Raw genomic sequence first — 57,671 nt, forward strand, 5'->3', positions numbered from 1 at the left:
ATTATGTTATTGCGCACGACTGCTTCGGTTTAAGCGACCGAGAATATAACGAGAGTGTCTGAAAAGTCTCGTTATTAATCTGAATGACAATGCATTTATCTTATCTATCTGCTGCCGTAAAGATAAGAGACGAAAAAAAACGCTGCATAAGCAGCGTTTCATGTTCTCTGGCTAAGAGAAGGAAGATCGAAGGCGGTAATCAGGTCGGGTTACGACTTAATACACGGCGTCCTTCACGGTAACGCTTTTTCCAGTAGTCATCATTGAGACTGGAGATCATGACGCCACTGCTGGTGGAGGCATGAACGAAGTTATCGTTACCCAGATAAATACCGACATGACGACCTGTTGAACCGGCACGGAACATCACCAGATCGCCAGGACGCAGTTTACCGCGGGTAATCTCTTTACCGGTATCCTGCTGCTCAGAGGTCGAGCGCGGTAATTCTAAGCCAAACTGATCGCGGAAGGTGCGTTGTACAAAGGCTGAACAATCGATCCCGCGTTTGGTATCGCCACCGAGGCGATAGCGCACACCTTTCCAGACGGCGTATTGTTCCATGATGCGCGACTTAACGTCGACATTCCGCACCATTTCTTCAAACTCATCCTGAGACGCCTGAAGTAAAAAACCATTGTGGTTGTTAACTTCATGATTCTCGTTATTCGCGTTCTGACTACTATGGGTACTGCTACAAGCTGAGAGGAGTGTTGCCAGCGCCAGGGCGGGCACGATCCGCAAGATATATCTCAGTATTGGTTGAGACTTGACCATTATTCGGGTTTTCCTTCGATTTCCTTACGACAAAATTGTCGCCAGCCAGATGACAAAACAGGGAGATTAATAAGCGCAACAGACTAAGACAAATCCTTAATTACTAAAATGTGTTAATGGACACACTTTAACGGTGAAAAATCCGAATTTTCTGCCGCTGTAGCCTCACTGCGACTGAGGTTAACTGATTACAGACGCCGTGGCGAGTGCTTTTAATCAATTTCATATAGGTTTTTTTGATGAGAATCAAACCGTAACACACTGACTACTTTAGCGACAATTGTGGTGAAATGATGAAGAGAACAGGGGATGAAAGGGGCGCTAATTCAGGGCATAGCCCATTTTTTTAGATTTTTCTTTATTGACAGAGGAGGTTGGTGATTATTTAACCTGCCAGGCGTGTCATAACCTTTTCTTTTCGTGATTTTAATTAGCAGGCTAATAGTGATGAGCAGTTTTTTATAAGCGCGGAGGGTTAAGACCAGGGCGATTTAACCGACCGCGCTTAACATTTACATCACGGGCTTATATTTACCCGGTAATTTGCGATAAAACCAGTTTACCAGCACGTCACTGGCTGGCGTTAATAGCCACCAGCTCAGACCCACTAATATTACGGATAGCGAACCGACGGCAATATCAGTAAACCAGTGTGCACCCGCCATGACGCGCGGCAGTGAAAATAGAATCACAATTGCGGCGGCAATTAAAAAACGGCTGAAACCAAAATAACGCCACATAAAGCAGGCGAAAATAATCAGCATCATACCGTGGTCGCCAGGGAAGCTGTCTTTTGAGGCATCTTTTGCAGGGATACCGGTCAGTTCACTGACGCGATGCACGTTTTCGAAGACCAGCGTCGGACTGGAGTGTTTCACCGGCAGCAAATGGCCCAGTTGATTGAGCACCACGGCGGTGAGCAGCATGGTGATGCCGATAGCCAGCATCCGCCGCTGCGCCTGTGGCGTTTCGCGCCGCCAGATCGACAGATAAAGCAGGCCCATCGCCAGCAGTGACACCGCATCAAAACCCCGGAAATTGGTGATAGCGACGATCAGCGCGAACAGCGGATGGGTCACCATCTGATTATTGAAGCCAAAGAAAACAGATTTATCGATGCCAGACCAGAAACCATGTCCCGGCGGCAGATACCACGAAAGAAATAGCACTATGCCCAGTGCATTAAGCAGCAGGATAGTAATAAGGCGGGTTGCGCGCATAATCAAAAACTCATTTAAAAAAAATAACCGCCGACAATACCTGTCTTAGCGTAAACGGCACTTCAACAACGCCGATTGTAGCCGATTCCAGTCAGCCTGCTGCGAATGGATGATCTCAATGCGGCTATCGGGTGGCGGTGAGGTGAGCGTTTCACTTTGCAGATCTTTTGCCTGGCAGTTAATACGGATTGTGCCTTCTGCTGTGCGCATGACGCCTTTAATGCGATCTGCCTCTGCCTGTCGGACCCATTCCAGCAATGCCTCACTGTCGAACAGCGTATCCGCATCAAACAGCCAGCCGCAGGCGCTATAGCCCTGGCCGTGGTTCAGCGCCCGACGCCAGCGCGCCTCGCCATTCAGTCGTAACGCCGCCACGCCGCTGGTGGGGTTCGCCGGATGATGGTGATGGGGCACGGGAAGTTCACGGGGCTTAAGGGGCGTATTCAGCAGGTAAAGGGGGATCTGACCAAATTCTGTCTGTAGTAATGGACGCGGTGGCTGCATCTGCTGCTGCCAGTTAGCCAGGCGCTGACGGTCTGCTTCATTCCAGCAGTCGCGTTTATTGGCGATGATGATATCGGCCGCAGCCAGCTGATCGCGGAAGTTTTCATTAGCAACGATACGGGGATCGGCCAGCTGGCGCGCATCCAGCAGCGTCAGGGTGGCCTGCAGTTGCAGCCAGGTCTGATAGATCGGCGCACTTAACATCTCTAACACCTTGCGGGGATGGCCCAGGCCGGTGGGCTCAATCAGCAGCCGATCGGGCTTACTCTTCAGCAGCATATTCAGCCCGACCTGCATTGGCAGGCCATTCACGCAGCAGAGGCAGCCGCCGGGGATCTCTTTAAGTGTGGCACCCCGATCGGCCAGCAGGGCGCCATCGATCCCAATCTCGCCAAATTCATTGACCAGCACCGCCCACTTTTCACCGGCGGGCCGGGCTGCCAGCAGATGGCAGAGCAGCGTAGTTTTGCCGCTGCCCAGAAAACCGGTGATCAGATTAACGCGCGTCATGGGACCGACTCCTGCCTGAGAATAGCGTGATAATGTAATACTATAACACTATCACGATCGGCAACGGGCGTGGGGTTAGTCTGCGCGGCCCATATAACGGCGTTCAGCAATATGGATGCGGATGCGGTCACCATTGCTGAGGTATTCCGGAACCTGGATGGAGAGGCCGGTACTCATTCCGGCTGGTTTAGTGCGGGCGCTGGCGGAAGCCCCTTTAATGCCTGGTGAGGTATCCACGATTTCCATATCCACGGTTTGTGGCAGTTCCAGCGCCAGCACCTGACCTTCCATCGTCAGCACGTGAATGCCAGGGATGCCGCCTTCAGGGATAAACAGCAGCTCTTCTTCAATCTGCTCCTGTTTAAAAGAGTAGGGGGTGTAATCTTCATCATCCATGAAGATATATTCGTCACCATCTATATAAGAGAAGGTCACGCTGCGACGGCTGAGCGAAATTGCATCAATAATCTCGTCGCCCTTAAAGCGCTCTTCCACTTTCAGGCCGGTGCGCACATCGGTAAAGCGCATTTTATACAAGGTGGCGGCACCGCGTGCGCTGGGGCTCTGGACATCAATGTCTTTAACCAGCAGCAGTTTACCGTTGTGTGTGACGGCCATCCCTTTTTTGATTTCATTGGCTTTTGGCATTGCTGTTCTCGCTATCTTGAGAGTGAAGTGCGCGCAACGTTACTCGCGCCGGTGAAAACTGGCAATATGGCGGATGCGAAATTTTGTGTCAGGCCGGGGGTTTCATGGCAATTAGTGGGGTGGACTGCTATTGTCGCCGCGACTTTCTCTGCTGGCGCAAACCATGCAATGCGATGCCTGTTGCACAGTGCCCTCTGTTTCTTCATCGATTCCGGGCATGCCTGATAGTAAGCGATTAAAGCGGGAAGTGAAGTGTTTAAGGGTGCAGTGTCGATCCCTCTGAGGTTCTGTTACTGTCTTTTGTATTCTGAACGTCGCGTATGAGGTGTTAATGCAGTGTCGTATTGATTGTGGTGCCTGCTGCATCGCGCCCTCCATCTCCAGCCCCATCCCCGGAATGCCACAGGGTAAACCCGCGAATGTCCGATGCATTCAGTTATCGGAAGAAAATTTGTGCATGATTTTCGGTTCAGACTTAAGGCCGAAAGTGTGCGGAAGTCTGCAACCTTCTGGCGATATGTGTCTTTCAGACCGTAACTCTGCCATGACGTACCTGATTGAGCTTGAAGCCAGCACACGTGCCTGAGACCCCTCTCACCGCTTAGATTAAATGCAGCATCAGCGCTTATCTGACCCAGTCTTCCAGCTGCAATCCGGGCACCCGTTGAAACTCGCGTGTGTTATTAGTCACCAGAATAGCCCTGGCCGCAATGGCATGTCCGGCAATCGCGGTGTCGTTGGGGCCAATGGGCGTTCCGGCAGCAGCCAGCGCGGCTTTGATTTCAGTGGTTGCATCTACCGCTGCGCGGTCCCAGGAAAGGACAGCATCAAGACGGGCGCAGAATGCATCTACCAGGTGCATATGCCGTGGTGAAGCTTTCTTTCCGATCGCCCCAAAACGCATTTCAGCATAAGTAATGGCAGAGACAACAATCCGATGGTTGCGCAGCACCGCCTGTTCCAGTCGCCGGATGACCTCCTCAGGCTGCTCACGCATAATAAATGAGCAAATATTAGTGTCGAGCATATAGGTCTTGTTCACAGATCAAAACGCCCCTCATCGCTGACAACGTCTTCACGCTCTGTCATGAAATCAGCGTCAGCTTTTTCAAACTGGGTAAATGAACGCCATGTGGGTCTGACAGGACGCAGAATAATGGCATCTCCTTCCCTGATAATTTCCAGCTCGCTCACCCCCTCAAAATCCATATCGCGGGGCAGGCGAATCGCGCGATTATTACCATTTCTGAACACAGATACGATTCTCATACTGGACACTCCTCTTAAAATATCTGGCCCGAACGCAGGCGTAACGTCAATAACGGCGTATTGCCTCAGTTTATGCCAGCCTTCCGTAAATGTATAGGTCAGGCATATGCTACTGCGATGACTGTCATCGCCAGGCCGGTTTCAAAAATATTCGGGCACACAGCTCATGAGGCGATGCCCGCCATCAGGCCGTTACGTTTCTGCTGTAATCCGGGCGGTAATGGCGTCCTGACGCGCTGACGCTGCTGAAGTTTTTAGTCCGGTAATCTCTGGCTTACAGCAACCGCGTCAGCCTGTTCACTTTTTATTCCCCTTAATCACCCCGAAATGTGCGTAACGTCAAAAATCTGTTATGCCGTTTGCGCATTTTCTTGCCTGTGGAAAATTGCTGTACCACAATCCCTGAAACGTTTCAGCGGTGACCGCGCCACCTGTTTTTAACAGCATGGCGTAAAAAAATCCCCACTGGCTGAAACGATTCAATCTCAGCAAGCGAGGAGAATTATGTTCCAGCTCGAATTGCAGGCCATCCATACCGGAGCCAGCGCCCAGAACAAAGAAGAGGCCATTCGTCAGGTTGCTGCCGCGTTAACCGCAGCGGGCAATGTGACGGAAGGCTACGTCAACGGCATGCTGGCGCGCGAACAGCAGACCTCAACCTTCCTCGGCAACGGCATCGCAATCCCTCATGGCACCACCGATACCCGCGATATGGTGCTGAAAACCGGTGTTCAGGTGTTCCAGTTCCCGCAGGGCATTGCCTGGGGTGACGATCAGACTGCCTATGTCGCCATCGGGATTGCCGCTAAGTCGGATGAACATCTGGCGCTGCTGCGTCAGCTGACGCATGTTCTGAGCGATGACACCATCGCCGAACAGCTTAAAACCGCCTCTGCTGAAGACCTTCGTGCGTTGCTGATGGGCGAGAAACAAGCCGCCGAGTTCAGCTTCGACACCTCATTAATTACCCTCAACGTCGCAGCCAGCGATCTGATCACCCTGCAGGCGATGAACGCTGGCCGGCTGCAGTCCGCAGGCGTGGTGGATGCCAGCTACGTTGCAGACGTGGTCTCAACGGCTCCGCTGAATCTGGGTCAGGGCATCTGGCTCAGCGACAGCAGCCTCGGTAACCTGCGCAGCGGCGTTGCCATCAGCCGCGCTGAACATGCATTCGACCATCAGGGCGAATCCGCGGCGCTGTTAATCAGTGTTTCAGCGACCGATGAACGTCCGCTGGAAGTGCTGGGTTACCTCAGCGCATTGCTGCAGCAGGGCAAAGCGGATCGTCTGCTGAAAGCTGATGCGGCAGGCGTCTATGCTCTGCTGACTAGCGAAGTTGATGAGCAGGCTGACGTGCTGACCGCTGAATACACTATTCGCAACGAACATGGCCTGCATGCCCGTCCGGGCACCGCGCTGGTCAGCGTGATCAAGCAGTTCAACAGCGACATCACCGTGACCAATCTCGACGGCAGCGGTAAACCGGCTAACGGCCGCAGCCTGATGAAAGTGGTTGCACTGGGCGTGAAGAAAGGCCATCGCCTGCGCTTTACCGCCAGCGGTGACGATGCACAGCAGGCGCTGAACGCGATTGAAGAAGCGATCACCAGCGGTCTGGGTGAGGGGGCATCATGAGCAGACGCGTCGCCACCATCACGCTGAATCCGGCCTATGACCTGGTGGGATATACCCCTGAAATTGAACGCGGCGAAGTCAACCTGGTGAAAACCACCGGGCTGCATGCAGCGGGCAAGGGCATCAATGTCGCTAAAGTTCTGAAAGATCTGGGTATCGATGTCACCGTGGGTGGCTTCCTGGGTAAAGAGAATCAGGACGGTTTCCAGCAGCTGTTCAGCGAGCTGGGCATCGCTAACCGTTTCCAGGTCGTGCCAGGCCGTACCCGAATCAACGTTAAACTCACTGAACAGACCGGCGACGTCACCGATCTGAATTTCTCCGGTTTTCAGGTAACGGCTCAGGACTGGGATCGTTTTACCACGGATTCTCTGACCTGGCTGGGCCAGTTCGATATGGTCTGCGTTAGCGGCAGCCTGCCAGAAGGCGTCGATCACGATGCCTTCACCCGCTGGATGACCGAACTGCGCACCCACTGCCCATGCATCATCTTCGACAGCAGCCGCGAGGCGCTGGTGGCAGGACTGAAAGCCGCACCGTGGCTGGTTAAACCTAACCGCCGTGAGCTGGAAATCTGGGCTGGCCGCAAACTGCCAACCCTGCAGGATGTGATTGGTGCTGCGCATGAACTGCGCGAACAGGGCATCGCCCATGTGGTGATTTCGCTGGGCGCTGAAGGCGCGCTGTGGGTCAACGCCTCTGGCGAATGGATTGCTAAACCGCCGGTGTGTGAAGTTGTCAGCACGGTGGGTGCAGGTGATTCAATGGTTGGCGGCCTGATTTATGGCCTGCTGATGCGTGAATCCAGCGAACACACGCTGCGTCTTGCGACTGCCGTGGCGGCTATGGCCGTCAGCCAGAGCAACGTTGGCGTTTCCGATCGTACTCAGTTGGCCGCAATGATGGCGCGCGTCGACTTACAACCCGTTAACTGACAGCAGGAGAGCGATAATGAAAACGCTGCTGATTAAAGACCCTACACTGGGACTGGCTTCCGCATACATGGCGCAACAACGTCTGGCTGCTGCCGCAGCTGCTGCGGGCCTGACCCTGACTGATAACCCTGCCGACGCTGAACTGGCGATTGTGCTGGGTAAAAACGTGCCTGACGACGCGGCGCTGAACGGCAAAGCGGTCTGGCTGGGTGATATCCAGCTGGCAGTACGCGAGCCGGAAACGTTCCTGAACCGCGCGAAAGCCGAAGCTAAAACCTGGCAGGCCCCGGCTGCGGTGGCAACACCGGCAGGCGCACCTGCTGCGGCACCGGCTCAGGCTGGCGCGCAGAAACGCGTGGTTGCCGTTACCGCCTGCCCGACTGGCGTGGCGCACACCTTTATGGCTGCCGAAGCTATTCAGGCTGAAGCAACCCGTCGCGGCTGGTGGGTGAAAGTGGAAACCCGCGGTTCAGTGGGTGCCGGTAACGCGATCACCCCGGAAGAAGTCGCTGCTGCCGATCTGGTGATCGTCGCCGCGGATATCGAAGTCGATCTGGCGAAATTCGCCGGCAAGCCGATGTACCGCACCTCAACCGGTCTGGCGCTGAAGAAAACCGCGCAGGAACTGGATAAAGCCGTCGCAGAAGCGAAGCCGTATAAAGCGGCGGCTGGCGGTCAGAGCAATGAAAGTGAAGAAGAGAAGAAAGGCGGAGCAGGGGCTTATCGTCACCTGCTGACCGGTGTTTCTTACATGCTGCCGATGGTGGTCGCGGGTGGTCTGAGCATCGCCCTGTCTTTCGCTTTTGGTATCACAGCCTTTAAAGAGCAGGGCACACTGGCCGCTGCGCTGATGCAAATCGGTGGGGGCAGCGCCTTCGCCCTGATGGTTCCGGTGCTGGCAGGTTTCATCGCCTTCTCCATCGCGGATCGTCCGGGTCTGACGCCAGGTCTGATTGGCGGTATGATCGCTACCAGCATCAACGCAGGCTTCTTAGGCGGTATCATCGCCGGCTTTATTGCCGGTTATGCGGCGAAGCTGATCAGCGGCAAAGTTAAACTGCCGCAAAGTATGGAAGCGCTAAAACCGATACTGATTATTCCGCTGTTCGCCAGCCTGATCACCGGCCTGCTGATGATCTACGTGGTGGGCAAACCGGTTGCGGGCATCATGAATGGCCTGACGCACTGGCTGGCTAACATGGGTACGGCGAATGCGGTCCTGCTGGGTGCAATTCTGGGCGGCATGATGTGTACCGATATGGGTGGTCCGGTGAATAAAGTGGCTTACGCATTCGGCGTTGGCTTACTGAGTTCGCAGACGTATGCACCGATGGCCGCCATCATGGCAGCCGGTATGGTGCCACCGCTGGCGATGGGTCTGGCAACACTGGTTGCCCGTCGTAAATTCAACAAAGGTCAGCAGGAAGGCGGTAAAGCGGCACTGGTTCTGGGTCTCTGCTTTATCTCTGAAGGTGCGATTCCGTTCGCAGCCCGTGACCCGATGCGCGTTCTGCCTTGCTGTATCGTGGGTGGTGCAACCACCGGCGCGATCTCCATGGCGATTGGCGCGAAACTGATGGCTCCGCACGGTGGACTGTTTGTCCTGCTGATCCCTGGCGCGATTACCCCGGTTGTCGGCTATCTGATGGCAATTATCATCGGCACCGCGATTGCAGGTCTGAGCTATGCGGTACTGAAACGTCCGGAAGAGCAGCTGGCGAAAGCCTGATGTGCAGAAATGCATAATCTGCTGAAGTGAAAATAACAGGGAGCCGGATGGCTCCCTGTTTGCTTTTGTGAGGTATAGGCTCAGGGAACATACGCCTTCCGTAAAGACGCAAAGGACGCCATCCCTGGCGGGCTCAGCGCGGGCGATTACGCACCTCACCCATGAGGTGCGCCCGTTGCCGGGCCAACGCGTTGCGTTGTTCAAAAACGCTCCCGGCGTTTTTGTCCATGGCCCGCGATGCTTTACTCCAGGCGTATGCTCCCATCGCTCTAAACTTCTCAGCCGTTTGAAAAAGCCAGCTGGCTCCCTTTTTCTAACCCTGCTGTTCGGCTTTCAGCCAGGCAATCTCATCTTTCCAGATATCAGGATTAATAGTTTCCAGAATCAACGGGATGCCATCAAACCGCGGATCTTTCATCAGCCAGCTAAACGCCGTTTTGCCGATATTGCCTTCACCCAGGCTGTGATGGCGGTCAACGCGACTGTCGAAGGCGCTTTTAGCGTCGTTAAGATGCATGCCGCGCAGATAATCAAAGCCCACAATGCGCTCAAACTCAGCAAAGGTCGCTTCGCAGTCCGCTTCGGTGCGCAGGTCATAACCGCCAGCAAATGCATGGCAGGTATCAATGCAGACGCCGACGCGCGACTTATCTTCGACATGTTCAATAATGGTGGCGAGGTGCTCAAAGCGGAACCCCAGGTTACTGCCCTGACCGGCGGTATTCTCAATCACGGCGGTCACGTTCTGGCTCTGATCGAGAGCGATATTGATCGACTCCGCAATCCGCTTCAGACAGGCTTCTTCTTCAATCTGATGCAGATGGCTGCCAGGATGGAAGTTCAGCAGCGTCAGGCCGAGCTGGTCACAACGTTGCAGTTCATCAATAAAGGCAGCGCGGGATTTCTCCAGCGCCTCTTCAACCGGATGACCGAGGTTAATCAGAAAACTGTCGTGCGGCAGGATTTGCTGCGGGCTGAATTTGTACGTCTCGCAGGCGGCGCGAAAAGCATCAATCATCTCAGTGGAGAGCGGGGCGGCCTTCCACTGACGCTGATTTTTAGTAAAGAGCGCGAAGGCGGTGGCTTCTATTTCATGGGCGCGGATCACGGCCTGATCCACGCCACCTGCCGCACTCACATGTGCGCCAATATATTTCATGCCTTTCTCCTGGGGCTATGCACGGATGAAACGGCATGATACCCGATGCCGCTAGCCCATGAAATGTTGCACCAGCAGATTGATGGTGCCGCCGCCCGCGATTAACCAGCCAAACACCAGCGCGCCCAGCAGCAGCGGCTTAACGCCGGCCTCTCGCAACGCGCCAAAACGGGTCGTTAATCCCAGTGCCGCCATCGCCATCGCCAGCAGCAGACCCGCCAGCTCGTTCACCGTGGCAACTACCGTGGCAGGCAGCAGCTGCAGCGAGTTAAACAGCGCAACCGCGATAAACAGCAGCGCGAACCAGGGAAACGTCACCGGCTGACGGGCTTTGCTCGCTTTGCGTTTGCCGCGTAACACCGCACTCAGGCAGAGCAGGAACGGCGCCAGCATCATCACCCGCAGCATTTTGGCAATCACGGCGCTGTTCTCGGCATCCGGACTGATACTGTGTCCGGCGGCCACCACCTGCGCCACTTCATGGATGGTAGAGCCGGTGAAAACCCCAAACTGTGCCGCGCTCAGGCCCGGAAACAGGTGATGCGCCAGCGGCCACAGCAGCGGATAGATAAAGATCGCCAGCGTACCGAACAGCACCACGGTCGCGATAGCCACCGCGACTTTCGATGGTGCGGCTTTCACCACCGGCTCGGTCGCCAGTACGGCCGCAGCCCCGCAGATACTGCTGCCCGCGCCAATCAGCCAGACGGTATCGCGGTCCAGTTTCAGCAACCGGATGCCCAGCAGGCAGGTCACCAGGAAGGTGCTGCTCAGCGTCAGTGCATCAATCAGAATGCCGCTGAAACCGACGTCGGCGATTTGCTGTAGGGTGATGCGAAAACCAAACAGGATGATCCCCAGTCGCAGCAGCTTCTGTTTCGCCAGCACCACGCCACTGTCGCAGTGCGACGCCAGCGGCGTATAAACGCTGTTGCCGACCAGGATGCCCAGCATAATCGCCAGGGTCAGTGAACCCAGCCCCAGCGCGGCAATTGCCGGTTGCTGCGCCAGCCAGCTGGCAGCGGCGGCAATCGCGGCGGTCAGCAGCAGACCGGGGAACCAGAGCGTAACAGGATGATGCGTTTTAGCGATGCTCAGTTCGGTCATGATGGTCACTCCTCGTGGTTGAGTCCTGATCATGACGGCGACTGGCTTAAAAGTGAAATTGATAATATATTTATAATTGACCAGAATAAACGATAAGGCAGCCATCATGATAGTTTCGCGTCTGCGTCGCTGGGCGACGCTGATCAAAAGAGATGTATTAGTGCTGGCGTTCGCTTTTCGCGATCCGCGCACGCCCTGGTGGAACAAGCTGGCGATGCTGGGGCTGGTCGCCTATGGCGTCAGTCCGATCGATCTCATCCCGGATGTCATCCCGTTTGTCGGTTTGCTGGATGATGCGGTGATCATCCCGACGGGCGTCATGGTGCTGTTGCGGTTACTGCCGCGAGAGGTGCGCATCAGCAGCAGCGAGCGGGCGCAGGCCCAGCGTTCCCGCGGCAAAAAAATGGCAGGCTGGCTGGTGGTAGTTGGGCTGATCTGGCTGGCGTTAATCATTTACCTTGTCAGGCATTCACTGAGTTAAGAGGCGACGATGCACATTACGCTGCGGCAAATCGAAGTGTTCACCGAAGTGCTTAAGAGCGGTTCCACGACCCAGGCCTCGCAACTGCTGGCGCTGTCGCAGTCGGCGGTCAGCGCAGCGCTGGCCGATCTGGAGAGCCAGCTCGGGGTGCAGTTATTTGACCGCGTTGGCAAACGGCTGGTGCTGAATGAGCATGGGCGGCTGCTTTATCCGCGAGCGGTCGGGCTGCTGGAGCAGGCAGGGGAAATTGAGCAACTGTTTAAAGAGGATAACGGCGCGATCCGCATCTTCGCCAGCAGCACCATCGGTAACTATCTGCTGCCGGGCATGATGGCGGCTTATCGTCGTGATTTTCCCGGTCTGCCGCTGGAGCTGAGCGTGGGCAACAGTCAGGATGTGATTCAGGCGGTTTCCGATTTCCGTGTAGATGTGGGTTTGATTGAAGGACCGTGCCACATGACCGAGCTGGTCAGCGAACCCTGGCTGGAAGATGAGCTGGTGGTGTTTGCTGCGCCCGATGCTGCAATTCTGCAACAGCCGGTCACGCTGAAAACGCTGGCGGAAGCGCCGTGGATCCTGCGCGAACGCGGCTCCGGAACCCGTGAAATCGTCGATTATCTGCTGCTGTCGCACCTGCCGAGTTTTCAGCTGGGCATGGAGCTGGGCAACTCCGAAGCGATCAAACATGCGGTGCGGCACGGCATGGGTATCAGCTGTCTTTCTCGCCGGGTAATTGCCGATCTGCTGGAGGCGGGCACGCTGACAGAACTGACCATTCCGCTGCCGCGACTGACCCGGACGCTCTATCGTATTCATCACCGGCAGAAGCATATTTCAAAGGCACTGACGCGCTTTTTGTCCTATTGCCGTGAGTGACTGCTAATAATCCGGGCGCGATCATGAACTTAACTAATAACAGCATGGCATCGCTATACAGAGGCGGTCTGGCTGCTACAATCGCGCCTCATTTTTACCCAGCGTAGCGTTAACACATGCATAATGACTCAAAAACAACACAACAACCTGCATTACGACGTGCGTTAAAAGCCCGTCATCTGACGATGATCGCCATCGGCGGTTCCATCGGTACCGGCCTGTTTGTCGCCTCCGGCGCAACTATCGCTCAGGCTGGCCCCGGCGGGGCTCTCCTCTCCTATATGCTGATCGGCCTGATGGTCTACTTCCTGATGACCAGTCTCGGTGAGCTGGCCGCCTTCATGCCCGTATCGGGTTCTTTCGCCACTTATGGCGCGAAATATGTCGAAGAGGGCTTTGGTTTCGCGCTCGGCTGGAACTACTGGTACAACTGGGCGGTGACCATCGCGGTTGACCTGGTCGCGTCACAGCTGGTGATGACCTACTGGTTCCCCGATACGCCTGGCTGGATCTGGAGCGCGCTGTTCCTGGGCCTGATATTCCTGCTCAATTACATCTCGGTAAAAGGCTTTGGCGAGGCAGAATACTGGTTCTCGCTGATTAAAGTCGCCACCGTGATTATCTTTATCATCGTGGGCGTGCTGATGATCACCGGTATTATGCGCGGTGCGGAGCATGCGGGCTGGCAGAACTGGCAGGTGGGTGATGCGCCATTTGCAGGCGGCTTTGCGGCGATGATTGGCGTGGCGATGATTGTGGGATTCTCCTTCCAGGGCACCGAGCTGATCGGTATCGCGGCGGGCGAATCTGAAGACCCGGCGAAAAATATCCCGCGCGCGGTGCGGCAGATTTTCTGGCGTATCCTGCTGTTCTATGTGTTCGCCATCCTGATTATCAGTCTGATCCTGCCGTACACCGATCCGCAGTTACTGCATAACGACATTGACGATATCAGCGTCAGCCCGTTCACGCTGGTGTTCCGGAACGCCGGTCTGCTCTCTGCGGCAGCAGTGATGAATGCGGTGATCCTGACGGCGGTGCTGTCAGCCGGTAACTCCGGTATGTACGCTTCAACGCGCATGTTGTACAACCTGGCCTCCGAAGGCAAAGCGCCGCGCATTTTCGCGAAGCTCTCTAAGGGCGGCGTTCCGCGCAATGCCTTATGGGCGACGACCGTGGTGGCCGGGCTGTGTTTCCTGACCTCTAAGTTTGGTAATCAGGAAGTTTATCTGTGGCTGCTGAATACCTCAGGCATGACCGGTTTTATCGCCTGGCTGGGTATTGCCATCAGTCACTATCGCTTCCGTCGCGGCTATGTCGCTCAGGGACATGACCTGAACGATCTGCCTTACCGTTCCGGCTTCTTCCCGCTGGGACCGATCTTTGCCTTCGTGCTTTGCCTGATCATCACGCTGGGCCAGAACTATCAGGCATTCCTCAACGACAGCATCGACTGGTACGGCGTAGCGGCAACCTACATTGGTCTTCCGCTGTTCCTGATTATCTGGTTCGGATTCAGGCTGACGCGCGGCAGTCGTTTCGTGAAGTACAGCGAGATGGAGTTCCCGGTTCACAAAGATTAGATCTGTGCGCTGGCGCTGTTGAGGCAGATGCCTGCCACAGCGCTTTGAGGTTGCAGATGAGCCACATGCTCAGGGAGCATACGTCTTTCGCAAAGACGCAAAAAACGCCATCCCTGGCATGCTCAGCGCGGGCCATCCCTGGCCCGCGATGCTTTGCTCCAGACGTATGCTCCCATCGCTTTAAGTACTGGAGCAGCCTCAAAGCGCCGTGTCTGCCGGTATCCTGCCTATAACAACACCATTTTTTACTGTTTTTTCACGTCTCGCTTATGTTCTCGAATTGATAATTATTATCACCTGCACTATTGTGGCTGCGTTTTCTGACGTGATAGCCACACAGGGTTCAAACATGACTACCGAAACTTCGCTGCTGGCGGGGGAAGAGACGCTTCACCACACCATGCAAAATTACCATCAGGTGCTGCGACGCCGCCTGATCTGGATTGGCGTATTACTGGTGGCAATTGTTGCCTCGCTGATTCTCGATTTCACGCTGGGTCCGGCCGGACTCTCACTTGATACGCTGTGGAACACGCTGCTTAACCCCGACAGCGTTGATGCCGGCACCCGCGTCATTGTCTGGGACATTCGTCTGCCCTATGCGCTGATGGCGCTGGTGGTGGGTCTGTCGCTGGGCCTCGCCGGTGCAGAAATGCAGACCATCCTGAACAACCCGCTGGCCAGCCCATTTACGCTCGGTGTCTCATCGGCGGCGGCGTTTGGTGCCGCGCTGGCCATCATCCTCGGCGTGGGTATTCCTGGTATTCCGGATCAGTGGTTAATCTCTGCCAACGCCTTTGTCTTTGCGCTGTTTGCTGCGCTGATGCTGGATGCGGTGACCCGCTGGACGCAGGTCTCCTCGGCGGGCGTGGTGCTGTTCGGTATTGCGCTGGTCTTCACCTTTAACGCGCTGGTCTCAATGATGCAGTTCATCGCCAGCGAAGATACCCTGCAGGGCCTGGTGTTCTGGACCATGGGCAGCCTGGCGCGCGCCTCCTGGGAGAAGCTGGGCGTGCTGACCGTGGCGCTGGCCATTCTGGTGCCGTTCTCAATGTTGAGCAGCTGGAAACTGACGGCGCTGCGTCTGGGCGAAGACCGTGCGGTGAGCTTTGGCATTGACGTGCGTCGTCTGCGCCTGACGACCCTGCTGCGCATCAGTATCCTCTCGGCGCTGGCCGTGGCGTTTGTCGGACCGATCGGCTTCATTGGCCTGGTCGCTCCCCACATTGCCCGCATGATGTTTGGCGAAGATCACCGCTTCTACCTGCCAGCCAGTGCGCTGGTTGGCGCGCTGGTATTGTCGCTGGCGTCTGTCGCCTCGAAAAACCTGATCCCCGGCGTGATCATCCCGGTCGGCATCGTCACCTCACTGATTGGGGTGCCGTTCTTCCTGAGTATTATTCTGCGTCATCGGGGGACGGTATGATGGAACAGGGTCTGACGTTACGCGGCTTCAGTGCCGGTTACCCAAAAAACAAAGTCATCGATAATCTCAATATCGCACCGCTGCCGCGCGGTGAAATCACCGTGCTGCTGGGGCCCAATGGCTGCGGTAAATCGACGCTGCTGCGCGCGCTGGCCGGGCTGAATAAAGGTCAGGGCGAAATGTGGCTCAACGGTGAGGATCTCATGACTCAGCCGTTTGCCCGCCGTGCGAAGAACGTGGTCTATCTGCCGCAGTCACTGCCTGCGGGCGTGCATCTGCATGTGCTGGAGTCGATCATCGTGGCGCAGCGTGCCTCTGGGGGTCTGCACAGCGCCAGCAGTGAAGCGGAAATCATGCATCTGCTGGAGCAGCTCGGCATTGCCCATCTGGCGATGCGCTACCTCGATCAGCTCTCTGGCGGACAGAAGCAGCTGGTCGGTCTGGCGCAGTCCCTGATTCGTCGTCCTAAGCTGCTGCTGCTGGATGAACCGCTGAGCGCACTGGATCTTAACTATCAGTTCCACGTCATGGATCTGGTACGCCGTGAAACCGCTCAGCGCAACATCGTGACGGTGGTGGTGGTGCATGATATCAACATCGCGCTGCGTCATGCGCAGCATGCGCTGATGCTGAAGCAGGGTGCGCTGGTGGCGGAAGGGCAGCCGGATAAGGTGATTACCCCGGCTACGCTGGCAAAAGTGTATGGCGTGAATGGCCGTATCGAACACTGCTCACGCGGCATTCCGCAGGTGATGATCGATGGGCTGACCGGTCCGGCACTGGTCTGAGAATCGGGCGGGGCCTGGGTTTAAGCCCGCGTTCCGCCAGTACAGCATGCAGAAAAGTTCAGGGCCGCAAATGCGGCCCTGATTATTTACGCCAGCAGATGCTGAGCATGGAAGCGCAGATGATCTTCCACGAAGCTGGCAATAAAGAAGTAGCTATGGTCATAACCCGGCTGAATACGCAGCGTCAGCGGGAAGCCCACCTCTTGAGCGATCTCTTCTAACCGCTCCGGTTGCAGCTGATCGGCCAGGAACTGATCGCTGTCGCCCTGATCGATCAGCATCGGCAGCCGATGGGACACCTCCGCCATCAGCTGGCAGCTGTCATATTCCCGCCACGCCGCACGATCGTCGCCCAGATAGGCCTGGAACGCTTTCTGGCCCCACGGCACCTGCATGGGATTCACAATCGGCGCAAAGGCAGACGCCGAGGCAAAGCGATTACCCAGACGCAGCGCCAGCATCAGTGCACCGTGTCCGCCCATGGAGTGACCCATAATCGACTGACGTTCACTGACCTTGAAGTTATCCGCAATCAGGGCGGGCAACTCGCTGCTCAGATAGTCGAACATGCGGAAATGACTGGCCCAGGGTTGCTGGGTGGCATTGAGATAAAATCCCGCGCCCTGGCCCAGATCGTATCCCTCATCGTTCGCCACACCGTCACCGCGCGGGCTGGTGTCCGGCATAATCAGCACCAGACCCAGTTCCGCCGCCACACGCTGTGCGCCCGCTTTGCTGGTGAAGTTCTCATCGTTGCAGGTCAGCCCGGCCAGAAACCAGACCACCGGCGGCGGTGCATCACCGTGCGGGGTCGGCAGATAGATGCTGAAGGTCATCGGGCAGTTCAGTACGCCTGACTGATGACGCCAGCGCTGCTGCCAGCCGCCAAAAATACGGTGTTCTTCCAGTAGCTCCAGAGTGGATGCCATAACGCCTCCTGATTACTTGTTAAAGTGCACGACCGAGCGAATCGATTTTCCTTCGTGCATCAAATCAAAGGCGTCGTTGATCTCTTCCAGCGGCATGGTATGGGTGATGAAATCGTTCAGGGCAAATTTACCGTCGAGGTAATCCTGCACGATGCCCGGCAGCTGTGAACGGCCTTTCACGCCACCAAAGGCGGAACCGCGCCAGACGCGACCGGTCACCAGCTGGAACGGACGGGTAGAGATCTCTTCACCGGCACCGGCAACGCCGATAATCACAGACTCGCCCCAGCCTTTGTGGCAGCACTCCAGCGCGGAACGCATCACGTTGACGTTACCGATACACTCAAACGAGAAGTCCACGCCGCCGTCGGTCAGTTCGACAATCACATCCTGAATCGGCTTATCGTAATCTTTCGGGTTAATCAGATCGGTGGCACCCAGTTTGCGCGCCAGATCGAATTTGCTGGTGTTGAGGTCAATCGCGATGATGCGGCCGGCTTTTGCCATTTTGGCGCCGATGACCGCAGAAAGACCGATGCCGCCGAGACCGAAGATCGCCACGGTGTCGCCTTCTTTCACTTTGGCGGTATTCATTACCGCGCCCATGCCGGTGGTGACGCCACAGCCCAGCAGACAAACCTCTTCCAGCGGCGCTTCTTTACTGATTTTCGCCAGTGAGATCTCCGGGATGACGGTGTACTCAGAGAAGGTCGAGGTACCCATATAGTGGAAAATCGGTTTGCCATCTTTAAAGAAGCGGGTAGTGCCGTCCGGCATCAGGCCCTTGCCCTGGGTGGCGCGAATGGCCTGGCAGAGGTTAGTTTTGCCTGACAGGCAGAACTTACATTTGCCGCACTCCGGCGTGTAGAGCGGAATGACATGGTCACCCACTTCCACGCTGGTTACGCCTTCGCCCACGGCTTCCACGATGCCGCCGCCTTCATGGCCGAGAATGGCCGGGAACACGCCTTCCGGGTCGGTGCCGGAGAGGGTGTAGGCGTCGGTATGACAGACACCGGTCGCGACAATACGCACCAGCACTTCGCCTTTCTGCGGTGGCATCAAATCCACTTCTTCGATTTTCAGCGGTTCGCCAGCAGCCCAGGCAACAGCGGCACGGGTTTTGATCATGTTCATGCAATCCCTCTTCCAGTCAGATTGTGACGCGTAATAGCGCCAGTTTGTCGTGATTTAAACATAGCGTGGAACGCTTATTCCGCCGCCTGTAATGGGTGGATCAGCTCATCGTTGAGCGGGCGATCTTCAAATTGTTCAATAATCAGGTACTTCAGCGCTTCAACATTCGGCGTAAAGGCGTCGCGTCGCCACATCAGCCAGGTGGCGGTGTCGCGATAAGCGGCGGGTAAGGTATGCGCCTGCACCCGTGACCGATCCGCCATCTGCTTCAGTACTGAAGCCGGGATCATCGCCACACCTGCACCGCCCGCCACGCAGGCCAGCATGGCGTGATAGGACTGAATCTCCATCACATTATCGGGCGCGGTCTGGCTGTCGCGATACCAGCTCTCCAGCTTCACCCGGTAAGAGCAGCTGTTGCGAAAGGCAAACAGGGTATCGTCCTGCACATCGCGCGCGGTGGTGATTGGCCCATGATCCAGCCCGGTGATAAGAACCATCTCCTCGCGAAAAGCGATGCAGCCATTCAGATCGTCATGAGAAACCGGGCCATCCACCAGCGCAGCGGCCAGGGTGCCTTCACGGACCCGATCGATGATTTCGCCCGAGGTGCCGGTAATCAGCGACAGCGCCACTTTAGGAAAGCGCTGATGATAGGCGGCGAGCAGGCCGGGCAGGCGGGTCGCCGCGGTGCTCTCCATAGAGCCCAGCGCAAAGTTGCCCGCCGGTTCGCCGGTGCGGGTCATGCTCATCGCTTCTTCGCTTAATGCCAGAATACGCTGCGCATAATTCAGGAAATTATGGCCCATCGGCGATAAGCGAATGCGTTGCTTCTCACGAATAAACAGATCCACACCCAATTCTTCTTCCAGCTGGCGCAGCCGCGTGGTGAGATTAGAGGGGACGCGATGCAGCTGTTCAGCTGCCCGCGCCAGAGAACCTGTTTCGGCGACGGAACAGAACATACGCAGCTGAACTAAATCCATATCTTCTCTTCCCGTAAGCAAGTTGGTTAATATTATTCACTTTCCGTGAGTTTAGTCATCCTGCATGCTGTTAGCAAGTCAGAAGAGATCTCAGGGCAGAACAACAGGAGTTCAGCAATGGCGTTACGCGTCGCGCTCAGCGCATTTTTAACTTTATTCGTGGCGATGGGCATTGGGCGATTCGCCTTTACGCCGCAGGTGCCGCTGATGATTCAGGCACACCAGCTGACACTCACCAGTGCCAGCCTGGTGGCAGCGCTCAACTATCTTGGCTATCTGTGTGGATCGTTCGATGCGATGCGCGCGCACCGGCGGGTCGAGTTACGGCTGCAGGCGGGCGTGTGGGGGGCGGTGATCCTGACGCTGCTTTCGGCACTGGCAACCGGGCCCTGGCTGCATGGCGCCATCCGCTTTCTGATTGGCTGGGCCAGCGGCTGGGCGATGGTGCTGGTGGCAGCCTGGAGCAATGAACAGCTGCACCGGCATGGCCGGGCAGGCCTCTCGGCAGCCGTGTTTGCCGGGCCGGGCTGCGGAATTTTTGTCAGCGGTCTGCTGGGGGTAGCGCTGCACACATTCCAGGTCTCTGCCGGTCTGGCCTGGGCGGCTTACGGCGCGCTGGCGCTGCTGCTGATTGCGCTCATTACCCGTAACCTGCCGCGTCGCGGCGAACTGCATCGCCCGGATCAGGCCCCCGCGCCGCTGGTGCTGAATCGCAACCTTAAACGTCTGGTGCTGAGTTACAGTCTGGCGGGCTTTGGCTACATTCTGCCCGCCACCTTTTTGTCGCAGATGGCCGCCACACGCTTTCCTGATGGCATCTTCGCGCAGTTTGTCTGGCCGATATTTGGCGGCGCGGCGATGATCGGCATCGTGCTGGGGATCCTGACGCGGCGCTGGGGGCACAGCCATGTCCGCCTGGCCGTGGTGCTCTGGGCACAGGCGCTGGGCGTATTTGCTGCGGCACTGCTGCCCGGCTTCAGTGGCCTGCTGGCCGGTGCGCTGCTGGTGGGCGGTGGCTTCCTCAGCGTGGTGCAGCTTTCAATGCTCTGCGCCCGCGAACTGGCACCCAATCATCTGCGTTATATGGCTGGCCTGCTGACCACCGGCTACGCGGTCGGACAACTGGTCGGCCCGCTGCTCTCTTTTCTCTCCACGGCCCTGTTACATCGGCTGGAGCCAGCCCTGTGGGTGGCCGGGGTCAGCCTGGTCTGGGCGGGCCTGCTGGTCTGGCGAAGAATTGAGTGAAAAGCTTTCATCACCAATCTGATTGATTGCTGGATTCCCTGCAAAGAAAGTTTCACAATACGCGCCTGATTACAGGGCCCGCTGGCATTAGCACGCGGGCGCAACACCAGCCGGAGAAGAGTACATGAGCACCCTAAGTCAGGAAGCTGCCCTGGTTCACGAAGCGCTGCTTGCGCGTGGACTGGAAACGCCGTTACGTGCACCGACGCGCGACATAGATGACGAAACGCGTAAAAGCCTGATTGCCGGGCACATGACCGAAATTATGCAGCTGCTGAATCTGGATCTTGAAGATGACAGCCTGATGGAAACGCCGCATCGCATTGCCAAAATGTATGTGGATGAGGTCTTTTCCGGTCTCGACTACGCCAACTTCCCGAAAATCACCGTCATTGAGAACAAAATGAAGGTTGATGAGATGGTGACCGTGCGTGATATCACCCTGACCAGCACCTGTGAACACCACTTTGTGATTATCGATGGCAAAGCCACCGTCGCCTATATTCCCAAGGAAAAGGTGATTGGCCTGTCGAAAATCAACCGCATTGTGCAGTTCTTCGCCCAGCGCCCGCAGGTGCAGGAGCGTCTGACGCAGCAGGTTCTGGTCGCACTGCAGACGCTGCTGGGCACCAATAATGTGGCCGTGTCGATTGATGCGGTGCACTACTGCGTTAAAGCGCGTGGCGTAAAAGATGCCACCAGCGCCACCACCACGACGTCGCTGGGCGGCCTGTTCAAGTCCAGTCAGAATACCCGTCAGGAATTTTTGCGCGCGGTGCGCCATAGTTGAGTCAACGGCGGGCGCATAACGTTGCCCGCCTCGTCAATGCAGGGTGCCGCATGCAACGCTATCACGCGCTGGATTTCATTCGTGGATGTGCCATTCTCGGCATTCTCCTGCTCAATATTGTCGGCTTCGGCCTGCCTTCTGCCGCCTATCTGAATCCCGCCTGGCAGGGCAGCGTCAGCCTCTCCGATACCTGGACCTGGGCGCTCTCTGACGCCTTTGCTCAGCTCAAATTCCTCACTCTGTTTGCACTGCTGTTTGGCGCGGGTCTGCAAATGCAGCTGCCGCGCGGCAGTCGCTGGCTGACTGCCCGACTTTCGATTCTGGTCCTGATTGGTTTTGTGCACGGGATTTTCCTCTGGGAAGGGGACATCCTGCTGGACTACGGCATTATCGGACTGGTGATGTGGCGGGTGCTGCGCGATGTCCCGTCAACCCGAAGCCTGATGAATACCGGTATTCTGCTCTACCTGTTGGGCTGCGGGGTACTGCTGGTGTTTGGGTCGATCTCCGATCCTGAACCGACCAACTCCTGGCTGCCGGGCGCAGCCGATCTGCAATATGAACAGTACTGGAAACTCGCTGGTGGCTGGGAAGCGATACAGAACCGGCTGGATCATCTTTCGTCGGGGCTGATGGCGCTGGCAGCGCAGTATGGCTGGCAGCTGGCGGGCCTGATGATGATCGGTGCCGCACTGCTGCGCAGCGGCTGGCTGATCGGCGAATTTCCTGCACAGCATTACCGTCAGGCGGCGGCGCTGCTGCTGACGATGGGCTTCTCCATTGCGGTGGCCGGTGTGGCAGCGCAGTGGCTGTTACATTGGGAATTCCGCTGGACTGCGTTTTACCTGCAGGCGCCGCGCGATCTGGCCAGTCCGCTGATCAGCCTGGGCTATGCCGCGCTCTGTCTGGCTTACTGGCCACAGATCGCACGCTGGCGCATCAGCTACGCCATCCAGTGCGTGGGCCGCATGGCACTGACCAACTACCTGCTTCAGACGCTGATCTGCACCACGCTGTTCTATCGCTTTGGCTTCTATATGCACTTCACCCGGCTGGAACTGGTCATGATGGTGCCTGCGGTGTGGCTCATTAATATCCTGTTTTCACTCATCTGGTTACATTTCTTCGCACAGGGTCCGCTGGAATGGCTGTGGCGGCGGTTTACGCAGCTCTCTGCCGGTAAATCACGCATCACTGACAACGCCAGATAATGACCGCCATCACAAAGGTTACAGAATTGTATGTAACCGTTTTCATTGATGTGACGCAATTCACGCTGCACGCCTCCCGCCCCTGACAGAATAGCGCCGGTGTACAACCCGGCGTGATGCCCTATTTTTCCTTTCTGGAACTGCTGCATGATAACTATTCGTGATGTTGCCCGTCAGGCTGGCGTGTCAGTGGCGACCGTGTCGCGCGTCCTCAATCAGAGCAACGCCGTGACCTCTGACACCCGCGACGCCGTGTTACTGGCGGTTGAAGCGCTGGGTTATCGCCCTAACGCCAACGCTCAGGCGCTGGCGACGCAGGTCAGCGACACGATCGGGGTAGTGGTGATGGATGTCTCCGATCCCTTCTTCGGGGCGCTGGTTAAGGCGGTGGATACCGTGGCGCAGCGCGTACACAAACATGTGTTGATCAGCAACTCCTGGCACCAGGAAGAGAAAGAGCGTCATGCGATTGAAGTGCTGATCCGTCAGCGTTGCAGCGCCCTGGTCGTACACGCGAAAACGCTGCCGGACGCGGAACTGGCGGACTTTATGCAGCACGTGCCCGGCATGGTGGTGATTAACCGCATCGTCCCCGGCTTCGAACACCGCAGCGTCAGTCTGGATAACGTCACTGGTGCACTAATGGCCTCAAGAACCCTGTTACAACAGGGACATAGCCGCATTGGCTATCTCTGCTCCAGCCATCCGATTGAGGATGTGGCACAGCGCCGTGAAGGGTGGATGCAGGCGATGGCAGAGCAGGGCATCCGGCCGCAGGAGAGCTGGATAGCCAGCGCAGAGCCTGACATGCAGGGCGGTGAAGCCGCGATGGTGGAGCTGCTGGGGCGCAATCTCAACCTCACTGCGGTGTTTGCTTATAACGACGGCATGGCGGCGGGCGCACTCACTGCGCTGAAAGACAACGGCATCCAGGTGCCACAGCATTTTTCTGTCATTGGCTTTGATGATATCCCGATTTCCCGGTACACCGATCCGCAGTTAACCACCGTCCGCTATCCCATTGTATCTATGGCAAAAATCGCCACCGAACTGGCGCTGCAGGGCGCTGCCGGACTGCTGGATGACACTGCAACACACATCTTTATGCCAACCCTGGTGCGGCGTCATTCGGTCGCGCAGCGGCAAAATGTGGAGTCCGTCACTAATTCAGGCGATTCAGGCATGTAACCGTTTTCAATCTGTGATTACATTCACAGTTAATTAACATTGCTCTCACTATGATGGCAGCGTCTTACCGGACTGAAACATTATGTAACGCCAGTGTAACGGCACCAGTTGTGGTCTCAGTAGCCGGTTAAAGGGTTCACCCCCTCTTCATGGAAGCATTTTGGTACAGGGAAGTCAGGTTTTAGACGGCGTTCAATGGCTTAGCATCCTCATTACGTTAGCCCACGCGTCGCTCTGTTTTACCGATTGCCCTCCCGCACGTTACGCGGTAGCGCTAAAAAGACCCTGCATAATAAAACCGGAGATACCATGAATAAGAAGGTTTTCACGCTTACAGCACTGGTTGCCAGCATGATGTTTGGTGCAACCGCTCACGCAGCTGACACACGTATCGGCGTGACCATTTACAAATATGATGACAACTTCATGTCAATGGTACGCAAAGACATCGAGAAAGAAGCGAAAGCGATCGGTGGCGTGCAGTTGCTGATGAATGACTCACAGAATGACCAGTCCAAACAGAACGATCAGGTTGACGTGCTGATGGCAAAAGGCGTGAAAGCGCTGGCGATTAACCTGGTTGACCCGGCTGCTGCTGCCGTGGTGGTAGACAAAGCGCGTGCTAACGACGTGCCGGTTGTCTTCTTCAACAAAGAACCGAACGCCAAAGTGCTGGCCGGTTATGACAAAGCTTACTACGTGGGTACCGATTCTAAAGAGTCTGGCATCATTCAGGGTCAGCTGATCGAGAAACACTGGAAAGCGACCCCAGCCTGGGATCTGAACAAAGATGGCGTGATTCAGTTCGTGCTGCTGAAAGGCGAGCCGGGCCATCCTGATGCTGAAGCCCGTACCAAATATGTGATCGACACCCTGAACAAAGATGGTCTGAAAACCCAGCAGTTAGCGATGGATACTGCAATGTGGGATACCGCGCAGGCTAAAGATAAGATGGATGCGTGGTTATCAGGCCCGAACGCGAAGAAAATCGAAGTCGTAATTGCCAACAACGATGCCATGGCGATGGGTGCAGTTGAAGCGCTGAAAGCGCACAACATGACTTCAATCCCGGTCTTCGGTGTCGATGCGCTGCCAGAAGCACTGGCGCTGGTTAAATCAGGTGCGCTGGCCGGTACCGTGCTGAACGATGCGGAAAACCAGGCGAAAGCTACGCTGGATATCGCCAACAACCTGGCGAACGGCAAAGCGGCAACCGATGGAACGAACTTCAAGATGGTCGATAAGATCGTCCGCGTTCCTTACGTGCCGGTTGATAAAGAAAATCTGTCTCAGTTCGTGAAATAAGATCGATTACGGGCGCGACCGCTGTCGCGCCTTTTTTATGTCACCACCGTTTTTTAGCCAGGTAAAATATGGCCAGTGATAATACGACCGCGCAGCGAGAATATTTGCTGGAAATGACGAATGTCTCAAAATCATTTCCCGGCGTTAAAGCGTTAGATAATGTGAATTTGAAAGTGCGGCCTCACTCTGTTCATGCATTAATGGGCGAGAACGGTGCCGGGAAATCCACCTTATTAAAATGCCTGTTTGGTATTTATAAAAAAGATACCGGCAGTATCCTGTTTCAGGGTAATGAGATCGATTATAAAAGCTCCAAAGAGGCGCTGGAAAATGGCGTGTCGATGGTGCACCAGGAATTAAACCTGGTTCTGCAGCGTACCGTGATGGACAACATGTGGCTGGGGCGTTATCCGCGCAAAGGCTTCTTTGTCGATCAGGATAAAATGTACCAGGACACCAAAGCGATTTTTGACGAGCTGGATATCGATATCGATCCGCGCGACAAAGTTGCCAATCTTTCTGTATCACAGATGCAGATGATTGAAATTGCCAAAGCGTTCTCCTATGACGCAAAAATTGTGATTATGGATGAGCCGACTTCCTCGTTAACCGAGAAAGAGGTTAATCACCTGTTTACGATTATCCGTAAGCTGAAAGATCGCGGCTGTGGCATTGTTTATATTTCGCACAAGATGGAAGAGATTTTCCAGCTGTGTGATGAGATCACGATTCTGCGTGATGGTCAGTGGATCACCTCTCAGCCGCTGGAAGGGCTGGATATGGATAAGATCATCTCGATGATGGTCGGCCGTTCACTGAACCAGCGTTTCCCTGACCGTACCAACGTGCCAGGCGAGACGATTCTTGAGGTTCGCAATCTGACGTCACTGCGTCAGCCGTCTATTCGCGATATCTCATTTGATTTGCGTAAAGGGGAGATACTCGGCATTGCCGGGCTGGTGGGCGCCAAACGTACCGATATCGTTGAAACGCTGTTTGGTATTCGCGAAAAATCGGGCGGCACCATTAAACTGCATGGCAAACCGATTAATAATCACAGCGCCAATGAAGCCATTAACCACGGTTTTGCGCTGGTGACGGAAGAGCGTCGCTCTACCGGTATTTATGCGTTCCTCGACATTGGTTTTAACTCGCTTATTTCCAATATCAAAAAATATAAAAACAGTATGGGACTGCTGGATAATAAACGTATGAAGAGTGATACCCAATGGGTGATCGATTCCATGCGTGTAAAAACACCCGGTCATCATACTCAAATTGGTTCGCTTTCGGGCGGCAACCAGCAAAAAGTGATTATTGGCCGCTGGTTATTGACCCAGCCTGAAATCCTGATGCTTGATGAACCAACACGCGGTATTGATGTTGGTGCGAAATTCGAAATTTACCAGTTGATTGCTGAGCTGGCGAAAAGAGAAAAGGGCATCATTATTATCTCATCCGAAATGCCGGAGCTGTTAGGCATTACCGATCGTATTCTGGTAATGAGTAATGGTCTGGTAGCAGGCATAGTTGATACCAAAACGACCACGCAGAACGAAATATTGCGTTTAGCGTCATTACACCTTTAATGAAGCAAGGGCTGTTAACATGAAAGCGACTACAAAAAAGAATGCGCTAACCTGGTTAAAAGAGGGCGGCATTTATGTCGTTCTGCTGGTATTGCTGGCTATTATTATTTTCCAGGATCCCTCATTTCTAAGTTTAATGAACCTGAGTAATATTCTGACCCAATCTTCGGTGCGCATTATTATTGCACTGGGTGTGGCGGGTCTGATTGTGACCCAGGGTACTGACCTGTCAGCCGGACGTCAGGTGGGTCTGGCAGCGGTCGTCGCCGCGACGTTGCTGCAGGCGATGGATAACGCGAACAAGGTCTTCCCGACGCTGGATACGGTGCCGATTCCACTGGTTATCCTGACCGTGTGTATCATCGGCGGTGTGATTGGCCTGGTGAACGGTGTGATTATTGCTTACCTGAAGGTAACGCCATTTATCACCACGCTGGGCACCATGATTATCGTTTACGGTATTAACTCACTGTATTACGACTTTGTTGGCGCCTCACCGATTGCTGGTTTTGATGCCGGGTTCTCGAAATTTACGCAGGGCTTTTTACGCTTTGGTGATTTCAAACTCTCGTTCATCACGTTCTACGCTGTGATTGCCATTATTTTCGTCTGGGTGCTGTGGAATAAAACCCGCTTTGGCAAAAACATTTTTGCTATCGGCGGTAACCCGGAAGCGGCGAAAGTGTCAGGCGTTAACGTCAACCTGAACCTGATCATGATTTATGCCCTGTCAGGTGTGTTCTACGCCTTTGGCGGGATGCTGGAAGCGGGTCGTATCGGCTCTGCCACCAACAACCTCGGTTTTATGTATGAGCTGGATGCGATTGCGGCCTGTGTGGTCGGCGGCGTCTCCTTCGCCGGTGGTGTGGGTAGCGTGGCAGGCGTCGTGACCGGTGTACTGATCTTCACCGTTATCAACTACGGTCTGACCTATATCGGCGTCAACCCTTACTGGCAGTACATCATTAAGGGCGGCATCATCATCTTCGCCGTTGCGCTGGATTCACTGAAATATTCACGTAAGAAGTAAGTTTTATTCAACGCTAAAAAAGCGACCTTCGGGTCGCTTTTTTTATGGGCAGATGTTGGGGGACATTGCTGCGAGATCGAGGTTGCGAAGGGAACAGGGTCAGATCGGAAAGACGCAAAGGCCATTCCATGACACGCTCGGCCCGCGCCGTCCTGGCGCGGGACGCTTTCCTCTTCTGACCCTGCTCCCTGCGCGCTGAACTTAGTCGTTGCTGTCAGAATCACCTTTGCCTCATAGAGATCAAACAGACGACTCACCCACTTAAAACGATGGGAGCATACGCCTGCAGCAAAGCATAGCGGGCCAGGGACGGGCCGCGCTGAGCCTGCCAGGGATGGCGTCTTTTGCGTCTTTGCGAAAGGCGTATGCTCCCTGAGTCTTGTACCTTACTGCCAGACTGCAGCTCAGCGCACATAACAGCTTTCAGCACAGTTTCATTAAGCTGTTGAGCGCCAGCTATTTCCGCAGCTTCTGTTCCAGCTCCAGCAACTGCTCCGGCGTCACCGCCGGGTAACTCTGCGCATCGTCAGGGACGTCGCGTACAGCAGGAATCGGCACCAGCGGGCCTAAGAAACGGGGTTCGCGCTTAAGCAGGAAAAGATCCGCCAGCGCGCCCAGCCGGGCACCGACCTCGCGGAAACGCACGCTCAGCATGTTCTTGGGTGAGGGCACCGCATAACACTGCGCCTGAATACCCAGCTGTAAGGCAATAAACAGCGCGCGCTCACAATGAAAACGCTGCGTGATAATAATGAAATCATTGGTATCAAACACTTTGCGGGTACGCACGATCGAATCCAGCGTGCGGAATCCGGCATAATCGAGCACGATATCAGCCGGATCGACACCGGCTTTGATCAGATCGCGACGCATCGTCATGGGCTCGTTATAGCTTTGCAGCGCGTTATCACCACTCAGCAGCAGATAATTGACCTTGCCGCTGTTGTAGGCATTCAGCGCGCCCTGCATACGATAGAGGTAATACTGATTGATGACGCCGGTACGATAATACTTAGCGGTCCCCAGTACCACACCGACCTGACGATGCGGCAAAGAAGCGACATTTTCGTAAATAAAAGGCGCAGTTTTCCAGCTGATCCAGCGATCAAGGCCGAGCGCCGTTGCCATCATCAGTAAGATGATGAAAAGCAGACCAATGAGAACGCGTTTCAGCATGCGCCTGGAGACTCGATGTCAGAATTTTGAGATGGGACAAGGCTACTTGAGCTGTCGCAGCGAAGCAAGTTACTGCCGGCTGGCTGTGCTCTTTTTGAACACTGCCGGATCGCAGACGATCCGGCAGTCTGACGATTAAATCGAGGTACGACGATAGTGACGATACTGCGGCAGCCAGAAGTTGTTGGCGATAGCCTGCGACAACACATCTTCTGAAGTCACCACGGCGACACCCGCCAGCTGAGCGGCTTTACCCACTTCCATCGCGATAATCTTCGACACACCCTGAATATCTTTGATCTCAGGCAGCACCGGCCCTTCACCTTCGTTCACCAGCGGTGAGCAGTCAGCGAGCGCACGGCTGGCGGTCATCAGCATGGTATCGGTGACGCGGCTGGCACCCGACGCAATCACACCCAGACCAATGCCAGGGAAGATGTACGAGTTGTTGCACTGCGCAATCGGGTAGGTCTTACCATTCCAGCTCACCGGCGAGAACGGGCTGCCGGTGGCGACCAGTGCGGCACCGTCAGTCCAGGCGATGATATCAGCTGGCGTCGCCTCCACGCGTGATGTCGGGTTCGACAGAGGCATCACGATAGGGCGCTTACAGTGCTTATGCATCTCACGGATGATCTCTTCGGTGAACAGACCCGGCTGGCCGGAAACACCAATCAGAATGTCGGGCTTCGCATTGCGCACGACGTCCAGCAGCGAAATGGAATCATTGGTGATATCCCACTGCTGCAGGTTTTCGCTCTTCTGCACCAGCTTGCTCTGGAAATCGAGCAGGTTAGGCAGCTTGTCGGTCAGCAGACCAAAGCGATCCACCATCATCACCCGGCCACGTGCTTCATCATCACTCAGACCTTCTGATTTCATCTGCGCGATGATCTGTTCAGCGATACCACAACCCGCAGAACCGGCACCCAGGAACACCACTTTCTGCTCGCACAGGCGGCTTCCGGCTGCGCGGCTGGCGGCAATCAGCGTGCCTACCGTTACGGCGGCGGTGCCCTGAATATCATCGTTAAAGCAGCAGACTTCGTCGCGATAGCGGTTCAGCAGCGGCATGGCGTTCTTCTGGGCGAAATCTTCGAACTGCAACAGCACTTTCGGCCAGCGGCGCTTAACAGCCTGAATAAATTCGTTCACGAACTCATCATATTCTTCGCCGGTAATACGCGGATGACGCCAGCCCATGTAGAGCGGATCGTTCAGCAACTGCTGGTTATTGGTACCGACATCCAGCACCACCGGCAGGGTGTAAGCCGGGCTGATGCCGCCACAGGCGGTATAAAGTGAAAGCTTACCAATCGGGATACCCATGCCGCCGATGCCCTGATCGCCAAGGCCCAGGATGCGCTCGCCATCGGTCACCACAATCACCTTCACATTCTGCTTGGTGGCGTTCTGCAGCATATCTTCGATGCGGTCGCGGTTAGGGTAGGAGATGAACACGCCACGCGCACGACGGTAGATTTCAGAGAAGTGTTCGCAGGCTGCACCAACGGTCGGGGTGTAGATGATTGGCATCATCTCTTCGAGATGGTTATCCAGCAGGCGGTAGAACAGCGTTTCGTTGGTGTCCTGAATGTTGCGCAGGTAGACATGCTTATCGTTATTGTTTTTGAAGTCCTGGAACTGACGCCAGGCACGCTGCGCCTGCTCTTCAATCGATTCCACCGCTTCTGGCAGCAGACCGTTGAGGTTGAATTCGTTACGTTCTTCGATGCTAAAGGCGCTGCCTTTGTTCAGCAGGGGAAATTCCAGCAAAATCGGGCCAGCATAAGGGATATACAGCGGGCGTTTACTTTCGTAGTCGAGTTCCATGCAGTGATGCTCCGGTTGCAGTGTTGTCTGGCGTCACGCCGGAAAGGTAGCGCCAGTTTTCTTACCCGTTATAGCTCAGACTGCAGGCCCGGCAGCGGCAGGGTAACCGCTGCGGAAACATTCACGACCGTGCTGCCATCCTGCAACCTGAATTATTCAGAGTAATTTGTGATGACGTGAATTCTGGCGCCAGATCCTATGAAATTTCCCACAGAAGTACAGCGTTTGTTCATAAAAGCTCACAAAACTGTGGTCTCTATGACAGCGGGTTATGCTTTGTACAGCGTTACCTGCAGCAGCTCACCACAACCAAATGTCGCAAGCGTCGCCTGCGTGGCGGCGAACTGGCTTAACGTGGCATTTTCCACTTCCGCTAATACCGCTTTTTTTATCTGACGAACATCGCCGCCCTGCATGTTCAGCAGGACCAGCGCCGCCTGAAGAGGCGGGAAGCTCGGGTTAAACGCGGCGTTTTCCGCATAGCGACCGGTGACAATCGTGCCATCCGTGGTCAGCAGGGCAACACCGGCGTGAGACTGACTATAGGGGGCGTGGCTGGCATTGGCGGCGGCAACCGCAGCCTGCACCAGTTCATCGCCTGCGGCCACATAACCGTGATCGACGTTGTCCATCAGGAAGGTGGTGATGTCGAGATCGCGTGGTCCAAAGGCATCCGGCAGATAATCCGCCAGGGTGCTGATTGCACGCTGCGGCAGGCTGATGCGAATGTTGGTGCCGCTGTTCAGCTCGTTCATAAACTGACGGCAGTGACCGCACGGCGTGTAGTTAACGGTGATGGTCTCAAGCTGGCGTTCGCCACGCAGCCAGGCATGGGTAATGGCGCTCTGCTCGGCGTGCACTGTCTGCTGCATTGGCGTGCCGACAAATTCCATATTGGCCCCGAAGTACCAGTTGCCGCTGACGCCACGGGCAATCGCCCCGACATTAAAATGCGATACGGTAGCAACGGCACAGGACGCCGCCAGGGGCAGCAGCGCCAGCGCCAGCGCATCGGCATCCATCTGAGTCTGTTGTTGCAGTGAGGCGACCTGGTCGGCGCTCAGCACCGCATGAAAGTCAGGATCGTTCAGCAGGGGGGTAAGTGCAGTTTGCAGCGTTGACGGCAATGCCTCAAAAGCGGAGAGGAAACGGGATTGCATGTGAGCCTCATTAAATTCAGCAGGCGATGTGCCAGTCACCGGTTTATATGTGATCCACATCGCTCTGACAATGTAACCTGTGTTGCATGTTTCAACTTTGCGAGATCTCTCGCAAACTTTCAGCCAAACCAGTGCAGCAGCAGCGGAAAAATAAACGGCGCCAGCAAGGAGGTGATGATGCCGCAGATCACCAGCGCCAGTGAGCTGAATGCCCCTTCCTGGTAATCGAGTTCGGCCGCGCGCGCCGTGCCGAGGGCATGTGACGCATTACCAATCGCCAGTCCGCGCGCCGCTTTAGATTTCACGCCCAACAGATTCAGTACCGTGTGTCCGAACACCGCACCCAGCACCCCGGCAATCAGCACGCAGATGGCGCTGATGGCGGGAATACCGTGCAGCGAACCCGAGACGGCCATCGCAATGGGCGTGGTCACGGATTTAGGTATGATAGTGGCGGCAATCTCAGGCGTGGCACCCATCCACAGGGCAATGGCGGTGCCCGAGGTCATGGCAGTCAGGCTGCCGATAAAGCAGACGCCAATAATCGACTTCCAGCGGGCGCGGATCTGATGCATCTGCTCATACAGCGGCAGTGCCAGCGCAACCACGGCCGGTTGCAGCAGCTGATTGAGAATCTCACTGCCCGCGAAATAGCGCGAGTAGGGCAGCTGTAACAGCAGCAGTATCGGGATAATGATCGCCATCGCGACCAGCAGCGGGTTAAGCAGCGAGATTTTCAGCCGTATCGCCAGCTTGCGCGCCAGAAAAAAGGCCGCCAGCGTCAGTGGCAGTGACCACCACATTTCACTCATCGGCAGACTCTCCGGCCGGGCGGCGGCTGTGAATCTGATGCGCGCTTACGCCGACAATAGAGAGGACCAGCAGGGTGCTGACGACGCAGGAGACAACGATCGGGCCAAACTGCGCGGTCAGAATATCGGTGTAGCTCATTACCCCGACGCTGATTGGCACAAACAGCAGCGCCATGTAGCGAATCAGCAGATGACAGCCCGGTTTTACCCAGCTGACCGGCAGGATCTGCGAGGCGAGCAGGGCGAACAGAATTAACATCCCAAGGATGCTGCCGGGCAGTTTAATGGGCAGCAGCGAGGCGATGCCGACGCCGGCGTATAAGCAGAGATAAATGATGATAAAGGCGCGAAGATAACGTCCGCAGACAGACAGCACGGTGAGCATGGCAGGCTCCTGTTTTCACTGAGCTTCATCATACGCATTAACCGCTTAGCGTGCTAGCGATCACATTTATGGGGTGGAGTGGCAGAAACTGGCAAACAGTTCCGGGGAAACGGAGTTGCAGTAGTAAAGGGATGTTGAGGAGGAGAGAACCCTTCGCACCAGAGAAAAGGCGAGAAGGGTTTCAGAACGGCACTGCGCTAAGCGGTTTAAGCCGCCAGCGATTACTTAACCGGCATACCCGGCACAGCACCGCTGTCGACGGACAGCACGAACAGATCTTTCCCACCCGGACCCGCTGACAGCACCATGCCTTCGGAGATACCGAAGCGCATTTTACGCGGCGCGAGGTTGGCCACGATGATGGTCATTTTACCGACCAGCACAGAGGGGTCTGGATAGGCGGCGCGGATGCCCGAGAAGATCTGACGCTTCTCACCGCCCAGATCGAGCTGCAGACGCAGCAGCTTGTCCGAACCTTCCACCAGTTCCGCCTGCTCAATCAGCGCGACGCGCATATCGACTTTGGCGAAATCGTCGATGGTGATGGTCTCACCGACCGGCGAGTCAGCCAGTGGGCCGGTTGCGGCCGGTGCGCTCGCTGCGGCGGCATCCTCTTTCGAGGCTTCAATCAGTCCCTCAACCTTCGCCATTTCAATGCGGCTGTAGAGCGCTTTGAATGGGGCAACCTGATGATCCAGCAGCGGCTGCGCAATGGCATCCCAGCTCAGTTCACAGTTCAGGAAACCTTCTGCACGGGCGCTCAGTGACGGCAGCACCGGCTTCAGCCAGGTCATCAGAATGCGGAACAGGTTAATGCCCATTGAGCAGATCGCCTGCAGATCGGCATCACGGCCTTCCTGCTTCGCCACCACCCACGGTGCCTGCTCATCGACATAGCGGTTCGCCAGGTCGGCCAGCGCCATGATCTCGCGGATAGCACGGCTGTATTCGCGCGCGGCCCAGGCGTCACCAATCTTCTCTGACGCGTCCACGAAGGTCTGATAGAGCGCCGGATCGGCCAGCTCTGCCGCCAGTTTGCCGTCAAAGCGTTTGGTGATGAAGCCCGCGTTACGTGACGCCAGGTTAACCACTTTGTTGACGATGTCAGCATTAACGCGCTGCACGAAATCTTCCAGATTCAGGTCGATATCATCGATACGTGAAGAGAGTTTCGCTGCGTAGTAGTAACGCAGGCTGTCGGCATCCAGATGCTGCAGCCAGGTGCTGGCTTTAATAAACGTGCCGCGCGACTTCGACATCTTGGCACCGTTAACGGTGACATAGCCGTGTACGAACAGGTTGTTTGGCTTGCGGAAGTTGCTGCCTTCCAGCATGGCTGGCCAGAACAGGCTGTGGAAATAGACGATATCTTTACCGATGAAGTGATACAGCTCGGTCGTGGAGTCTTTACGCCAGAACTCGTCGAAGTCGATGTCGCCGCGCTTGTCGCACAGGTTTTTGAACGAGCCCATGTAGCCGATAGGCGCATCCAGCCAGACGTAGAAATACTTGCCTGGCGCGTCCGGAATTTCAAAGCCGAAGTAAGGTGCGTCGCGGGAGATATCCCACTGCTGCAGGCCCGATTCAAACCACTCCTGCATTTTGTTCGCAACCTGATCCTGCAGCGCACCGGAGCGGGTCCAGGCCTGCAGCATGGCGCTGAAGGAGGGCAGATCAAAGAAGAAGTGCTCAGAGTCGCGCAGCACTGGCGTCGCGCCAGAGACCACAGACTTCGGCTCAATCAGCTCGGTCGGGCTATAGGTCGCGCCACACACTTCGCAGTTATCGCCATACTGATCGGCAGATTTACATTTCGGACAGGTGCCTTTCACAAAACGGTCCGGCAGGAACATCCCTTTTTCCGGATCGTAGAGCTGGGAAATAGTGCGGTTCTTAATGAAACCGTTCTCTTTCAGGCGGCCGTAAATCAGCGCAGACAGCTCACGGTTTTCGTCGCCGTGAGTCGAGTGATAGTTGTCATAGCTGACGTTGAAACCGGCAAAGTCGGCTTCATGTTCGCTTTTCATTTCTGCAATCATCTGCTCCGGCGCAATGCCCAGCTGCTGAGCTTTCAGCATGATAGGCGTGCCGTGCGCATCATCGGCGCAGATGAAGTAAACCTGATTGCCACGCATTCGCTGATAACGCACCCAAATGTCTGCCTGGATATGCTCGAGCATATGGCCGAGATGGATTGATCCGTTCGCGTAAGGCAGTGCGCACGTTACCAGAATTTTTTTAGCGACTTGAGTCATAGTTTGCGTAGCTTTCTGTTGATTGAAAAAACGGGCTTAGATGGTAACTGAAGGCTTCTCCTGCGTAAACACAAGGGATTCGCCCCGCCAGTCGCCGCAGATCCACGAGCATCTGATATCATTGACAATACATCGCTGAAACACAGCGTAAGCACAGCAGAAATAAGGAGCAGGGGATGACTGCACAATCCCGGGAACCGCATACGCCAGAGGGTCTGCGCGCCATCGTGGCGGGCGTATTGAGACGCTTTGAGCATCCGACCCTTAAACAGAATCTCACCGCGCTGAAAGCGCTGCATCACGTGGCGCAGCTTGACGGCACGCTGCATGTGGAACTGCTGATGCCGTTTGCCTGGGCCAGCGGCTTTGACGACCTGAAAGAGCAGGTCAGCGCCGAACTGCTGCGTCAGACCGGCGCAAAAGCTATCGACTGGCGACTCAGCCACGACATTGCCACTCTGAAGCGGGTGAAAAACCAGCCGGGTGTGAACGGCGTGAAAAACATTATTGCGGTCAGCTCCGGCAAAGGCGGCGTGGGTAAATCCAGCACCGCCGTGAATATGGCGCTGGCGCTGGCCGCTGAGGGCGCGCGGGTCGGTATTCTTGACGCCGATATCTATGGCCCGTCAGTGCCAAACATGCTCGGCACCCAGGATCAGCGGCCGACCTCGCCGGATGGCACCCATATGGCGCCGATCATGGCGCACGGCCTGGCAACTAACTCCATTGGTTATCTGGTGACGGATGACAATGCGATGGTGTGGCGCGGGCCGATGGCCAGCAAAGCGCTGATGCAGCTGCTCAATGAGACGATGTGGCCGGAGCTGGATTATCTGGTGCTGGATATGCCGCCAGGCACCGGCGACATTCAGCTGACGCTGGCGCAGAACGTGCCGGTGACCGGTGCGCTGGTGGTCACGACGCCGCAGGATATCGCCCTGATTGATGCCCGCAAAGGGCTGGTGATGTTTGAAAAGGTCAATGTGCCGGTGCTGGGCGTGGTGGAGAACATGAGTCTGCATATCTGCAGTCAGTGTGGCTTCCACGAGCCGATTTTTGGCACCGGCGGCGCGCAGAAACTGGTCGAAGATTATCAGACGCAGCTGCTGGCTCAGCTTCCACTGCACATCGACCTGCGCGAAGATCTCGATGAAGGCGAGCCGACGGTGATTCGCCGGCCCGATAGCGAGTTTACCGCGCTCTATCGCCAGCTGGCCGGACGCGTCGCGGCTCAGCTTTACTGGCAGGGCGAAGTGATCCCCGGCGATATCGCCTTCCGCGCGCTTTAAGCCCGACCCGACCCGCTGGCATACTGCGAGGCCAGCGGGTAGTGCATCAACACGTAACCCCCGTGCTCGCCTTCGCCCTGTGAAATCATCTTCCAGCCATGCTTCAGGTAAAACGCCTGCGCCGCTTTGTTCTTCTGCAGGCACTTCAACGCGCCGGTCGAGGTAAAGCGCGCCTCTACCGCCTCAAGCAACGCACTGCCCACGCCGCGACCCTGCCAGGCAGGATCGACATAGAGGCTGTGCAGGAAATTATCGTTCTCCAGCAGGCCCGCAAAACCGACCCTCTGGCCGTCAGCTTCCGCGACCAGCACGGTTTCCCCCAGAATGACGCCATCAAAATCTTCCAGCTGCCACTCGCTGCCATCCAGCCAGCGCCAGTTGTGTCGTCGCGCCGCCAGAAACAGCGTGCGCAGAAAAGGACGATCGGCTTCCGTAAACGGACGAATCTCCACAGGTCAGCTCCCTTTTAATCCGGTCTTTCAAAACTAGCAGCGATTCACGCAGACGCGCGAAAAGATAAAGCGGGTTAAATGTCACGTAAATCGCTGTACACTGCCTGCCGGGCCAGAGAGCATCAGGCTCTCAGCGTTTGATAGCTTTCGTTTATCAGATTGATAACGTCCGCATATTAGATGTTGGCCCGAAAATTATGTAACCTGCATCACATATTTTAACGGAGGCCACCAGATGTCTATTATCAATACCAAAATCAAGCCGTTCAAAAACGCAGCATTCAAAAACGGCGAATTCATCGACGTAACCGAGAAAGACGTTGAAGGTAAATGGAGTGTGTTCTTCTTCTATCCAGCTGACTTCACCTTCGTCTGCCCGACCGAACTGGGCGACGTGGCTGACCATTACGAAGAGTTCCAGAAACTGGGCGTAGACATCTACTCCGTTTCTACCGACACCCACTTTACCCACAAAGCCTGGCACGGTTCTTCAGACACCATCGCGAAGATCAAATACACGATGATCGGTGACCCGACTGGCGCCCTGACCCGTAACTTCGAAATCATGCGTGAAGACGAAGGTCTGGCTGACCGTGGTACGTTCATTGTTGACCCGGAAGGCGTTATCCAGGCAATCGAAATCACTGCTGAAGGCATTGGCCGTGACGCCTCTGACCTGCTGCGCAAAGTGAAAGCGGCTCAGTACGTGGCTTCTCACCCAGGTGAAGTGTGCCCGGCTAAATGGAAAGAAGGTGATGCAACGCTGGCTCCGTCCCTGGACCTGGTTGGCAAAATCTAATCCCGCTTCGCCCTTTCGATCATTCTCCAATCGGGTGCTGCGGCACCCGATTTTTTGACCAGGATATCACTATGCTCGACACAAATTTGAAAACTCAGCTCAAGGCCTACCTTGAGAAATTAACCAAACCTGTTGAGTTGATTGCCACCCTGGATGAGGGTGCAAAATCAACCGAGATCCGTGAACTGTTGGTTGATATCGCCGGCCTGTCTGACAAAGTCAGCTTCCGCGAAGAGAACGATCGTCAGGTGCGTAAGCCCTCATTTCTGATCACCAACCCAGGTTCGAACAGCGGCCCGCGTTTTGCCGGTTCCCCTCTGGGTCATGAATTTACCTCACTGGTGCTGGCGCTGTTACAGACCGGTGGGCATCCGTCGAAGGAAGCACAGAGCCTGCTGGATCAGATCGCGGCGCTGGATAGCGACTTCCATTTCGAAACCTACTATTCACTCTCATGCCATAACTGCCCTGACGTCGTTCAGGCGCTGAACCTGATGGCGGTGATTAACCCGCGCATCAGCCACACCGCTATTGACGGTGGCCTGTTCCAGAACGAGATTCAGGAACGCAACGTGATGGGCGTGCCAGCGGTTTACCTGAATGGTAAAGAGTTTGGTCAGGGCCGCATGAGCCTGGCGGAAATCGTCAGCAAAGTGGATACCAACGCGGATAAACGTGCAGCGGAAGAGCTGAACAAGCGTGACGCCTATGAAGTCCTGATTATCGGCAGCGGCCCGGCGGGCGCAGCGGCAGCCATCTACTCAGCGCGTAAGGGTATCCGTACCGGCCTGCTGGGCGAACGTTTTGGCGGCCAGGTGCTGGACACGGTGGATATCGAAAACTATATCTCCGTACCGAAAACCGAAGGGGCAAAACTGGCGGGTTCACTGCGTGCACACGTAGATGATTACAACGTGGATGTGATTGAAAGCCAGAGCGCCATCAAACTGATCCCGGCGGCGAAAGAGGGCGGACTGCACGCCATCGAAACCGCCTCCGGCGCCGTGCTGAAATCACGCAGCATCATCCTGGCGACCGGCGCACGCTGGCGCAACATGGGTGTGCCGGGTGAAGAAGCATATCGCACCAAAGGCGTCACCTACTGCCCGCACTGTGATGGCCCGCTGTTTAAAGGCAAGCGCACGGCCGTGATCGGTGGCGGCAACTCCGGCGTGGAAGCGGCCATTGACCTGGCGGGTATCGTTGAACACGTTACGCTGCTGGAGTTTGCCGGTGAGATGCGTGCCGACAAGGTACTGCAGGATAAACTGCGCAGCCTGAAGAACGTTGATGTGATCCTGAACGCACAGACCACTGAAGTGAAAGGCGACGGGACCAAAGTGACCGGCCTGCACTATCTTGACCGTACGACGCAGACCACCCATGAGCTGCCGCTCTCGGGTATCTTCGTTCAGATCGGTCTGCTGCCGAATACCCCATGGCTGGAAGGCGCGGTTGAGCGCAACAAAATGGGTGAGATCATCATCGATGGTAAATGCGAAACCAGCCTGAAAGGCGTGTTCGCAGCGGGCGACTGCACCACCGTGCCGTACAAGCAGATCATCATCGCCAGCGGCGAAGGTGCAAAAGCCTCACTGAGTGCTTTTGACTATCTGATTCGCACCAAATCAGCTGAATAACGTTTAGTCAGCCAGACAATAGCCCTTCAGCATCCGTGCTGAGGGGCTTTTTTTGGCCTGTTAATAGCCCGCCAGCGTCATCAGCATCATCCATATCGGCGTTGTCACTGCCGCAAACACCGTTGAAAACAGCATGCTGGCCGCCGCCGGACCGGTAATGACATTGAACTTCTGCGACATCAGATAGACGTTAACCCCGACCGCCATCGATCCCAGCAGCACCACCACTTTACTCTCCAGCGGCGGCAGATCGGTCAGCCACGCGATAGCCCATACCGTCATCGGTTGCAGCACCAGCTTCAGCAGGCAGATGGTATAGCTCTCTTTTAACCCATCCCGCACCCGATAGTGCGCCAGGCTCATGCCCAGGGTGACCAGCGACAGGGGCGCTGCCAGCGAAGCCAGCATCTTTAGCGGTTCCGCGGCCAGCAGCGGCAACGGGCGCTGCAGAAAACTCCAGGCCGTCCCGCTGAGAATGCCGATGATTAGGGGATTCTTCAGCACGCCGATCAGGGTGCGCCAGAGACCTTCCAGCGAGAAACTTCCCTGTTTTGCCCACTCGACCGAAACAGTCAGTAAGGTCCAGAGGATCAGGCTGTTAAACACCAGCACCAGTGCCACCGGAGGCAGGGCTTCAGGCCCGAGCAGCACCGTGGCCACCGGGATCCCCAGCATCACGTTATTGGAAAAGATGCCGCCCAGCGCAAACACCGAAGCTGCTACGCCATCCAGATTAAACAGCCTTGTTGCCAGCAGTCGCCCCACGATAAACACCAGCAGGCAACTGCCGAAGAAAGCCAGTAACAGGCGTGCATCCACCGGCGGACTCTGCGAGAACGTGCTCATCACCCGAAACAGCATGCAGGGCAGGGCGACGTTAAACACAAAGCGGTTCATTCCTTCGCTGATGCTGGCGGGCCATTTTCCGAGGCGCGTCAGGCAGTATCCCAGCAGGATCAGGATAAACAGCGGGGCTGACAGATAAATTTGATGGCTTAAGCTTTCAAACAGCAGTGGCATAGAGAGAGTCTGGTCAGACGATGATTAGTTATCAGACTAACAAATTGCTAACTAACTGTTAACTGTAACAGTGTCTGGATTGACCGTAGCCGGGACGCTACCCGAGCCAGCGACGCGCCTGCTGGTCGCTGATATCCCGGTAATAGACACGATGGATTATTTCGCCGCAGCCCGGACAACGCGCGGAAAGATAGGTGGAAAGGTAATGTCTGCCATTTGGCGCGACGGCGCCCTGACGTTCAATAATAATGTCCTGCCATCGATGGCGGTGTGGAATAAGCGCTGACAATCGCATCATACATCCTGAATAGTATGAAGTTCCGCTTCAGAAGTTTTCTAACTCAATGAAATAATTTGTTTTTTACGATGACGCTGCGAGCAGGTTAATTATTATGGAGAAACCAGAATGACTGCGGGAAATATTACCCGTTCGGGTAATAACCAGAGTTACCTATAAAGAGGTATCCCGTGAGCCCGCAGCATTAAGCCTTTTTTTCCACCGTCATGAGTTGATCGGGATCATGTGAATTGTTTCAGCTCTGATTATTTGCCGGGCTGGTGTCGCTTGCTTTCGCCGCACAGCTCTCCTATGCTGCAAGCCGTAACACGACTCGGGGTGCCGCTTTCCACACGGAAAGGGCTGAGAAAAACCCGCTGACCTGAACTGGATAATGCCAGCGTAGGGAAGTCTGATGCCTGACCGCATTCGCCTTCTTGTTCGCCGGTTGGGAGCTACGATGACACATCAATCTCAACACCTTTCTGCCGCGCACTTCGCGCCCATCCTGCACACTTTCCGCCGTCAGTCACCGCTGGTGCACTGCATGACCAATGACGTGGTTCAGAACTTCACCGCCAATGTACTGCTGGCACTTAATGCCTCACCTGCAATGGTAATTGATGCTGAGGAAGCCGCAGAGTTCAGCCGCTTTGCCGATGCGCTGCTGATTAACGTGGGCACCCTGACCCGCGAACGCCAGCAGGCGATGCAGGCTGCGGTCATCGCTGCCAGAGAGGCGGGCACACCCTGGACACTCGATCCGGTTGCCGTCGGTGCGCTGACGCTACGCAGTGAGTTCTGCCAGCAGTTGCTAAGTCAGCAACCGGCGGTAATCCGGGGAAATGCGTCAGAGATTCTGGCGCTGGCACAGCAGGCCAGCGGCGGGCGCGGTGTCGATACGCTGCATCAGGCCGATGCGGCACTCGATGCGGCACAGCATCTCGCTGAGACCTGGAACACGCTGGTGATCGTTACCGGAGAAGTGGACTATGCCACCGATGGTCAGCGATTCCTCGCCATAAGCGGGGGAAGCCCGTTAATGACGCGGGTGGTCGGGACCGGCTGCGCGCTCTCGGCTGTGGTCGCGGGCTTCAGCAGTCTGCCTGGCGATCGTTTATTGAATGTCGCTGCTGCCTGCCAGGTCATGGCCCTGGCGGGGGAAAAGGCAGCGGCGCAGACGTGCGGGCCGGGCAGCTTTGCCACGGCGTTTATCGATGCACTCTGGACGCTGGAGGCGAAATCATGAAGCGCATTAATGCCCTGACGATTGCCGGTACCGATCCCAGCGGTGGCGCAGGTATTCAGGCCGATCTGAAAACCTTTTCCGCGTTGGGAGCCTATGGCACCAGCGTTATTACCGCGCTGGTGGCACAAAATACGCAGGGCGTGCAGTCGGTTTATCGCATTGAACCTGACTTTGTTGCCGCCCAGCTCGACTCGGTGCTGGATGATGTGCGCATCGACAGCGCAAAAATCGGCATGCTGTCAGAAACGGCCATCGTGGAACAGGTTGCCGCCCGGCTAAAGCATGCGGCGATCCCCTTTGTGGTGCTGGATACGGTCATGGTCGCGAAAAGTGGTGATGCGTTGCTCTCGCCAGATGCCGTGGCCAGCGTACGGGAGCTGTTACTGCCGCAGGTCTCGCTGATCACGCCTAATCTGCCGGAAGCGGCGGCGTTGCTGGATTGCGGGATTGCCAAAGATGAGACGGAGATGCGCGAGCAGGGACGAGCCTTGCTGGCCCTGGGATGTCAGGCCGTGCTGATGAAGGGCGGTCACCTGGCGGCGGACGAAAGCCCGGACTGGCTGCTTACGCCTTCAGCAGAGCAGCGATTCAGTACGTCGCGCGTGGATACCCGTCATACACATGGCACCGGCTGTACGCTGTCGGCTGCGTTAGCCGCGTTGCGTCCGCGTCATGCTGACTGGGCAGAGACGATAGGGGAAGCTAAAAACTGGTTACAGCAGGCGCTGTTACAGGCGGATTCGCTGGAGGTCGGAAAGGGTATCGGGCCGGTTCACCATTTTCATCAATGGTGGTAACGACGAAGGCCCGCATCGGCCTGTTGATCAGGCGGTGCGGGCGGTTTCAGGTTCAGGGTGCTTCAAACCAGGCGCTGTTACGTTCGGCAATCGGGGTGATCGAGAAGATCATCTCCTGCAGGTGATGACGCATTGCCGCTTCCGCGGCATCGGCGTCGTGACGCTTCAGCGCGGCATAAATCTCTTCATGCTGCTCAATCACTTTTTCCGGCGGAGAGACCTCACTCAGCGTCAGGAACCGCACCCGGTCCATGGCGGCTTTGATGTTCTCCACCGTCTCCCAGGCCAGCTTGCAGTCAATGCTTTCAGCAATCAGGCGATGAAATTCATCGTCCAGAGTCAGAAAGCCCTGGCTGTCATGCCGCTCAGCCGCCATGCGCTGCAGCTGCAGATTGTGTTCCAGCGCCATCAGGGCTGGATCATTAATCTCCAGCGCCGCGCGACGAACCACAGACACTTCCACTGCTTCACGGATGAAGCGGCCATCCGCCACCCGCTTAGCGGAGATTTTGCGCACGAAAGTGCCGCGCTGCGGCAATACCTGTACCAGTCCGGCTTCGGCCAGCTTGATGAACGCTTCGCGCACTGGCTGGCGTGAGACGTTGAAGCGCGCGGACACCTCTTTTTCAGAGAGCAGCGAGCCCGGCTGAATTGCGCAGGTGACGATATCTTTGCGCAGATAACGGTAAATCTGCTGATTCACCGGTTCGCTGGTAGTAATGGTATAGGCGATCGACATGCAGCAATATCCATATTACGGCTGGCAGAGGCCAGCACGATGGGAAAGTGTCAGTCTAATCAGGGTGCTGCATCTGCGCCAGCGCTTTGTTTCAGCGCCTTTAGCCGTGGTTGAGACACCGATGCACCGTGGCGCGAGCGCCCTGCGTAGTCAGCTGCTGATACCAGGCCGTCAGTCGGGCAACCACGTCTCCATTTTGCAGCAGGTCCTCACCAAATACCTCGCGAAGAGAGAGTAGTGCCCGCACGCGGGCCTCGCCATCGTCGCTGGCGGCAACGCACTCAGCCAGCTGCTTTTGCATCGGGTCGCGGATCTCAATCGGCTGACCCTTTTCATCCACGCCGCCGACATAGCGCATCCAGCCCGCCACGCCCAGCAGTAGGAGGTTGCAGTCGCTGCCGCGCTGCAGGTGCCAGCGCAGACTATCCAGCATGCGTTGTGGCAGTTTCTGGGTGCCGTCAGTGGCAATCTGGCCGGTGCGATGCTTAATGGCACGGTTTTCATAGCGGGCAATCAGTGAATCGGCATAGGCGTTGAGATCCACCCCCTGAGTGCGCAGCGTCGGTGCCTGCTCATCGATCATCAGTGAGCGGGCGGCGGCGCGGAAATGGGGATCGGCCACGCAGTCGCTGATGTACTCATAACCTGCCAGGAAGCCGAGATAGGCCAGGAAAGAGTGGCTGCCATTCAGCATGCGCAGTTTCATCTCTTCATAGGGCAGGACATCGCTGACCAGCTCGGCGCCCGCTTTTTCCCACGCCGGACGACCATTGACGAAGTTATCTTCAATCACCCACTGGAAGAAGGGTTCCGCTTCAACCGCTACCGGGTCACTTGACCCCAGGCGTTCGGTCAATGCGGCAAAAGCCGCGCCGGTCATGGCCGGAACGATGCGATCCACCATGGTGGAGGGGAAGGTCATGTGCTGCTGAATATAGTCCGCCAGCGCCGGATCCTGCTGCCGGGCCAGCTGCACAATCACATTGCGGGTGACGTGACCATTTTCCGGCATGTTGTCACAGGACATCACGCTGAAGGCAGGCAAACCCTGATCGCGTCGGCGGCGAATTGCGGCCAGAATCAGACCCGGCAGCGAACGGGGAGAATTCGGATTCTGCAGGTCATGTACGATATCGGGATGATCGGGATTCAAATTGCCACTGGCGGGCTGGTGGCAATAGCCTTTTTCAGTGACGGTCATTGAAACAATCGCCACATCAGGCTGACTCATCGCCTTGATCACCGCCTCAATACCGTCACTTTTGCCATGCAGCGCCTGAGTAATCACGCCTATCACCCGGGTATGCTGTGAATCATCGGCCATTTCGGTGAGGGTGTAGAGCAGTTCCTGCTCACGCAGTGCCTGAATCAGTTCGCCGCTGTTGAGATTCACTTCGCAGTAGCCCCAGTCGCTGCCCTGATCTTCGGCCAGCCTGTCGCTGCAAAGCGCCTGATGGGCGCGGTGAAAGGCACCGAAACCAATATGTACCATGCGGGTTTTTAATTTGCTGCGGTCATAAGCGGGGCGCTGTACTTCAGCGGGCAGGCGATCAAGCTGTAACATAATCCATCCTTAATGGAAAACGGGGCGCGTAGCGCCCCAGAATCATCATTCTGTTAGTGGAACAACACTCAGACCGAAACCGGTTTATCTTCAGTTTTCGGACTGCGAATCACAAACAACACCAGGAAGGCACCCAGCGCGGCGACACAGCCGGCCAGCACAAAGGCGCTGTCGAATTTGCCGGTGTGCTGAACAATAAATCCGGTGACGATCGGCCCGATGATGCCGGAGAGGCTACCCACCAGATGGATGAAGCCGCTGATGCTGCCGATACGACTCTTGTGCACCACATCCTGAATAATCGCCCAGTAAATCGCGCCGGTAATGTAGAGAAAGAAAATCGACACCGACATCATCATGACGGCGGGAACCACCTCTTTTATCGTACCCGCCAGCGCCACACAAATTGCGGCTGCCAGCAGTGAGACCACCAGCACAATTTTACGGGACAACAACAGTTTGCCGGTGATGTTGAAGATTTTATCGGAAATCCAGCCACCCAGCGCCAGACCGACGAAGCCGACAATCCACGGGATCATGGTGGTGATGCTCATGGATTTGATATCCAGGCCGTGCGCCTGCACCAGATAGGCCGGGAACCAGCTCAGGAAGAAGAACAGGATGTAGTTGTAGCAGAAGAAGGCAAAAGCGGTGACCAGGATAATCGGCTGGCGCAGGTAGTAGCCAAACGGATGCGGCGTCTCGGCCAGATCGACCTCATCATTCGGGTTTGTGGCTTTCAGGCGATCAATCAGCAGACGCTCCTCTTCGCTCACTCGTTTGCTCTTCGCCGGGTTGTCAGCGGCGAAGAAGAGCCAGAACGCCATCCACACCAGACCGATACAGCAGACGATCACAAACGCCGGACGCCAGCCATAGGCCAGGGCCAGATAGCCAATGATCGGACCGGCGACCGCGCCACCCAGCGGTGAACCGGCACTCAGCAGACCCATCGCCGTGGCGGCCTGTTTTTTCGGGAACCAGCCGTTGATCGCTTTGTTGGCTGAGGAGCAGATGGGGCCTTCAGCCATACCGAACAGCACCCGCAGGATCAGCAGTGACCAGAAGCCCGTCGCCAGTGCGGTCATGCCGCAGAAAATGGACCAGGCACCCACCGCCACAGCCAGCACGATTTTCGGGCCAAAGCGGTCAGTGGCGAGGCCGCCGACAAAGTTAAACAGCGCGTAGCCGAAAAAGAAGCTGCCGAAAATCATGCCGAACTGCTCAGCATTGATCGCCAGATCTTTCTCAACCAGCGGTACCGTGAGTGACAGGGCAACACGATCGAGGTAGTTGATCATGTAAACCAGGAACAGCAATAAAACGAGGGTCCAGCGCAGATTCTTGAACATAAACACTCCGTGATCTGTTTTATCATTATCGTTATGCCGACGCGAACGCCGGCTCAGGAGACCTGGTGTTGAGCAGAGACTTAATCCATCTGAAGAATGACTTTGCAGCAGGTGCGGGGATCTTTTTCGAACAGGGTCATCGCCCGTTCAATCTCCTGCAGCGGGAAGTAGTGAGTGACCAGTTTCTCCGGCTGGATTAACCCTTTTTCTATCCACCCGATCACCTGTGGGAAGCGGTTACTGTTAAGACGTGAGGTAAACAGCGACAGCTCTTTGCTGGTCAGGCTTTGCTGGGTCAGGCTGCAGGGTTCACCGGAGAAGCCCAGCAGGCCAATGCGCGCGGCCGGTGAGGCGAGCGCCACTGCTTCCGCCAGGATAGCGGGATGGCAGGCCGCATCGATGATCAGCGTCGGCTGCACGCCCTCAAGCTGTGCGCCCAGCGGCGTGTTGCTGTTATCAAACAGCCGATCGGCACCGCTCTGTTCTGCCAGCGCCAGCCGTTCCGGCAGGCGATCCACCACCATCACCGTTTTCACCTTATAGACGCCTTTCAGCACCTGAATGGCGGTGAGGCCCATCGGACCGGCACCATAAATCAGTGCCACATCATCAGGCTGCGGTTTAAGAAATGCCGTGATGTTGGCGGCGATAGTGAAAGGCTCGACCAGACTGGCGAGTTTATCGGGAATCGCGTCCGGCAACGGCCAGGCATTTTTTGCCGGAGCCACCGCATACTCGCTGAAACCGCCGTCGCGGTGCACACCAATCACCTGCAGTGTGGTACAGACATTAGGACGGCCCACCGAGCAGGGATAGCAGTTGCCGCAGCTCACCACCGGATCGACCGCCACGCGCTGACCCAGTCGGGCCGCGTCAACACCGTCGCCTGTCGCATCGATCACACCAAAAAATTCATGACCAATCACGCGCGGATATTTCGCGAACGGGTTATGGCCGTGCCAGATGTGCACATCAGAGCCGCAGATGCTGGCATAAGCGACTTTGACCCGCACTTCGCCCGCTGCCGGTTGTGGCAGTGGACGTTCAGCTATCACCAGCTCACCTGGCTGTTCAATAACAACGCATTTCATCTGTTTCTCCTTACCAGTTCCACAGGGTGCCATCTTCAAGACGGGCGACCGGCAGATAGGCAGGTTCATAGGGATATTTCGCTGCCAGTTTCTCGTTGAACTCAATGCCCAGGCCCGGCTTGTCGCCCGGATGCATGTAGCCCTGATCAAAGGTCCAGTTAGCCTCAAACAGTTCCATCATCTGTTCGGAGAAGCCCATATACTCCTGCACGCCGAAGTTCGGCACCCAGAGGTCAAAGTGCAGTGCAGCCGCCATGCAAATCGGGGAGAGATCAGACGGACCGTGCGAGCCGGTGCGTACCTGATAGAGCGAGGCAAAATCAGCGATACGGCGCATACCGGTAATGCCGCCCGCATGCGTGATGGTGGTGCGGATGTAGTCGATCAGCTGCTCTTCAATCAGCTGCTTACAATCCCAGATGCTGTTGAAAACTTCGCCCACCGCAATCGGCGTAACGGTGTGCTGGCGGATCAGACGGAAACACTCCTGATTTTCAGCAGGCGTCGGATCTTCCATCCAGAACAGGCGATAATCTTCCACGCTCTTGCCGAAACGCGCCGCCTCAATGGGCGTCAGGCGATGGTGCATGTCATGCAGCAGATGCTCATCAAAACCAAATTTGTCACGGATAGCGGCAAACAGCTTTGGGGTGAAATCGAGGTATTTCTCGGTTGACCAGAGCTGCTCTTCAGGCCAGTTCCCTTTGGTGGCAGGCTCATAAGCCAGACCTTTGCCTTTCGCCATGCCGTAGGTGGTTTTCATGCCTGGCACGCCGCACTGTGCACGAATCGCTTTGAAGCCCAGCTCTTTGTGCTTCGCGTAGTCATCCATCACTTCGTCAATGGAGTGGCCGGTGGTGTGGCAATAGACCATAACGCCAGTCCGTGAGGCACCGCCCAGCAGCTGGTAAACCGGCATATTGGCGGCTTTGCCTTTGATATCCCACAGTGCCATATCAACCGCAGAGATAGCGGACATGGTCACCGGACCGCGACGCCAGTACGCGCCTTTGTAGAAATATTGCCAGATATCTTCGATCTGATGGGCATCGCGGCCAATCAGCTGCGGACAGACGTGATCTTTCAGGTAGGAGGCGACCGGTAATTCACGGCCATTCAGCGTGGCATCGCCAATGCCGGTCAGTCCCTGATCGGTGGTGATCTTCACGGTGACAAAGTTTCTGCCTGCGCAGGTTACAAATACTTCCGCCTTAACAATTTTCATCCTGTTTGCCTTAAATCAGCCTTCAATGACGAAAAAGTACGCGCTTTAATACTACCATACAAGTTGCACTGGCAGAGTTGTGAACCCAATCACAGACTGTTTTCAGAGACAAAATGGCGTTGTGAGCGGAAGCGCAGGGAGGTTATAAAAGCTGAGTGGGAGTAATAAAAAACGGGATGAGCAGCAATAAAAAAGGGGCTTTCGCCCCTTTAGTGATATTCAGGAAAGGAGGTCACATTGCGGCGGCAGGCGACAGCTTAGCGCGCCTGCCATCACCTCAATCACGAATTCCCGCCCGGAGAGCGGCTCGCCATCAAGGTTAAACGTCATCTCATGCGGCGAACGGATGGTCAGTGACTCCAGCTGCGTCGTCACGATACCGGGATTATCATCATCGCCGGTCAGCGAGTGCAGCAGCGTTGGCAGCAGCTCCTGCGCGGTGACAATACTGACGTCCAGTCGGCCATCGTTGATCAGGGCAGAAGGGCATAAACGCTGCCCGCCGCCTGCCTGACGCCCATTACCGATACCGATCACCAGCGCATCACCCTGCCAGGCGAAATCGGGACCGCTGATCTCGCAGGTATCCGGTTTCAGGGTATCCATGCGCATCAGACCGTGAATAAAGTAGGAGACGCCGCCCAGCGCCGACTTCAGCTTTTCCGGCGTTTCTGTCGTGATACGGGTGCCAAAACCGCCGGTCGCCATGTTGATGAAGTAGTGATCCTGGTTCACCCGGGCCAGATCGATGGTGCTGGCTTTGCCCTGAATCGCCAGACGCAGTGCCGGTTCCATCTCTTCCGGGATGCCGACGCTGGTGGCAAAGTCGTTGGCGGTGCCCAGCGGCAGAATGCCCAGCACCGGCCGATGATCGGCACTGGATGCCGCCAGCGCGGTTGCAACCTCGTTGATGGTGCCATCGCCGCCACCCGCGACGACGGTTTCGGCCTGCAGCGCAATCGCCTCTTTGACGTACCTGTCGCCGTCACCTTTTTCAAAAGTGACACGCACCGCAATATCGAAGCCTTCTTCACGCAGGGTAGTAATGGCTTCGCGCAGATCATCATTACCCGCGCCTTTCCCATTCAGGATGAGCAGCGTAAGCGGTTTGTTATCCATTTTGCGTTCCTTGAAGATCTACAGAGTAAGAAGGGAATTTATAACATAGCTGCCAGCAGTAAATAATTGGCGAAAGAGAGAAAAAAGAAAACCCGCACGGGGGAGCCGGGCGGGTAAATGAGGTGGTTCCAGTTAAATCTGCCGTTTGTTGTTACTCATTAGCAGCAGGCGGGACTATAAAGCAGCCCTGCACAGGGGTCTGTGATCCTGTTCTGATTTCCTCAAAATGTTTCCGTTAGTAAACGATTATGTGGGTCACGCGTATCTTCGCCGTGATCAAAGTTGCGCAGCAGCAGAGCAAAGCGCAGATCGACCTCTTCAGGCACCCGCAGCCAGACGCGATGGCCGTCGCCCGGCGCAACCTCAGTGGCTTCACCGCGCGCATTCTGCAGCGCATCCAGCTGGCAATTCAGGTTCCCTTCGGGCGTCATGATCTCCACGCTGTCGTGCAGCATAAATTTATTCTTCACGACCACTTCCGCCCATTCGCCCCGGCGCTCACCGGTAAATTCGCCAACAAACTGCTGGCGATCGGAAACTGAAAAGCCCTGCTGATAATTCTGGTAGCTGTCGTGAGTGTGACGGCGCAGGAAGCCCTCGGTATAGCCGCGATGGGCCAGGCCTTCCAGGGTTAACAGCAGTGAGGGATCAAACGGCTTACCGGCAGCGGCATCATCAATCGCCCGGCGATAAACCTGCGCGGTGCGGGCGCAGTAATAGTAGGACTTGGTGCGTCCCTCGATTTTCAGCGACTGAACGCCCATCTCGCTGAGCCGCTCAACGTGGGCGACCGCGCGCAGATCCCGCGAGTTCATGATGTAGGTGCCGTGCTCATCTTCGAACGCGCTCATCACCTCGCCGGGCTTCATCTTCTCTTCCAGCAGAAACACCTTGTCGGTCGGCTGACCGATGCCCAGCGTGGGCGTGGCCTCCTGCACGGCTATAGGCTCGTGGAACCCGACGATATTTCCTACCTCATCCTGCTGGCCTTCCTGCACTTTATATTCCCAGCGGCAGGCGTTGGTGCAGGTACCCTGATTCGGGTCGCGCTTGTTCATGTAGCCCGACAGCAGGCAGCGCCCGGAGTAGGCCATACAGAGTGCGCCATGAACGAACACTTCCAGCTCCATCTCCGGCACCTGCTGGCGGATCTCGGCGATCTCTTCCAGCGACAGCTCGCGTGACACAATCACCCGGCTCAGCCCCATCTGCTGCCAGAATTTTACCGTGGCCCAGTTGACCGCATTGGCCTGCACCGACAGGTGAATCGGCATCGCCGGAAAGGCGTCCCGCACCAGCATGATCAGGCCGGGATCGGACATGATCAGCGCGTCGGGCTGCATCGCCACCACCGGCGTCAGGTCGCGGATGAAGGTTTTCAGTTTGGCGTTGTGCGGCGCAATGTTGACCACCACGTAGAATTTCTTGCCCAGCGCGTGCGCTTCGTTAATACCCAGTGCGAGATTTTCGTGGGTAAATTCATTGTTGCGCACCCGCAGGCTGTAGCGTGGCTGGCCGGCATACACGGCATCGGCACCATAAGCAAAGGCGTAACGCATGTTCTTCAGCGTGCCAGCGGGAGAAAGCAGTTCGGGTTTCATGATGTTCTCACTGATGTCAGGTCAGTATGCCGCCTGAAGCGGCAGGTGCAGGGCCGTTAAGCCCTGCAAAAGGTGCGGAATTGTAGGCAGTGAGAAAAGGGAAGTAAATTGATCGGGATCAAACTAGATCAAATGACAGGCATCGGCTTCCCAGCGATAGCCCATGCCGTAGACGGCGCGGATAAAAGGTTGCTCGCTGTCGAGGTTCTCCAGCTTGCGCCGCAGATTCTTGATATGGCTGTCGATAGTGCGGTCCGTGACCACACGGTAATCATCATAGAGATGGTTGAGCAGCTGTTCACGTGAAAAGACTTTACCCGGTTCCAGCGACAGCGTTTTCAGCAGGCGGAACTCCGCCGGCGTGAGATCCAGCGGCTTTTCACGCCAGCTGGCGAAGAAGCGACTCTCATCGACCCGGAGTAACGAGGCGCTCTGCGGCTCTTCTGCCGAACGTTTTACCCGGCGCAGAATCGTTTTGACCCGCGCCACCACTTCACGCGGGCTGAAGGGTTTGCAGATGTAGTCATCCGCGCCCAGCTCCAGCCCCAGCAGCCGATCGATCTCTTCGGTGCGGGCGGTGACCATAATAATCGGCAGCTCGGAATGACGGCGGATTTCACGACAAAGCGTCAGACCATCGGTGCCCGGCAGCATCAAATCCAGCAGCATCAGGTCGGGCGGCGTCTGGCGCACGAACTCCAGCACTGCGTTGCCGTCGGCGATGTGGTGGGTACGGTAGTTCGAGGCGTGCAGATAGTCGATCATCAGCTGCGCCAGTTTCGGCTCATCTTCGACCACCAGAATCAGCGGGTCATGGTTTTCCTGGCTCATAAGCGTCTATACAAGGGGAACATAGCGCAAGTGTAGCGCGATTTTCAGTCCACCTAAATCAGAGTGCGCTGCATGAATATCGCCGCCATGGGCGTCAGCGATATTTTTACAGATGGCCAGGCCCAGGCCCGAACCGCCGCTGGCGCGATTGCGCGAGCCTTCGGTACGGAAGAATCGCTCGAAAATCTGCGCCTGATGTTCTCTCTCAACACCGGGTGCGCTGTCATCAAAATCGATGCGCCAGTTGGGCGCCTCATACTTTAGTGTCACTTCAACCCGACCGCCGCTGTCGGTGTAACGCAGGCTGTTCTCCAGCAGGTTGGTGAACAACTGCATCAGGCGGTCGGGATCGCCGAAGAACGGGGCGTTATCGGGCAGATTCAGTTTCAGCGTCAGGCCATGCGCGCGATAGCGTTCGGCAAAGCTGCCCGCCGTCACTTCCAGCAGTTGCACCAGGTCGGTGGCCTGTTTGCGGTAGGCAAGGGCGCCTACATCCGACAGCGACAGCTGGTGCAGGTCGTCGACCAGCTTGGTCAGCACCACCACCTCGCTCTGCAGCGAGGCGATCGCTTCCGGCGTCAGTTTGCGCACCCCATCCTGCATCGCCTCCAGCTCACCGCGCAGGATCGCCAGCGGCGTGCGCAGCTCATGGGAGATGTCGGCCATAAAGGCGCGGCGCATACTTTCATTTTTCTCCAGCGAGCTGGCAAGAAGGTTAAAGTCACCGGCCAGCTGGCCCAGTTCATCGCGGCTGCTGACCTCGACGCGGGTGGCAAAATTACCGGCCGCCAGATGATGGGTGCCATCCACCAGCCGTTTGACCGGGGCCAGCAGGCCGCGCCCCATCAGCCAGGTCGCCAGCGCCGCCAGTAACGTCGACAGGCCGACGATGATCCAGCTGGTGCGCCGCTGCTGTTGATCGAAGTTAATATCGGTGCTGCGCGTCAGCCGCTCCGGCGGCGAGCCAATCACCCAGCCCACCACCTTGCCGGTGCTGGTGGTGATATTGCGCCTTGTGCCTTCCGGCGGCACCGGCCCCGGCGGCCCGACCATCACTTTATATTGCTGATCGAGAACCCAGAACTGGGTGCGCCAGCCGTGTGGCGGCAGCTGACTGCTGCTGTCAGGATTCTGCTCCAGCGAACGCAGCATGGTGAAGATCAACCGATCGTTGTGGCGCAGAAAATCCCAGTTGCCGTGCTGCTCATACTGATCGGCCAGCGCATCGCTGAGCAGGTTCAGACGCTGCTGATTGCCGCGCTTAATGTAGTCGACGAAGCCATGCTCGAAACTGAGGCGAACGCCCCAGTGCATGGTGATCAGCACCAGCATGCAGGTGGCGAAAATCGCCATAAACAGTTTGGCACCGATGCCCAGGCGCAGGTTGAGTCTCATTTTTTTCTCCGGCGTCGCAGATCGACGTTGGTATTTACCTGTGGCGGGACGCGCCAGAACACCAGCGCAGGCAGGATGATGATCAGCGACATGCACAGGTAGGTATAAATAAACATCTGATGCTCCGCCGCACTGTTCGCCGCGCTCTCGTGAGCAAAGGCGCCCAGCAGCAGCCCGGCGACGGTCACGCCGATACTCATTGAGAGCTGCATAATCATCGACAGCAGGCTGTTGCCGCTGGATGCCAGTTCATCGGGCAACTCTTTCAGCGTCAGGGTATTCATCGAAGAGAAGCGAATGGCGTTGACCATCCCCTGCAGAAACAGCACCAGCGGCAGCAGCCAGACCCAGCCCATGAGCGCCACCAGCGGGAACAGCAGAACCACCAGCGCCAGCGCCACGGTCGACATCACCAGCACGTTGCGGTAGCCATAGAGATTGACGATGCGCACCACAATCCGCTTCATCCCCATATTGCCCAGTACCATCGGAATCATCATCAGACCGGCGTGAAACGGGCTGTAGCCCATGCCGAGCTGCAGAAAGATAGGCGTCATAAAGGGCAGCATGCCGCTGCCGATGCGGCCGGTAAAACTGCCGAGCAGGCCAATGGCGTAAACGCGATTATCAAACAGCTTCAGGCTGAACAGCGCATTCTCATTGCCGCGCGCATGCATCAGGTAGAACAGCAGAGAGAACATGCCGGTGAGGATCATCGCCCCCAGCAGCAGCGGAGAGCCGCCGCTGCTGCGCTGACCATCCAGCGCCAGTGTCAGGGTTGCCATGCCGGCGGCCAGCAGGATAAAGCCACCGAAATCAAAGCGCCGCGTCTGCATGCTGTAGTTGGGCATCAGCATCAGGGTAGCGATAGCACCTGCGATGCCCACCGGAATATTGATCAGAAAGATCCAGTGCCAGCTGGCGTACTCCACCAGCACACCGCCCAGCGCCGGACCCAGCAGCGGGCCGATCTGGCCGGGCAGGGTCACAAAGGTCATGGCGGACATATACTGCTCGCGCGGCACGATCTTCATCACCGTCAGGCGACCCACCGGCACCATCATGGCCCCGCCAATTCCCTGAACAACGCGCGACAGCACCAGCTGATCCAGCGTGCCGGAAAGGGCACAGAGCAGCGAGCCGAGGCTGAACAACAGAATCGCGCAGAAGAAGATGTTTCGCACGCCAAAGCGATCCGCCAGCCAGCCGCTGACCGGCAACATGACGGCCACCGTCAGCACGTAATAGACAATCACCGAGTGCATGTGCAGCGGGCTGACACCCAGGTCGTGCGCCATCGACGGGATCGCGGTATTCACGATGGTGGTATCCAGCGTCTGCATAAAAAAGCCGATGGCAACAATCCACAGTTGCCAGCGGACGTTAGTGTTTTGCGAAGTCATCGATCCCCCCGATAAAGGCGGCACGCCCGGAGCCTGCTCGCACCCATTACGACTGCTGCGCGGCGGCCAGTGGGCGTTTTTTGCGCCGCAGCTTATCCATCATTAAATAGACCACCGGCGTAGTGTAAAGCGTCAGCAGCTGGCTCATCACCAGACCGCCCGCGATGGTAATCCCCAGCGGCTGTCGCAGTTCGGCACCGTCGCCGCTGCTCAGCACCAGCGGCAGCGCGCCAAACAGCGCCGCCAGCGTGGTCATCATAATCGGCCGGAAGCGCAGCAGGCACGCCTGGAAAATCGCCTCCCGCGCGCTGAGCTGGCCATTGCGCTCGGCCTCCAGCGCAAAATCGACCATCATGATGGCGTTCTTTTTCACGATACCGATCAGCAGCAGAATACCGATGAGCGCAATCAGGCTGAAGGGCGTATCGAACAGTTCCAGCGCCAGCAGCGCCCCGACACCCGCCGAGGGCAGGGTAGAGAGAATCGTCAGCGGATGAACATAGCTCTCGTAGAGGATACCCAGCACGATATAGACCGCGGCAATCGCCGCCAGCATCAGCCAGAGCTGGCTGCTTTGCGACTGCTGAAACACCTGTGCCGTTCCGGCAAAGCTGCCGCGCACGCTGGACGGCACGCCAATCGCGGTCATGGTGCGCTCAATCGCTTCCGACGCCTGCGACAGCGACACACCCTCTGGCAGGTTAAAGGAGATCGTCGAGGCGGCCGACAGCCCTTCGTGGTTTACCGACAGCGGGGCATTCGCGGGCTGCCAGTGGGCGAACCACGACAGCGGAATCGCTTTGCCGTCACTATTGATCACAAACATCTGCGACAGGGCGCTGATATCCTGGGTATAGCGCGGATCGACCTCCATCACCACTTTGTACTGATTAAGCGGCTGATAGATGGTGGAGATCTGACGCTGACCAAAGGCGTTATTCAGCAGAGCATTGGCCTGAGAGACATCAATACCGAGCCGCGCCATGCTTTCGCGATCGTAGGTCAGCGCCATCTCGCTGCCCTTATCCTGCTGATCGGAGTTCACATCGGCCAGCTGCGGCAGGGCGGAGAACGCCTCGCGGATTTTCGGCTCCCACGTCCGCAGCGCGCCGAGATCGTCCGACAGCAGTGAATACTGATAAGCAGCATTCGATTCCCGGCCGCCTGCGCGCAGATCCTGCACCGCATTCAGATAGAGACTGGCACCCGGCTCTTTCGCCAGTTTAGTGCGCAGTCGGGCGATGATCTCAAGGGCACTCTCTTTTCGCTCCGACAGCGGCTTCAGCGAGATAAACATCGAGCCGCTGTTGGTCCGCATCCCGCCGGTAAAGCCCACTACGCTTTCTACTGCCGGATCGGCCCCGACGATCTCCATGAAATCCTGCAGCTTGCTGCGCATCGCCTGAAACGAAATGCTCTGGTCGGCAGAGATAAAGCCGGAGAGTCGCCCGGTATCCTGTTCGGGCATAAAGGTTTTCGGGATATGAACAAACAGCCAGCCGGTCAGGGCGATGGTGGCGAAAAACAGCAGCAGCACCCAGCGTGCATGGTTGAGCACCACGTTCAGCGATCGGCCATAGCCCTGCTGGATCGCCATCAGCAGCCGCCCCACGCCGCGCTGACGCGGCTGGCTGCGTGGCGCGTGCGGCTTCAGCAGATATGCGCACATCACCGGCGTCAGGGTGACCGAGATAAACAGCGAGATAAGAATCGACACCGACAGCGTAATGGAAAACTCAGAGAAGAAGCGGCCAATCAGCCCGCCAATCATCAGTAGCGGCAGGAACACCGCAATCAGCGACAGGCTCATCGACAGCACCGTAAAGCCGACTTCACGCACCCCTTTCAGCGCGGCGGCCAGCGGTTTCATGCCCGCTTCCACGTGGCGGGCAATGTTCTCCAGCACCACAATCGCATCATCCACCACAAAGCCGGTGGCGATGGTCAGCGCCATCAGCGACAGGTTATTCAGGCTGAAGCCGCACAGATACATCGCGGCGAAGGTGCCGATCAGCGAAACCGGCACGGCGACGGCGGGGATCAGCGTCGCGCGGCCCGAGCGCAGGAACACAAACACCACCAGAATCACCAGCACCACGGCGATGATCAGCGACTGCTCCACTTCATGCAGCGAGGCGCGAATGGTGGGCGA

At 56.5% G+C, this 57,671-nt stretch carries 52 protein-coding genes and 1 riboswitch (1 of these 53 only partly in view); of the genes, 21 read left to right on the forward strand and 31 right to left on the reverse strand.

Annotated elements, in window-relative coordinates:
- Positions 1-199 precede the first annotated feature (199 nt).
- From mepS to yeiP, 4 genes are all read right to left on the reverse strand, one after another.
- Positions 200-775, reverse strand: a complete 576-nt coding sequence (mepS, locus tag PU624_RS10215) for a bifunctional murein DD-endopeptidase/murein LD-carboxypeptidase (RefSeq protein ID WP_090959377.1) — start codon at positions 773-775, stop codon at positions 200-202.
- A gap of 512 nt (positions 776-1,287) precedes the next feature.
- Positions 1,288-1,995 (reverse strand): phosphatase PAP2 family protein, encoded by a 708-nt coding sequence (locus PU624_RS10220; protein WP_283547517.1) that lies wholly within the window; start codon positions 1,993-1,995, stop codon positions 1,288-1,290.
- Between the two features lie 45 nt (positions 1,996-2,040).
- Positions 2,041-3,009: a CobW family GTP-binding protein gene (locus PU624_RS10225; protein ID WP_283547518.1), complete on the reverse strand. Its 969-nt coding sequence runs from the start codon at positions 3,007-3,009 to the stop codon at positions 2,041-2,043.
- A gap of 75 nt (positions 3,010-3,084) precedes the next feature.
- Positions 3,085-3,657 (reverse strand): elongation factor P-like protein YeiP, encoded by a 573-nt coding sequence (gene yeiP / locus PU624_RS10230; protein WP_003854146.1) that lies wholly within the window; start codon positions 3,655-3,657, stop codon positions 3,085-3,087.
- A 331-nt stretch (positions 3,658-3,988) separates the two neighbouring features.
- Between yeiP and PU624_RS10235 the strand changes: the two genes are divergently transcribed.
- A complete protein-coding gene (locus PU624_RS10235) occupies positions 3,989-4,243 on the forward strand; it encodes a YkgJ family cysteine cluster protein (RefSeq protein ID WP_283547519.1) in 255 nt (84 codons plus the stop codon).
- Positions 4,244-4,282: 39 nt separating this feature from the next.
- Here the strand turns inward: PU624_RS10235 and PU624_RS10240 are convergent, their stop codons facing one another.
- Positions 4,283-4,699: a type II toxin-antitoxin system VapC family toxin gene (locus tag PU624_RS10240; protein ID WP_283547520.1), complete on the reverse strand. Its 417-nt coding sequence runs from the start codon at positions 4,697-4,699 to the stop codon at positions 4,283-4,285.
- Positions 4,696-4,926: a type II toxin-antitoxin system VapB family antitoxin gene (vapB, locus tag PU624_RS10245; protein ID WP_283547521.1), complete on the reverse strand. Its 231-nt coding sequence runs from the start codon at positions 4,924-4,926 to the stop codon at positions 4,696-4,698. The genes PU624_RS10240 and vapB overlap by 4 nt, the downstream gene beginning before the upstream one ends.
- Before the next feature lie 504 nt (positions 4,927-5,430).
- On the opposite strand from vapB, the gene fruB reads away from it, so the two are divergent.
- The 3 genes from fruB to fruA are packed head-to-tail and all read left to right on the forward strand — an operon-like array spanning position 5,431 to position 9,225.
- Complete coding sequence (gene fruB / locus PU624_RS10250; protein ID WP_283547522.1) at positions 5,431-6,561, forward strand: fused PTS fructose transporter subunit IIA/HPr protein; 1,131 nt, start codon at positions 5,431-5,433, stop codon at positions 6,559-6,561.
- Positions 6,558-7,496, forward strand: coding sequence for a 1-phosphofructokinase (gene fruK / locus PU624_RS10255; RefSeq protein WP_090959394.1), 939 nt, complete (start codon positions 6,558-6,560; stop codon positions 7,494-7,496). Before fruB ends, fruK begins: the two co-directional genes overlap by 4 nt.
- 16 nt (positions 7,497-7,512) lie before the next feature.
- A complete protein-coding gene (fruA, locus tag PU624_RS10260; RefSeq protein ID WP_283547523.1) occupies positions 7,513-9,225 on the forward strand; it encodes a PTS fructose transporter subunit IIBC in 1,713 nt (570 codons plus the stop codon).
- A gap of 313 nt (positions 9,226-9,538) precedes the next feature.
- Here fruA and nfo read toward each other — a convergent pair whose 3' ends face one another.
- On the reverse strand, positions 9,539-10,384 hold the full coding sequence (gene nfo, locus PU624_RS10265) for a deoxyribonuclease IV (protein ID WP_283547524.1): 846 nt from the start codon (positions 10,382-10,384) through the stop codon (positions 9,539-9,541).
- 51 nt (positions 10,385-10,435) lie between these two features.
- Entirely contained in the window at positions 10,436-11,491 is a 1,056-nt protein-coding gene (locus PU624_RS10270; protein WP_283547525.1) for a YeiH family putative sulfate export transporter, read from the reverse strand.
- Between the two features lie 106 nt (positions 11,492-11,597).
- Here PU624_RS10270 and PU624_RS10275 point away from each other — a divergent pair, with 106 nt between their 5' ends.
- The 5 genes from PU624_RS10275 to PU624_RS10295 all read left to right on the forward strand — a co-directional run bounded on the left by PU624_RS10275 (position 11,598) and on the right by PU624_RS10295 (position 16,645).
- Positions 11,598-11,972 (forward strand): YkvA family protein, encoded by a 375-nt coding sequence (locus tag PU624_RS10275; protein ID WP_283547526.1) that lies wholly within the window; start codon positions 11,598-11,600, stop codon positions 11,970-11,972.
- A 9-nt stretch (positions 11,973-11,981) separates the two neighbouring features.
- Positions 11,982-12,848, forward strand: coding sequence for a DNA-binding transcriptional regulator YeiE (yieE, locus tag PU624_RS10280; RefSeq protein ID WP_003854133.1), 867 nt, complete (start codon positions 11,982-11,984; stop codon positions 12,846-12,848).
- Between the two features lie 116 nt (positions 12,849-12,964).
- Positions 12,965-14,431: an amino acid permease gene (locus PU624_RS10285; protein WP_283547527.1), complete on the forward strand. Its 1,467-nt coding sequence runs from the start codon at positions 12,965-12,967 to the stop codon at positions 14,429-14,431.
- A gap of 349 nt (positions 14,432-14,780) precedes the next feature.
- On the forward strand, positions 14,781-15,857 hold the full coding sequence (locus PU624_RS10290; RefSeq protein WP_283547528.1) for a FecCD family ABC transporter permease: 1,077 nt from the start codon (positions 14,781-14,783) through the stop codon (positions 15,855-15,857).
- Entirely contained in the window at positions 15,857-16,645 is a 789-nt protein-coding gene (locus tag PU624_RS10295; RefSeq protein ID WP_179897018.1) for an ABC transporter ATP-binding protein, read from the forward strand. Before PU624_RS10290 ends, PU624_RS10295 begins: the two co-directional genes overlap by 1 nt.
- 86 nt (positions 16,646-16,731) lie before the next feature.
- Here the strand turns inward: PU624_RS10295 and fghA are convergent, their stop codons facing one another.
- The 3 genes from fghA to ptrR form a co-directional block, all read right to left on the reverse strand.
- Positions 16,732-17,574 (reverse strand): S-formylglutathione hydrolase, encoded by an 843-nt coding sequence (gene fghA / locus PU624_RS10300; RefSeq protein WP_283547529.1) that lies wholly within the window; start codon positions 17,572-17,574, stop codon positions 16,732-16,734.
- A gap of 12 nt (positions 17,575-17,586) precedes the next feature.
- Positions 17,587-18,711: an S-(hydroxymethyl)glutathione dehydrogenase/class III alcohol dehydrogenase gene (locus PU624_RS10305; protein ID WP_161732214.1), complete on the reverse strand. Its 1,125-nt coding sequence runs from the start codon at positions 18,709-18,711 to the stop codon at positions 17,587-17,589.
- A gap of 74 nt (positions 18,712-18,785) precedes the next feature.
- Positions 18,786-19,697, reverse strand: coding sequence for a putrescine utilization regulator PtrR (ptrR, locus tag PU624_RS10310; RefSeq protein WP_283547530.1), 912 nt, complete (start codon positions 19,695-19,697; stop codon positions 18,786-18,788).
- A 117-nt stretch (positions 19,698-19,814) separates the two neighbouring features.
- On the opposite strand from ptrR, the gene PU624_RS10315 reads away from it, so the two are divergent.
- The 7 genes from PU624_RS10315 (at position 19,815) to mglC (ending at position 28,055) form a co-directional block, all read left to right on the forward strand.
- On the forward strand, positions 19,815-20,942 hold the full coding sequence (locus PU624_RS10315) for a YbfB/YjiJ family MFS transporter (RefSeq protein ID WP_283547531.1): 1,128 nt from the start codon (positions 19,815-19,817) through the stop codon (positions 20,940-20,942).
- Positions 20,943-21,066: 124 nt separating this feature from the next.
- Positions 21,067-21,732: a GTP cyclohydrolase I FolE gene (gene folE / locus PU624_RS10320; RefSeq protein ID WP_061062924.1), complete on the forward strand. Its 666-nt coding sequence runs from the start codon at positions 21,067-21,069 to the stop codon at positions 21,730-21,732.
- A gap of 50 nt (positions 21,733-21,782) precedes the next feature.
- On the forward strand, positions 21,783-22,943 hold the full coding sequence (yeiB, locus tag PU624_RS10325) for a DUF418 domain-containing protein YeiB (RefSeq protein ID WP_283547532.1): 1,161 nt from the start codon (positions 21,783-21,785) through the stop codon (positions 22,941-22,943).
- A 147-nt stretch (positions 22,944-23,090) separates the two neighbouring features.
- A complete protein-coding gene (gene galS, locus PU624_RS10330; protein ID WP_283547533.1) occupies positions 23,091-24,131 on the forward strand; it encodes an HTH-type transcriptional regulator GalS in 1,041 nt (346 codons plus the stop codon).
- Between the two features lie 309 nt (positions 24,132-24,440).
- On the forward strand, positions 24,441-25,436 hold the full coding sequence (gene mglB, locus PU624_RS10335; protein ID WP_283547534.1) for a galactose/glucose ABC transporter substrate-binding protein MglB: 996 nt from the start codon (positions 24,441-24,443) through the stop codon (positions 25,434-25,436).
- 68 nt (positions 25,437-25,504) lie between these two features.
- Positions 25,505-27,025: a galactose/methyl galactoside ABC transporter ATP-binding protein MglA gene (gene mglA, locus PU624_RS10340; protein ID WP_283547535.1), complete on the forward strand. Its 1,521-nt coding sequence runs from the start codon at positions 25,505-25,507 to the stop codon at positions 27,023-27,025.
- 19 nt (positions 27,026-27,044) lie between these two features.
- A complete protein-coding gene (gene mglC, locus PU624_RS10345; protein WP_033788241.1) occupies positions 27,045-28,055 on the forward strand; it encodes a galactose/methyl galactoside ABC transporter permease MglC in 1,011 nt (336 codons plus the stop codon).
- A gap of 456 nt (positions 28,056-28,511) precedes the next feature.
- Here the strand turns inward: mglC and sanA are convergent, their stop codons facing one another.
- The 6 genes from sanA to metG form a co-directional block, all read right to left on the reverse strand.
- Complete coding sequence (gene sanA, locus PU624_RS10350) at positions 28,512-29,231, reverse strand: outer membrane permeability protein SanA (RefSeq protein WP_283547536.1); 720 nt, start codon at positions 29,229-29,231, stop codon at positions 28,512-28,514.
- A gap of 135 nt (positions 29,232-29,366) precedes the next feature.
- Positions 29,367-31,064 (reverse strand): NAD-dependent malic enzyme, encoded by a 1,698-nt coding sequence (locus PU624_RS10355; protein WP_283547537.1) that lies wholly within the window; start codon positions 31,062-31,064, stop codon positions 29,367-29,369.
- Between the two features lie 269 nt (positions 31,065-31,333).
- Positions 31,334-32,224, reverse strand: coding sequence for a cytidine deaminase (gene cdd / locus PU624_RS10360; RefSeq protein WP_283547538.1), 891 nt, complete (start codon positions 32,222-32,224; stop codon positions 31,334-31,336).
- Between the two features lie 119 nt (positions 32,225-32,343).
- Positions 32,344-33,036, reverse strand: coding sequence for a CidB/LrgB family autolysis modulator (locus PU624_RS10365; protein WP_283547539.1), 693 nt, complete (start codon positions 33,034-33,036; stop codon positions 32,344-32,346).
- Entirely contained in the window at positions 33,029-33,421 is a 393-nt protein-coding gene (locus PU624_RS10370) for a CidA/LrgA family protein (protein ID WP_283547540.1), read from the reverse strand. Before PU624_RS10370 ends, PU624_RS10365 begins: the two co-directional genes overlap by 8 nt.
- Positions 33,422-33,642: 221 nt before the next feature.
- Positions 33,643-35,676 carry a methionine--tRNA ligase gene (gene metG, locus PU624_RS10375; protein WP_283547541.1) on the reverse strand — a complete coding sequence of 678 codons (2,034 nt, stop codon included), beginning with the start codon at positions 35,674-35,676 and terminating at the stop codon, positions 33,643-33,645.
- Between the two features lie 176 nt (positions 35,677-35,852).
- Here metG and apbC point away from each other — a divergent pair, with 176 nt between their 5' ends.
- Positions 35,853-36,965: an iron-sulfur cluster carrier protein ApbC gene (apbC, locus tag PU624_RS10380; protein WP_283547542.1), complete on the forward strand. Its 1,113-nt coding sequence runs from the start codon at positions 35,853-35,855 to the stop codon at positions 36,963-36,965.
- On the opposite strand, the gene PU624_RS10385 is transcribed toward apbC, so the two are convergent.
- Positions 36,962-37,417, reverse strand: coding sequence for a GNAT family N-acetyltransferase (locus tag PU624_RS10385; protein ID WP_283547543.1), 456 nt, complete (start codon positions 37,415-37,417; stop codon positions 36,962-36,964). The two genes, apbC and PU624_RS10385, sit on opposite strands and share 4 nt — an antisense overlap.
- Before the next feature lie 235 nt (positions 37,418-37,652).
- On the opposite strand from PU624_RS10385, the gene ahpC reads away from it, so the two are divergent.
- Entirely contained in the window at positions 37,653-38,216 is a 564-nt protein-coding gene (ahpC, locus tag PU624_RS10390; RefSeq protein WP_090959470.1) for an alkyl hydroperoxide reductase subunit C, read from the forward strand.
- A gap of 71 nt (positions 38,217-38,287) precedes the next feature.
- Positions 38,288-39,856: an alkyl hydroperoxide reductase subunit F gene (gene ahpF, locus PU624_RS10395; RefSeq protein WP_283547544.1), complete on the forward strand. Its 1,569-nt coding sequence runs from the start codon at positions 38,288-38,290 to the stop codon at positions 39,854-39,856.
- Between the two features lie 60 nt (positions 39,857-39,916).
- Here the strand turns inward: ahpF and PU624_RS10400 are convergent, their stop codons facing one another.
- Both PU624_RS10400 and PU624_RS10405 read right to left on the reverse strand, forming a co-directional pair.
- Positions 39,917-40,876 carry an AEC family transporter gene (locus tag PU624_RS10400; protein ID WP_283547545.1) on the reverse strand — a complete coding sequence of 320 codons (960 nt, stop codon included), beginning with the start codon at positions 40,874-40,876 and terminating at the stop codon, positions 39,917-39,919.
- A 97-nt stretch (positions 40,877-40,973) separates the two neighbouring features.
- Complete coding sequence (locus tag PU624_RS10405; protein ID WP_283547966.1) at positions 40,974-41,171, reverse strand: hypothetical protein; 198 nt, start codon at positions 41,169-41,171, stop codon at positions 40,974-40,976.
- A 307-nt stretch (positions 41,172-41,478) separates the two neighbouring features.
- Positions 41,479-41,579, forward strand: a riboswitch (TPP riboswitch).
- Positions 41,580-41,613: 34 nt separating this feature from the next.
- Between PU624_RS10405 and thiM the strand changes: the two genes are divergently transcribed.
- Positions 41,614-42,402, forward strand: coding sequence for a hydroxyethylthiazole kinase (gene thiM, locus PU624_RS10410; protein ID WP_283547546.1), 789 nt, complete (start codon positions 41,614-41,616; stop codon positions 42,400-42,402).
- Positions 42,399-43,199: a bifunctional hydroxymethylpyrimidine kinase/phosphomethylpyrimidine kinase gene (gene thiD / locus PU624_RS10415; RefSeq protein ID WP_283547547.1), complete on the forward strand. Its 801-nt coding sequence runs from the start codon at positions 42,399-42,401 to the stop codon at positions 43,197-43,199. The genes thiM and thiD overlap by 4 nt, the downstream gene beginning before the upstream one ends.
- 52 nt (positions 43,200-43,251) lie before the next feature.
- Here thiD and PU624_RS10420 read toward each other — a convergent pair whose 3' ends face one another.
- From PU624_RS10420 to mdtC, 11 genes are all read right to left on the reverse strand, one after another.
- Complete coding sequence (locus PU624_RS10420) at positions 43,252-43,938, reverse strand: GntR family transcriptional regulator (protein ID WP_283547548.1); 687 nt, start codon at positions 43,936-43,938, stop codon at positions 43,252-43,254.
- Positions 43,939-44,038: 100 nt separating this feature from the next.
- A complete protein-coding gene (locus PU624_RS10425) occupies positions 44,039-45,502 on the reverse strand; it encodes a mannitol dehydrogenase family protein (protein ID WP_283547549.1) in 1,464 nt (487 codons plus the stop codon).
- Between the two features lie 68 nt (positions 45,503-45,570).
- Positions 45,571-46,854, reverse strand: a complete 1,284-nt coding sequence (locus PU624_RS10430; RefSeq protein ID WP_283547550.1) for an MFS transporter — start codon at positions 46,852-46,854, stop codon at positions 45,571-45,573.
- An 80-nt stretch (positions 46,855-46,934) separates the two neighbouring features.
- Entirely contained in the window at positions 46,935-47,945 is a 1,011-nt protein-coding gene (locus PU624_RS10435) for a Zn-dependent oxidoreductase (protein ID WP_283547551.1), read from the reverse strand.
- A gap of 10 nt (positions 47,946-47,955) precedes the next feature.
- Positions 47,956-49,170 carry a D-mannonate dehydratase ManD gene (gene manD / locus PU624_RS10440; protein WP_283547552.1) on the reverse strand — a complete coding sequence of 405 codons (1,215 nt, stop codon included), beginning with the start codon at positions 49,168-49,170 and terminating at the stop codon, positions 47,956-47,958.
- 219 nt (positions 49,171-49,389) lie between these two features.
- Positions 49,390-50,289 (reverse strand): lipid kinase YegS, encoded by a 900-nt coding sequence (gene yegS / locus PU624_RS10445; RefSeq protein WP_283547553.1) that lies wholly within the window; start codon positions 50,287-50,289, stop codon positions 49,390-49,392.
- A gap of 221 nt (positions 50,290-50,510) precedes the next feature.
- Entirely contained in the window at positions 50,511-51,893 is a 1,383-nt protein-coding gene (gene trhP / locus PU624_RS10450; protein ID WP_283547967.1) for a prephenate-dependent tRNA uridine(34) hydroxylase TrhP, read from the reverse strand.
- 120 nt (positions 51,894-52,013) lie between these two features.
- Positions 52,014-52,721, reverse strand: a complete 708-nt coding sequence (gene baeR / locus PU624_RS10455; protein WP_283547554.1) for an envelope stress response regulator BaeR — start codon at positions 52,719-52,721, stop codon at positions 52,014-52,016.
- Positions 52,722-52,727: 6 nt separating this feature from the next.
- The gene (baeS, locus tag PU624_RS10460; protein WP_283547555.1) at positions 52,728-54,116 is read right to left on the reverse strand and encodes an envelope stress sensor histidine kinase BaeS; all 1,389 of its coding nucleotides are present in this window, start codon (positions 54,114-54,116) and stop codon (positions 52,728-52,730) included.
- Positions 54,113-55,519 (reverse strand): MFS transporter, encoded by a 1,407-nt coding sequence (locus PU624_RS10465; RefSeq protein WP_283547556.1) that lies wholly within the window; start codon positions 55,517-55,519, stop codon positions 54,113-54,115. The genes baeS and PU624_RS10465 overlap by 4 nt, the downstream gene beginning before the upstream one ends.
- A 46-nt stretch (positions 55,520-55,565) precedes the next feature.
- Positions 55,566-57,671 carry the 3' portion of a multidrug efflux RND transporter permease subunit MdtC gene (gene mdtC / locus PU624_RS10470; RefSeq protein WP_283547557.1) on the reverse strand. It continues 969 nt past the right edge of the window, so 2,106 of the gene's 3,075 nt are visible here — the last part of the coding sequence; its start codon lies off the right edge, out of view; its stop codon occupies positions 55,566-55,568.

Source organism: Pantoea sp. Lij88 (assembly GCF_030062155.1).
GTDB lineage: Bacteria > Pseudomonadota > Gammaproteobacteria > Enterobacterales > Enterobacteriaceae > Pantoea.

Bases quoted from the DNA above. Each gene is read 5' to 3' on its own strand.
- mepS (WP_090959377.1), bottom strand. From the start codon at position 775: ATGGTCAAGTCTCAACCAATACTGAGATATATCTTGCGGATCGTGCCC.
- PU624_RS10220 (WP_283547517.1), bottom strand. From the start codon at position 1,995: ATGCGCGCAACCCGCCTTATTACTATCCTGCTGCTTAATGCACTGGGC.
- PU624_RS10225 (WP_283547518.1), bottom strand. From the start codon at position 3,009: ATGACGCGCGTTAATCTGATCACCGGTTTTCTGGGCAGCGGCAAAACT.
- yeiP (WP_003854146.1), bottom strand. From the start codon at position 3,657: ATGCCAAAAGCCAATGAAATCAAAAAAGGGATGGCCGTCACACACAAC.
- PU624_RS10235 (WP_283547519.1), top strand. From the start codon at position 3,989: ATGCAGTGTCGTATTGATTGTGGTGCCTGCTGCATCGCGCCCTCCATC.
- vapB (WP_283547521.1), bottom strand. From the start codon at position 4,926: ATGAGAATCGTATCTGTGTTCAGAAATGGTAATAATCGCGCGATTCGC.
- fruB (WP_283547522.1), top strand. From the start codon at position 5,431: ATGTTCCAGCTCGAATTGCAGGCCATCCATACCGGAGCCAGCGCCCAG.
- fruK (WP_090959394.1), top strand. From the start codon at position 6,558: ATGAGCAGACGCGTCGCCACCATCACGCTGAATCCGGCCTATGACCTG.
- fruA (WP_283547523.1), top strand. From the start codon at position 7,513: ATGAAAACGCTGCTGATTAAAGACCCTACACTGGGACTGGCTTCCGCA.
- nfo (WP_283547524.1), bottom strand. From the start codon at position 10,384: ATGAAATATATTGGCGCACATGTGAGTGCGGCAGGTGGCGTGGATCAG.
- PU624_RS10270 (WP_283547525.1), bottom strand. From the start codon at position 11,491: ATGACCGAACTGAGCATCGCTAAAACGCATCATCCTGTTACGCTCTGG.
- PU624_RS10275 (WP_283547526.1), top strand. From the start codon at position 11,598: ATGATAGTTTCGCGTCTGCGTCGCTGGGCGACGCTGATCAAAAGAGAT.
- yieE (WP_003854133.1), top strand. From the start codon at position 11,982: ATGCACATTACGCTGCGGCAAATCGAAGTGTTCACCGAAGTGCTTAAG.
- PU624_RS10285 (WP_283547527.1), top strand. From the start codon at position 12,965: ATGCATAATGACTCAAAAACAACACAACAACCTGCATTACGACGTGCG.
- PU624_RS10290 (WP_283547528.1), top strand. From the start codon at position 14,781: ATGACTACCGAAACTTCGCTGCTGGCGGGGGAAGAGACGCTTCACCAC.
- PU624_RS10295 (WP_179897018.1), top strand. From the start codon at position 15,857: ATGGAACAGGGTCTGACGTTACGCGGCTTCAGTGCCGGTTACCCAAAA.
- fghA (WP_283547529.1), bottom strand. From the start codon at position 17,574: ATGGCATCCACTCTGGAGCTACTGGAAGAACACCGTATTTTTGGCGGC.
- PU624_RS10305 (WP_161732214.1), bottom strand. From the start codon at position 18,711: ATGAACATGATCAAAACCCGTGCCGCTGTTGCCTGGGCTGCTGGCGAA.
- ptrR (WP_283547530.1), bottom strand. From the start codon at position 19,697: ATGGATTTAGTTCAGCTGCGTATGTTCTGTTCCGTCGCCGAAACAGGT.
- PU624_RS10315 (WP_283547531.1), top strand. From the start codon at position 19,815: ATGGCGTTACGCGTCGCGCTCAGCGCATTTTTAACTTTATTCGTGGCG.
- folE (WP_061062924.1), top strand. From the start codon at position 21,067: ATGAGCACCCTAAGTCAGGAAGCTGCCCTGGTTCACGAAGCGCTGCTT.
- yeiB (WP_283547532.1), top strand. From the start codon at position 21,783: ATGCAACGCTATCACGCGCTGGATTTCATTCGTGGATGTGCCATTCTC.
- galS (WP_283547533.1), top strand. From the start codon at position 23,091: ATGATAACTATTCGTGATGTTGCCCGTCAGGCTGGCGTGTCAGTGGCG.
- mglB (WP_283547534.1), top strand. From the start codon at position 24,441: ATGAATAAGAAGGTTTTCACGCTTACAGCACTGGTTGCCAGCATGATG.
- mglA (WP_283547535.1), top strand. From the start codon at position 25,505: ATGGCCAGTGATAATACGACCGCGCAGCGAGAATATTTGCTGGAAATG.
- mglC (WP_033788241.1), top strand. From the start codon at position 27,045: ATGAAAGCGACTACAAAAAAGAATGCGCTAACCTGGTTAAAAGAGGGC.
- sanA (WP_283547536.1), bottom strand. From the start codon at position 29,231: ATGCTGAAACGCGTTCTCATTGGTCTGCTTTTCATCATCTTACTGATG.
- PU624_RS10355 (WP_283547537.1), bottom strand. From the start codon at position 31,064: ATGGAACTCGACTACGAAAGTAAACGCCCGCTGTATATCCCTTATGCT.
- cdd (WP_283547538.1), bottom strand. From the start codon at position 32,224: ATGCAATCCCGTTTCCTCTCCGCTTTTGAGGCATTGCCGTCAACGCTG.
- PU624_RS10365 (WP_283547539.1), bottom strand. From the start codon at position 33,036: ATGAGTGAAATGTGGTGGTCACTGCCACTGACGCTGGCGGCCTTTTTT.
- PU624_RS10370 (WP_283547540.1), bottom strand. From the start codon at position 33,421: ATGCTCACCGTGCTGTCTGTCTGCGGACGTTATCTTCGCGCCTTTATC.
- metG (WP_283547541.1), bottom strand. From the start codon at position 35,676: ATGACTCAAGTCGCTAAAAAAATTCTGGTAACGTGCGCACTGCCTTAC.
- apbC (WP_283547542.1), top strand. From the start codon at position 35,853: ATGACTGCACAATCCCGGGAACCGCATACGCCAGAGGGTCTGCGCGCC.
- ahpC (WP_090959470.1), top strand. From the start codon at position 37,653: ATGTCTATTATCAATACCAAAATCAAGCCGTTCAAAAACGCAGCATTC.
- ahpF (WP_283547544.1), top strand. From the start codon at position 38,288: ATGCTCGACACAAATTTGAAAACTCAGCTCAAGGCCTACCTTGAGAAA.
- PU624_RS10400 (WP_283547545.1), bottom strand. From the start codon at position 40,876: ATGCCACTGCTGTTTGAAAGCTTAAGCCATCAAATTTATCTGTCAGCC.
- PU624_RS10405 (WP_283547966.1), bottom strand. From the start codon at position 41,171: ATGCGATTGTCAGCGCTTATTCCACACCGCCATCGATGGCAGGACATT.
- thiM (WP_283547546.1), top strand. From the start codon at position 41,614: ATGACACATCAATCTCAACACCTTTCTGCCGCGCACTTCGCGCCCATC.
- thiD (WP_283547547.1), top strand. From the start codon at position 42,399: ATGAAGCGCATTAATGCCCTGACGATTGCCGGTACCGATCCCAGCGGT.
- PU624_RS10420 (WP_283547548.1), bottom strand. From the start codon at position 43,938: ATGTCGATCGCCTATACCATTACTACCAGCGAACCGGTGAATCAGCAG.
- PU624_RS10425 (WP_283547549.1), bottom strand. From the start codon at position 45,502: ATGTTACAGCTTGATCGCCTGCCCGCTGAAGTACAGCGCCCCGCTTAT.
- PU624_RS10430 (WP_283547550.1), bottom strand. From the start codon at position 46,854: ATGTTCAAGAATCTGCGCTGGACCCTCGTTTTATTGCTGTTCCTGGTT.
- PU624_RS10435 (WP_283547551.1), bottom strand. From the start codon at position 47,945: ATGAAATGCGTTGTTATTGAACAGCCAGGTGAGCTGGTGATAGCTGAA.
- manD (WP_283547552.1), bottom strand. From the start codon at position 49,170: ATGAAAATTGTTAAGGCGGAAGTATTTGTAACCTGCGCAGGCAGAAAC.
- yegS (WP_283547553.1), bottom strand. From the start codon at position 50,289: ATGGATAACAAACCGCTTACGCTGCTCATCCTGAATGGGAAAGGCGCG.
- baeR (WP_283547554.1), bottom strand. From the start codon at position 52,721: ATGAGCCAGGAAAACCATGACCCGCTGATTCTGGTGGTCGAAGATGAG.
- baeS (WP_283547555.1), bottom strand. From the start codon at position 54,116: ATGAGACTCAACCTGCGCCTGGGCATCGGTGCCAAACTGTTTATGGCG.
- PU624_RS10465 (WP_283547556.1), bottom strand. From the start codon at position 55,519: ATGACTTCGCAAAACACTAACGTCCGCTGGCAACTGTGGATTGTTGCC.